At 44.3% G+C, this 57,103-nt stretch carries 58 protein-coding genes and 1 tRNA gene (2 of these 59 cut by a window edge); 25 read left to right on the plus strand and 34 right to left on the minus strand.

The window, feature by feature from the left end:
• The 3 genes from ACE1CD_RS13845 to ACE1CD_RS13855 all read right to left on the minus strand — a co-directional run.
• Positions 1-365: the start of a phytoene desaturase family protein gene (locus ACE1CD_RS13845; RefSeq protein WP_374824816.1), read on the minus strand. It extends 1,111 nt beyond the left edge of the window; the window shows 365 of its 1,476 coding nt (coding positions 1-365); it begins with the start codon at positions 363-365; its stop codon lies off the left edge, out of view.
• Positions 366-564: 199 nt separating this feature from the next.
• The gene (locus ACE1CD_RS13850) at positions 565-1,503 is read right to left on the minus strand and encodes a hypothetical protein (RefSeq protein WP_374824818.1); all 939 of its coding nucleotides are present in this window, start codon (positions 1,501-1,503) and stop codon (positions 565-567) included.
• 108 nt (positions 1,504-1,611) lie between these two features.
• Positions 1,612-4,167, minus strand: coding sequence for a CHAT domain-containing protein (locus tag ACE1CD_RS13855; RefSeq protein ID WP_374824820.1), 2,556 nt, complete (start codon positions 4,165-4,167; stop codon positions 1,612-1,614).
• Between the two features lie 127 nt (positions 4,168-4,294).
• Between ACE1CD_RS13855 and ACE1CD_RS13860 the strand changes: the two genes are divergently transcribed.
• From ACE1CD_RS13860 to ACE1CD_RS13885, 6 genes are all read left to right on the plus strand, one after another.
• The gene (locus ACE1CD_RS13860; RefSeq protein ID WP_374824823.1) at positions 4,295-8,359 is read left to right on the plus strand and encodes a cobaltochelatase subunit CobN; all 4,065 of its coding nucleotides are present in this window, start codon (positions 4,295-4,297) and stop codon (positions 8,357-8,359) included.
• 17 nt (positions 8,360-8,376) lie between these two features.
• On the plus strand, positions 8,377-8,607 hold the full coding sequence (locus ACE1CD_RS13865; RefSeq protein WP_374824826.1) for a hypothetical protein: 231 nt from the start codon (positions 8,377-8,379) through the stop codon (positions 8,605-8,607).
• Positions 8,608-8,655: 48 nt separating this feature from the next.
• Positions 8,656-9,213, plus strand: a complete 558-nt coding sequence (locus tag ACE1CD_RS13870; protein WP_374824829.1) for a hypothetical protein — start codon at positions 8,656-8,658, stop codon at positions 9,211-9,213.
• Between the two features lie 296 nt (positions 9,214-9,509).
• Positions 9,510-9,683, plus strand: coding sequence for a type II toxin-antitoxin system HicB family antitoxin (locus ACE1CD_RS13875; protein ID WP_374797431.1), 174 nt, complete (start codon positions 9,510-9,512; stop codon positions 9,681-9,683).
• 180 nt (positions 9,684-9,863) lie between these two features.
• Positions 9,864-10,190 carry a DUF433 domain-containing protein gene (locus tag ACE1CD_RS13880; protein ID WP_374797433.1) on the plus strand — a complete coding sequence of 109 codons (327 nt, stop codon included), beginning with the start codon at positions 9,864-9,866 and terminating at the stop codon, positions 10,188-10,190.
• A gap of 6 nt (positions 10,191-10,196) precedes the next feature.
• Entirely contained in the window at positions 10,197-10,547 is a 351-nt protein-coding gene (locus ACE1CD_RS13885; protein WP_374797435.1) for a DUF5615 family PIN-like protein, read from the plus strand.
• 89 nt (positions 10,548-10,636) lie between these two features.
• On the opposite strand, the gene ACE1CD_RS13890 is transcribed toward ACE1CD_RS13885, so the two are convergent.
• Both ACE1CD_RS13890 and ACE1CD_RS13895 read right to left on the minus strand, forming a co-directional pair.
• Complete coding sequence (locus ACE1CD_RS13890) at positions 10,637-11,467, minus strand: serine protease (RefSeq protein WP_374797437.1); 831 nt, start codon at positions 11,465-11,467, stop codon at positions 10,637-10,639.
• Positions 11,468-11,580: 113 nt separating this feature from the next.
• A complete protein-coding gene (locus ACE1CD_RS13895; protein WP_374824832.1) occupies positions 11,581-12,243 on the minus strand; it encodes a COP23 domain-containing protein in 663 nt (220 codons plus the stop codon).
• A gap of 152 nt (positions 12,244-12,395) precedes the next feature.
• On the opposite strand from ACE1CD_RS13895, the gene ACE1CD_RS13900 reads away from it, so the two are divergent.
• The gene (locus ACE1CD_RS13900) at positions 12,396-12,740 is read left to right on the plus strand and encodes a Dethiobiotin synthetase (RefSeq protein WP_374797441.1); all 345 of its coding nucleotides are present in this window, start codon (positions 12,396-12,398) and stop codon (positions 12,738-12,740) included.
• A gap of 229 nt (positions 12,741-12,969) precedes the next feature.
• On the opposite strand, the gene ACE1CD_RS13905 is transcribed toward ACE1CD_RS13900, so the two are convergent.
• The 3 genes from ACE1CD_RS13905 to ACE1CD_RS13915 all read right to left on the minus strand — a co-directional run bounded on the left by ACE1CD_RS13905 (position 12,970) and on the right by ACE1CD_RS13915 (position 15,349).
• Complete coding sequence (locus ACE1CD_RS13905; RefSeq protein ID WP_374797443.1) at positions 12,970-13,551, minus strand: hypothetical protein; 582 nt, start codon at positions 13,549-13,551, stop codon at positions 12,970-12,972.
• 16 nt (positions 13,552-13,567) lie between these two features.
• Complete coding sequence (locus ACE1CD_RS13910) at positions 13,568-14,671, minus strand: zinc-binding dehydrogenase (RefSeq protein ID WP_374797445.1); 1,104 nt, start codon at positions 14,669-14,671, stop codon at positions 13,568-13,570.
• A gap of 507 nt (positions 14,672-15,178) precedes the next feature.
• A complete protein-coding gene (locus ACE1CD_RS13915) occupies positions 15,179-15,349 on the minus strand; it encodes a hypothetical protein (RefSeq protein ID WP_374797447.1) in 171 nt (56 codons plus the stop codon).
• A 709-nt stretch (positions 15,350-16,058) separates the two neighbouring features.
• Here ACE1CD_RS13915 and ACE1CD_RS13920 point away from each other — a divergent pair.
• Both ACE1CD_RS13920 and ACE1CD_RS13925 read left to right on the plus strand, forming a co-directional pair.
• Entirely contained in the window at positions 16,059-18,794 is a 2,736-nt protein-coding gene (locus ACE1CD_RS13920) for an ATP-binding protein (RefSeq protein WP_374824835.1), read from the plus strand.
• Complete coding sequence (locus ACE1CD_RS13925) at positions 18,784-19,653, plus strand: ATP-binding protein (RefSeq protein WP_374824838.1); 870 nt, start codon at positions 18,784-18,786, stop codon at positions 19,651-19,653. The genes ACE1CD_RS13920 and ACE1CD_RS13925 overlap by 11 nt, the downstream gene beginning before the upstream one ends.
• 280 nt (positions 19,654-19,933) lie before the next feature.
• Here ACE1CD_RS13925 and ACE1CD_RS13930 read toward each other — a convergent pair whose 3' ends face one another.
• The 11 genes from ACE1CD_RS13930 to ACE1CD_RS13980 all read right to left on the minus strand — a co-directional run bounded on the left by ACE1CD_RS13930 (position 19,934) and on the right by ACE1CD_RS13980 (position 29,302).
• Positions 19,934-21,157 (minus strand): MFS transporter, encoded by a 1,224-nt coding sequence (locus tag ACE1CD_RS13930; protein WP_374797453.1) that lies wholly within the window; start codon positions 21,155-21,157, stop codon positions 19,934-19,936.
• Positions 21,158-21,532: 375 nt separating this feature from the next.
• Entirely contained in the window at positions 21,533-22,705 is a 1,173-nt protein-coding gene (gene moeB, locus ACE1CD_RS13935; protein ID WP_374797455.1) for a molybdopterin-synthase adenylyltransferase MoeB, read from the minus strand.
• 91 nt (positions 22,706-22,796) lie between these two features.
• A complete protein-coding gene (locus ACE1CD_RS13940) occupies positions 22,797-23,258 on the minus strand; it encodes a Mov34/MPN/PAD-1 family protein (RefSeq protein WP_374824841.1) in 462 nt (153 codons plus the stop codon).
• 29 nt (positions 23,259-23,287) lie between these two features.
• Positions 23,288-23,647 carry a four helix bundle protein gene (locus ACE1CD_RS13945; protein ID WP_374797459.1) on the minus strand — a complete coding sequence of 120 codons (360 nt, stop codon included), beginning with the start codon at positions 23,645-23,647 and terminating at the stop codon, positions 23,288-23,290.
• 264 nt (positions 23,648-23,911) lie between these two features.
• Positions 23,912-24,640 (minus strand): ABC transporter ATP-binding protein, encoded by a 729-nt coding sequence (locus tag ACE1CD_RS13950; RefSeq protein ID WP_374797461.1) that lies wholly within the window; start codon positions 24,638-24,640, stop codon positions 23,912-23,914.
• 93 nt (positions 24,641-24,733) lie between these two features.
• The gene (locus ACE1CD_RS13955) at positions 24,734-24,961 is read right to left on the minus strand and encodes an indolepyruvate ferredoxin oxidoreductase subunit alpha (protein ID WP_190474246.1); all 228 of its coding nucleotides are present in this window, start codon (positions 24,959-24,961) and stop codon (positions 24,734-24,736) included.
• A gap of 85 nt (positions 24,962-25,046) precedes the next feature.
• On the minus strand, positions 25,047-26,381 hold the full coding sequence (locus tag ACE1CD_RS13960) for an ATP phosphoribosyltransferase regulatory subunit (RefSeq protein WP_374797463.1): 1,335 nt from the start codon (positions 26,379-26,381) through the stop codon (positions 25,047-25,049).
• Positions 26,381-27,352 carry a DnaJ domain-containing protein gene (locus ACE1CD_RS13965; protein ID WP_374797465.1) on the minus strand — a complete coding sequence of 324 codons (972 nt, stop codon included), beginning with the start codon at positions 27,350-27,352 and terminating at the stop codon, positions 26,381-26,383. The genes ACE1CD_RS13960 and ACE1CD_RS13965 overlap by 1 nt, the downstream gene beginning before the upstream one ends.
• Positions 27,353-27,414: 62 nt before the next feature.
• Positions 27,415-28,254, minus strand: a complete 840-nt coding sequence (locus tag ACE1CD_RS13970; protein WP_374797467.1) for an inositol monophosphatase family protein — start codon at positions 28,252-28,254, stop codon at positions 27,415-27,417.
• A 153-nt stretch (positions 28,255-28,407) separates the two neighbouring features.
• Positions 28,408-28,944 (minus strand): thermonuclease family protein, encoded by a 537-nt coding sequence (locus tag ACE1CD_RS13975; protein WP_374797469.1) that lies wholly within the window; start codon positions 28,942-28,944, stop codon positions 28,408-28,410.
• Entirely contained in the window at positions 28,934-29,302 is a 369-nt protein-coding gene (locus ACE1CD_RS13980; protein ID WP_374797471.1) for a 2Fe-2S iron-sulfur cluster-binding protein, read from the minus strand. Before ACE1CD_RS13980 ends, ACE1CD_RS13975 begins: the two co-directional genes overlap by 11 nt.
• 79 nt (positions 29,303-29,381) lie before the next feature.
• Here ACE1CD_RS13980 and ACE1CD_RS13985 point away from each other — a divergent pair.
• From ACE1CD_RS13985 to ACE1CD_RS14000, 4 genes are all read left to right on the plus strand, one after another.
• Positions 29,382-29,468: transfer RNA gene (locus ACE1CD_RS13985), tRNA-Ser, on the plus strand.
• Positions 29,469-29,616: 148 nt separating this feature from the next.
• A complete protein-coding gene (locus ACE1CD_RS13990; protein WP_374797473.1) occupies positions 29,617-30,810 on the plus strand; it encodes a tyrosine-type recombinase/integrase in 1,194 nt (397 codons plus the stop codon).
• Positions 30,811-30,944: 134 nt separating this feature from the next.
• Positions 30,945-31,262 (plus strand): hypothetical protein, encoded by a 318-nt coding sequence (locus tag ACE1CD_RS13995; RefSeq protein ID WP_374797475.1) that lies wholly within the window; start codon positions 30,945-30,947, stop codon positions 31,260-31,262.
• The gene (locus ACE1CD_RS14000) at positions 31,259-31,624 is read left to right on the plus strand and encodes an aspartyl protease (RefSeq protein ID WP_374797476.1); all 366 of its coding nucleotides are present in this window, start codon (positions 31,259-31,261) and stop codon (positions 31,622-31,624) included. The genes ACE1CD_RS13995 and ACE1CD_RS14000 overlap by 4 nt, the downstream gene beginning before the upstream one ends.
• Before the next feature lie 221 nt (positions 31,625-31,845).
• Here ACE1CD_RS14000 and ACE1CD_RS14005 read toward each other — a convergent pair whose 3' ends face one another.
• Complete coding sequence (locus tag ACE1CD_RS14005) at positions 31,846-32,916, minus strand: ParA family protein (protein ID WP_374797477.1); 1,071 nt, start codon at positions 32,914-32,916, stop codon at positions 31,846-31,848.
• A 128-nt stretch (positions 32,917-33,044) separates the two neighbouring features.
• Between ACE1CD_RS14005 and ACE1CD_RS14010 the strand changes: the two genes are divergently transcribed.
• Positions 33,045-33,527, plus strand: a complete 483-nt coding sequence (locus tag ACE1CD_RS14010) for a helix-turn-helix transcriptional regulator (RefSeq protein ID WP_374797478.1) — start codon at positions 33,045-33,047, stop codon at positions 33,525-33,527.
• 235 nt (positions 33,528-33,762) lie between these two features.
• Here the strand turns inward: ACE1CD_RS14010 and ACE1CD_RS14015 are convergent, their stop codons facing one another.
• Positions 33,763-35,367, minus strand: a complete 1,605-nt coding sequence (locus ACE1CD_RS14015; RefSeq protein WP_374824844.1) for an EamA family transporter — start codon at positions 35,365-35,367, stop codon at positions 33,763-33,765.
• Positions 35,368-35,646: 279 nt separating this feature from the next.
• On the opposite strand from ACE1CD_RS14015, the gene ACE1CD_RS14020 reads away from it, so the two are divergent.
• A complete protein-coding gene (locus tag ACE1CD_RS14020; protein WP_374797482.1) occupies positions 35,647-35,955 on the plus strand; it encodes a hypothetical protein in 309 nt (102 codons plus the stop codon).
• On the opposite strand, the gene ACE1CD_RS14025 is transcribed toward ACE1CD_RS14020, so the two are convergent.
• The 5 genes from ACE1CD_RS14025 to ACE1CD_RS14045 form a co-directional block, all read right to left on the minus strand.
• Positions 35,924-37,198, minus strand: coding sequence for an inorganic phosphate transporter (locus ACE1CD_RS14025; RefSeq protein WP_374824934.1), 1,275 nt, complete (start codon positions 37,196-37,198; stop codon positions 35,924-35,926). The two genes, ACE1CD_RS14020 and ACE1CD_RS14025, sit on opposite strands and share 32 nt — an antisense overlap.
• Positions 37,199-37,496: 298 nt before the next feature.
• Positions 37,497-38,354, minus strand: coding sequence for a Uma2 family endonuclease (locus ACE1CD_RS14030; protein ID WP_374824847.1), 858 nt, complete (start codon positions 38,352-38,354; stop codon positions 37,497-37,499).
• Between the two features lie 95 nt (positions 38,355-38,449).
• Positions 38,450-39,640, minus strand: a complete 1,191-nt coding sequence (gene speY, locus ACE1CD_RS14035; protein WP_374824850.1) for a deoxyhypusine synthase — start codon at positions 39,638-39,640, stop codon at positions 38,450-38,452.
• A gap of 188 nt (positions 39,641-39,828) precedes the next feature.
• A complete protein-coding gene (locus ACE1CD_RS14040; RefSeq protein ID WP_374824853.1) occupies positions 39,829-40,356 on the minus strand; it encodes an O-acetyl-ADP-ribose deacetylase in 528 nt (175 codons plus the stop codon).
• 28 nt (positions 40,357-40,384) lie between these two features.
• Positions 40,385-41,215: a ferritin-like domain-containing protein gene (locus tag ACE1CD_RS14045; protein WP_374797492.1), complete on the minus strand. Its 831-nt coding sequence runs from the start codon at positions 41,213-41,215 to the stop codon at positions 40,385-40,387.
• 252 nt (positions 41,216-41,467) lie between these two features.
• On the opposite strand from ACE1CD_RS14045, the gene ACE1CD_RS14050 reads away from it, so the two are divergent.
• Positions 41,468-41,770 carry a hypothetical protein gene (locus ACE1CD_RS14050; protein WP_374797494.1) on the plus strand — a complete coding sequence of 101 codons (303 nt, stop codon included), beginning with the start codon at positions 41,468-41,470 and terminating at the stop codon, positions 41,768-41,770.
• Between the two features lie 71 nt (positions 41,771-41,841).
• On the plus strand, positions 41,842-42,510 hold the full coding sequence (cobO, locus tag ACE1CD_RS14055; RefSeq protein ID WP_374797496.1) for a cob(I)yrinic acid a,c-diamide adenosyltransferase: 669 nt from the start codon (positions 41,842-41,844) through the stop codon (positions 42,508-42,510).
• Between the two features lie 118 nt (positions 42,511-42,628).
• Here the strand turns inward: cobO and ACE1CD_RS14060 are convergent, their stop codons facing one another.
• The 5 genes from ACE1CD_RS14060 to ACE1CD_RS14080 form a co-directional block, all read right to left on the minus strand.
• On the minus strand, positions 42,629-43,237 hold the full coding sequence (locus ACE1CD_RS14060; RefSeq protein WP_374797498.1) for a hypothetical protein: 609 nt from the start codon (positions 43,235-43,237) through the stop codon (positions 42,629-42,631).
• A gap of 508 nt (positions 43,238-43,745) precedes the next feature.
• A complete protein-coding gene (locus tag ACE1CD_RS14065) occupies positions 43,746-44,729 on the minus strand; it encodes an RNA polymerase sigma factor, RpoD/SigA family (RefSeq protein WP_374797502.1) in 984 nt (327 codons plus the stop codon).
• Positions 44,730-45,848: 1,119 nt separating this feature from the next.
• Entirely contained in the window at positions 45,849-47,582 is a 1,734-nt protein-coding gene (locus ACE1CD_RS14070; protein ID WP_374824856.1) for a helicase HerA domain-containing protein, read from the minus strand.
• 87 nt (positions 47,583-47,669) lie between these two features.
• Positions 47,670-48,464 carry a glutathione S-transferase family protein gene (locus ACE1CD_RS14075; protein WP_374797504.1) on the minus strand — a complete coding sequence of 265 codons (795 nt, stop codon included), beginning with the start codon at positions 48,462-48,464 and terminating at the stop codon, positions 47,670-47,672.
• 220 nt (positions 48,465-48,684) lie between these two features.
• Positions 48,685-48,957: a GlsB/YeaQ/YmgE family stress response membrane protein gene (locus tag ACE1CD_RS14080; RefSeq protein ID WP_374797506.1), complete on the minus strand. Its 273-nt coding sequence runs from the start codon at positions 48,955-48,957 to the stop codon at positions 48,685-48,687.
• A gap of 537 nt (positions 48,958-49,494) precedes the next feature.
• Between ACE1CD_RS14080 and ACE1CD_RS14085 the strand changes: the two genes are divergently transcribed.
• Both ACE1CD_RS14085 and ACE1CD_RS14090 read left to right on the plus strand, forming a co-directional pair.
• Positions 49,495-49,731, plus strand: coding sequence for a hypothetical protein (locus tag ACE1CD_RS14085; protein ID WP_374824859.1), 237 nt, complete (start codon positions 49,495-49,497; stop codon positions 49,729-49,731).
• Positions 49,682-50,128, plus strand: a complete 447-nt coding sequence (locus ACE1CD_RS14090; protein WP_374824862.1) for a fasciclin domain-containing protein — start codon at positions 49,682-49,684, stop codon at positions 50,126-50,128. Before ACE1CD_RS14085 ends, ACE1CD_RS14090 begins: the two co-directional genes overlap by 50 nt.
• A 566-nt stretch (positions 50,129-50,694) precedes the next feature.
• Here the strand turns inward: ACE1CD_RS14090 and ACE1CD_RS14095 are convergent.
• Entirely contained in the window at positions 50,695-51,255 is a 561-nt protein-coding gene (locus tag ACE1CD_RS14095) for a GNAT family N-acetyltransferase (protein ID WP_374824865.1), read from the minus strand.
• Between the two features lie 186 nt (positions 51,256-51,441).
• On the opposite strand from ACE1CD_RS14095, the gene ACE1CD_RS14100 reads away from it, so the two are divergent.
• Both ACE1CD_RS14100 and ACE1CD_RS14105 read left to right on the plus strand, forming a co-directional pair.
• The gene (locus tag ACE1CD_RS14100) at positions 51,442-52,011 is read left to right on the plus strand and encodes a COP23 domain-containing protein (protein ID WP_374824867.1); all 570 of its coding nucleotides are present in this window, start codon (positions 51,442-51,444) and stop codon (positions 52,009-52,011) included.
• On the plus strand, positions 52,008-52,991 hold the full coding sequence (locus tag ACE1CD_RS14105) for a serine protease (RefSeq protein ID WP_374824870.1): 984 nt from the start codon (positions 52,008-52,010) through the stop codon (positions 52,989-52,991). Before ACE1CD_RS14100 ends, ACE1CD_RS14105 begins: the two co-directional genes overlap by 4 nt.
• 9 nt (positions 52,992-53,000) lie before the next feature.
• On the opposite strand, the gene ACE1CD_RS14110 is transcribed toward ACE1CD_RS14105, so the two are convergent.
• Positions 53,001-53,624, minus strand: a complete 624-nt coding sequence (locus ACE1CD_RS14110) for a PsbP-related protein (RefSeq protein ID WP_374824873.1) — start codon at positions 53,622-53,624, stop codon at positions 53,001-53,003.
• An 89-nt stretch (positions 53,625-53,713) separates the two neighbouring features.
• Here ACE1CD_RS14110 and ACE1CD_RS14115 point away from each other — a divergent pair, with 89 nt between their 5' ends.
• From ACE1CD_RS14115 to ACE1CD_RS14125, 3 genes are all read left to right on the plus strand, one after another.
• Positions 53,714-54,127, plus strand: coding sequence for a HEPN domain-containing protein (locus ACE1CD_RS14115; RefSeq protein ID WP_374824876.1), 414 nt, complete (start codon positions 53,714-53,716; stop codon positions 54,125-54,127).
• Entirely contained in the window at positions 54,106-54,498 is a 393-nt protein-coding gene (locus ACE1CD_RS14120; protein WP_374824879.1) for a hypothetical protein, read from the plus strand. Before ACE1CD_RS14115 ends, ACE1CD_RS14120 begins: the two co-directional genes overlap by 22 nt.
• A 132-nt stretch (positions 54,499-54,630) precedes the next feature.
• Positions 54,631-55,821: a glycosyltransferase gene (locus ACE1CD_RS14125; protein ID WP_374824937.1), complete on the plus strand. Its 1,191-nt coding sequence runs from the start codon at positions 54,631-54,633 to the stop codon at positions 55,819-55,821.
• A gap of 277 nt (positions 55,822-56,098) precedes the next feature.
• Here ACE1CD_RS14125 and ACE1CD_RS14130 read toward each other — a convergent pair whose 3' ends face one another.
• Entirely contained in the window at positions 56,099-56,842 is a 744-nt protein-coding gene (locus ACE1CD_RS14130; RefSeq protein WP_374797514.1) for a carbonic anhydrase, read from the minus strand.
• Positions 56,843-57,044: 202 nt separating this feature from the next.
• Between ACE1CD_RS14130 and ACE1CD_RS14135 the strand changes: the two genes are divergently transcribed.
• A protein-coding gene (locus tag ACE1CD_RS14135; RefSeq protein ID WP_374824882.1) for an MOSC domain-containing protein crosses the window boundary here: on the plus strand, positions 57,045-57,103 show its beginning. 739 nt of this gene lie beyond the right edge of the window; only the first 59 of its 798 coding nucleotides appear in the window; its start codon is at positions 57,045-57,047; its stop codon lies off the right edge, out of view.

Raw genomic sequence — 57,103 nt, forward strand, 5'->3', positions numbered from 1 at the left:
AGCGCACCTTGCGGAGTAATTTTTGCTACTTCTTTTCGGTAACGTTCCCCATTGCTATAAACGGGAAAAATACCTTCGGGAAAATGATAGTGTCCCATCGGATCGTAACTCACAGTTTCCAGAGATTCTCCCAAAACTTCCAGAACTTGACGCAACGGATTGAGACTTTTGGGATGATTTAAGCCACAATAAAATGAAGGGCCAGAATCAAAATGAAATCCCCGCCGCGAGAAGCTGTGCGCTGCGCCACCGGCAATAGCGTGACTTTCGCAGACTAACACTTTTTTGTCGTAACGTGCGAGTAGTCCAGCAGCTGTTAAACCGCCGATACCGCTACCGATAACAATAACATCGAGATTTTGCATAGTTGAAAAAAGCGATCGCGAGAACAATAGACCTCTCCAAAAATTATTGTGGGGTAGGCATCCTGCCTGCCCTTTGAGATTCTTTTGGAGGAGATGTCTAATTATTTTGTACCATGAGAGGTAGAACCTCCGGATTTCGTGACCTAGTTCAACCAGGTCACGAGAATAGAGATTCCACCTCTTGGCGCTAGATTTGAATTTAGCTACTAAATCTAGCCAGCAATTCCTCGCGAGATAATTGCAGCAACAGCACAGTAAACTCCTGCGGTCGTAACTCCAACAAACGCTCAATAATTGCCGAAAGTTGCTCATCTAAAGCACCAAATCGGACTTGCAACAAATTTTCGATCGTAGCGCGACGTTCCTCCATCATACCTTGCTGCAAACCTTGCTGCAAACCTTGCTCCACGCCTTGCAGGACGCCTTGCACTATAGCCTCTTCCCGCAATTTCAAAATTATTGGTGATAATTCCATAGCTAACTCCCGATCTTCATTATCTATATTTTGACTTGCTTGTAAGGTTGCCTGCAAATTAGACAACAACAAAAGAGTGTTTGAACGGAAGGGATGATCTGGTGGAAGTGCGCCTACTTCGTTAATAGCCTGTTTTTGCACTGTTCCTTTACCCAGAAGTCTCAGCCATAGCGTTTCTGGAGTGCGAGGTAACTGGTGAATTGCGACGATCGCAGTTTTTTGATACTCCCCCAAAAAGTATACACCACTTGGCCAATTATCTGGATCGGGGTCGGCTTTAAACCCATTTAAAATGTTTGCTGAAACAGTGGGAGAAATAATCCACAACCCTGGTAAATCTGCCTCGTCGATCTGAATTTTTTCCCTTTGACGCTGACGCAGTAAACTAGCGTGCTTGTCGAATAGTTTACCCATACAACTGCGAATTTGTATCGGCGATACGGCATTCCGGAAAGGCTCAATGATACATGGGGTATGGGCAAATCTTCCTAGTAAACCCAGCACTCCTACATCTCCCCTTTGTTCGGATGGGTAAGGTGTGAACACCACATCAATTTCTCGCACTTCGCTGGCGAGTTCTTGGCTAACTTTCACCTCACCCAGAGGGGTTAACAATTCTTGGAAATAGTCCTTGGCAAATCGATCGTAAATAAATCGATTCATTTTAATTAAAACATAGCTATATTAAATTATAGGATATTATCGATCGACACTATCCATCCTTAACAATATTTACACTAAAAATTACTTATAGCGGTTAGTTAAATTCCTTTATTTCGCTTCCCCAATCAAAGTAAATGCTGCCCAATCTCTCGGATTGGGATTTTGTTTCATTGTTGTCAGCATCGCTTGTCGCAATGCTTGCACTTTATCAATATTTTTTGACAAATTTTGATAAAATTCTGTCATTAGAAACGCGGTGGGGCTATCCGGTACTGACCACAGAGAAACGATTACGCTGGGTACGCCTGCGCCAATGAACGCACGGGAAAGTCCGATGACGCCATCGCCGCTAATTCTCCCCCTTCCCGTATCGCAGGCGCTTAAAATTGCGAGTTCGGCATTTAATTTCAAGTTGATAATTTCTCGTACAGTTAATAAACCATCGTCTTTTCCAGAAGGAGCTAAAGCCAGGGAACTTTGGAAACCGTACATATCATCGAGTAACCCGTGAGTTGCCAAATGAATAATCCTAGCGTTAGGCATTTGTTGCACAATATTGCTTTTGGTTGCTTGGTTTCCAGTAATAGCTTGAGTGGATAAAATAGTGGCGATCGCATTTGCTTCTTTTTCCGAGCCAGGTAAACTCGGTAACTGTTCCGGCGGTGCGTTAACTTTGGGACGAATGCTCGGCATTGTGGGATTTCCCACGACAAGCGATCGTTTATTTGTAGAATTTTGCAAGCGTTGTTTGGCTTGGCGAGTTAAATCCAAAACTTGAATCGAAGGAGCCGTAAGAATAGTATGCTTTTCTATTAGATATTTCCCCGCACTATCTTGCAAAGCTGCAAAAGGCACCATAAACAAAGCGTCTTGAGGAATGAACGTAACGCGCTCATTTGGATCGGTTGGTAATAAATCCGCAATTGGCGCGATTAGTATTTTATGCAATTGTTGCAATCCCGAATTGTTGGGTGTATTATCAGTCCTAGCAGCAACGGTAATACCGCGACCTCCTACCCCAAAAGATTGGCGCGTGTCCCGGATAATTTGTTCGAGAGATTTTTTATATTGTCCCCGCACAGCTTTCAAATCCACTCGCCGAAACGCCACTTCACCTGTTGGTTTGATCACCCAAATCAACAGTCCGGTTTCATAAGGCAACTCTTTGTTTAGTCGCAGTTGATAGATAAAATTATTGTCATTATACAAGACGGTATACTGCACCAAAGTTGAATTCCGATCTTTGGCAATTTGTTTGATTTGATTGAGGTTTGGTGGTGCAATTTTCGGTTGAGCTTTCGCATCAGCAGCTAATCGAATTGCCAACAAATCTACAAAAGCTCTGGCTCGACCTTGCTCTGCAACTTCCAGTGCTGCCTCTGTTTTATTTTGGGTTACTAAAACTTGTTGCCAATTGCGATATGTATCGATTATCCAATTATATAAATACAAGTTTTGATCGTCGCGAGTTTGGCTGGTTGGGATGTTAGTTATTTGGCTTTGCTCTCGGCTGATTTCAGATAATTTAATTGCTTCTCGCAACGCCGTTTCCGCTTCAGCTAGCTGTCCGGCGCGAAACTGCGTTTGCCCTAAATTAGCTAAGGCATACATTTGCTGTCCTTGAATTTTATTTGCTTGATAAATTGCCAAGCTTTGTTTTTGCAACTCTAATGCTTTGGGATAATTCCCCATTAGGAAGTAAATGCGCCCCAGATCGTCAAGAGCCATCGCTTCCCAAACAGCGTTATTTGTTTGTTTGGCGATCGCACTCATTTGTTCCAAAAGTGCGATCGCTTTCTGATCATTACCCATCGGTGCATAAACAGATGCTAACTGCTTCAGCGTCGTCATCTCATAAAAGGCGTTTCCGGTTGCTTTTGCCAGTTGCAAAGCTTGTTCGTAATATTCAATTGCTTTTCCATCGTCCTTCAATTGATGTTGATAACTGACTCCTATCATCCACAAGGCGTTGTATTCCTTGACTTTATCTCCCAATTCGCGCACAATAGCTAAATGCTGCTGCCATAGATCGACAGCTTTTTGCGGTTCCGAAATACCACTATAAAGAATGGCTAAATTCATTAGCGTATATGCTTCTTTGTCGCGCTTATTAAGCTGACGCACTATAGTTAAATGCTTCTCGTAAGTTTCAATTTGTTTTTGAATGTTGCCAGTGAAAGCGTAAGCAGTGGCTAAATTCTCCAAAATAACTTCTTGATTCTCGCGATCGCCCTTCTGCTGTGCAATTTGCAGCTGCTGTTCTAAAAACTTAATTCCGTTGTCATCTCCCAATTTGCTGTAAGCTGTAGCTAAATTTCTGACAATCTGTGACAGGGTAGGGTCTTTGATTTCCCGTGCGATCGCCCAAGCTTCTTGCAGCAGTGCGATCGCTTTCTGGTACTGTTCAAAGTAAATAAAAGCATAGCCAGCATTATTCAAAATACGTACTTCATCCTGTCGATTTCCCTCTTTTCTTGCATTAGCTAATTGTTCCCCATACGTATTAATAACTTGTTGATAAGCTGCACGCAGAACATTTGCATCTTGCGCCTGCACAGATGAGTTCCAGACAAGTTTTCTCGGACTTAAGGTGAGGCTAGGTATGGGCGTAAGCGTGAAGAGGATAGTCAGGAAAGCACAGATGTTAATTTTTGGCGATCGCATTTTCGTCATGTGGGTGGATGGTTTCCCCTTCTGGACGGGGGGGTTCGGTAATTAAGAAATCTTGTTCTCTGTTTTAACCTGAAAAGCCCTTTAAGATCGAGATGAAGAAATATTTCGAGCTTGGGCCATGAAACGCATCGTCTTGATTGCTGGGTTTGAATCCTTCAACGCCGACTTGTACCGCAAAGCCGCCGATTTTGCTGTCAAACGCTGTCCGGACTTGGATATCAGGGTGTTTAGCGACATTGCACTACGCACCGAACCCGACAACGTAGCAGCCGCACTCCAAAGCGCAGATGTCTTCTTCGGCAGTTTGCTATTCGACTACGACCAAGTTTTATGGCTGCGAGAAAGAGTGCAAAACATCCCTATTCGCCTCGTATTCGAGTCAGCCTTAGAGTTGATGAGTCTGACTCAAATCGGTGCATTCAAAATTGGCGACAAACCCAAAGGAATGCCCAAACCAGTTAAATTCATTCTCGATAAATTCAGCAACGGTAGAGAAGAAGACAAACTCGCCGGCTACATCAGCTTCTTGAAAGTAGGCCCCAAATTATTAAAATACGTGCCAGTGCAAAAAGTACAAGATTTGCGTAACTGGCTGATTATTTACGGTTATTGGAATGCTGGCGGGACAGATAACGTCGCCTCAATGTTCTGGACGCTAGCTGAAAAATATTTAGGTTTAAAAGTAGGAGAAATTCCGCCTCCAGTCGAAACCCCAAATATGGGATTATTGCATCCCGATTATCAAGGATATTTTGAATCACCACGTCAATATTTGAAATGGTATCAAAATATTAGCGGCGGGCAAGATGCCCACCCCACAAGAGATCCATTGTCAAAGGGCGGGCAAGATGCCCACCCTACAAGAAATAATCCCAAGACCACAAAACCAATTGTCGGCATTCTTCTTTATCGCAAGCACGTTATTACCAAACAACCTTACATTCCCCAATTAATTCGCCACTTTGAACAAGCAGGATTAATTCCATTACCCATCTTTATTAATGGCGTTGAAGGTCACGTTGCCGTCCGAGATTGGATGACAACCGCATACGAAACCGCCCAAAGAAAACAAGGTAAAATTGAAACTCCATCATTATCCAGCGAAGCAGTTGAAGTCGATGCGATCGTCTCTACAATCGGTTTTCCCCTAGTAGGTGGGCCAGCGGGTTCGATGGAAGCGGGGCGACAAGTTGAGGTTGCCAAACGCATCCTCAGTGCCAAAAATATACCTTATATTGTATCCGCACCTTTGTTAATTCAAGACATACATTCATGGACTCGCCAAGGCGTTGGGGGGTTGCAAAGTGTCGTATTGTATGCTTTGCCAGAATTAGATGGTGCGATCGATCCCGTTCCCCTTGGCGGTTTAGTAGGAGAAGATATCTATATAATTCCCGAACGAGTAAAACGCCTCACTGGGAGATTGAAAAAGTGGATATCCTTGCGACGAACGCCACCATCCGAACGCAAAATCGCCATTATTTTGTATGGATTTCCACCCGGATATGGTGCTACAGGTACAGCAGCATTATTGAACGTACCGAAAAGTTTAATCAAATTCCTCCAAGCATTAAAAGCAGAAGGTTATACAGTCGGAAATTTACCAGAAGATGGTGAAGAATTAATCCGCTGGGTGAAAGTAGCTGATGAGAACCCCACCCCAGCCCTCCCCGTCCACGGGGAGGGAGCAAGATTTTCTACCTCCGTTAACGGGGAGGGAGCAAGATTTTCTACCCCCGTTAACGAAGAGGAACCAAGATTTTCTACCCCCGTTAACGAGGAGGAACCAAAATTTTTTACCCCCGTTAACGGCGAAGAACCAAGATTTTCTACCCCCGTTAACGAGGAGGAACCAAGATTTTCTACCCCCGTTAACGAGGAGGAACCAAAATTTTCTACCCCCATTAACGGCGAAGAACCAAGATTTTCTACCCCCGTTAACGACGAAAGAATGAGATTGTCCCCCCCCGTGGACGGGGGGGTTAGGGGGGGTTCCACCGTCAATATCCGCACCCTAGAAAAATGGTTGGGATACCTATTAACAAATCGCATTAAAAAACAATGGAAATCTCTAACTGCTACAGGTATAAAAACCTATAATGATGAATTCCAAATAGGTGGCATCCAACTAGGAAATATTTGGATCGGCGTGCAACCACCCTTGGGAATATCCGGCGACCCCATGCGGTTAATGTTCGAGAAAGATTTAACTCCTCACCCTCAATATGCCGCCTTCTACAAATGGCTGCAAAACGAATTTCAAGCAGATGCTGTTGTTCACTTTGGAATGCACGGCACTGTTGAATGGTTACCGGGATCGCCGCTAGGAAATACAGGCTATTCCTGGTCAGATATACTTCTGGGAGATATGCCACATCTATATATATATGCAGCCAACAATCCCTCAGAATCAATGTTAGCAAAACGGCGCGGTTACGGCGTATTGATTTCCCACAACGTACCACCTTACGGACGTGCTGGCTTATACAAAGAATTGGTCTCCCTGCGCGATTTAATCTCCGAATATCGAGAAGACCCGCAGAAAAATTACGTCCTCAAAGAAGCCATCTGCAAAAAGATACTAGACACAGGTTTAGATGCAGATTGCCCGTTTGAAGATGCCAAACGCTTAGGTATTCCCTTCACTCCTGAAAACCTGCGGATGTTTAGCGCCGATGTCTTTAATCCGTATTTGGTCAAACTGTACGAATATTTGCAAGTTCTGGAAAATCGCCTCTTTTCATCAGGTTTGCACGTTTTGGGCGAACCACCAAACGAAGAGGAAATGGCATCTTATTTGAATGCCTATTTTGGCGAAAACCAAGAAACCCGGTTTCTTGGAGAAACCGGGTTTCTAGACACTCCGAACCAAGCTGCTGCCCAAATTCGCGATTTGTTGATGCAAACTACCGACGAATTAACCAATCTATTGCGCGGATTGAATGGCGAATACATTCCCCCTGCACCTGGGGGCGATTTATTGCGAGATGGTGCAGGCGTTTTACCTACAGGTCGCAACATTCATGCTTTAGATCCCTATCGGATGCCTTCACCAGCAGCTTACGAAAGAGGGCGAGAAATTGCCAAGAAAATTATCGACAAACACCTGAAAGAAAACGGCCAATATCCCGAAACAGTTGCCGTGATGTTGTGGGGTTTAGATGCGATCAAAACTAAAGGTGAATCTCTCGGTATTCTCCTAGAATTAGTAGGTGCGGAACCTGTAAAAGAAGGCACGGGGCGCATCGTGCGCTATGAATTAAAACCACTAACAGAAGTCGGACATCCGCGCATAGATGTGTTGGCAAATCTTTCGGGTATTTTCCGCGATAGCTTTGTCAATATTATCGAATTGTTAGATGATTTATTCCAACGCGCTGCTGATGCAGATGAAGCACCAGAACAGAATTTTATTCGCAAACACGCTTTAGCAATGAAAGCAAAAGGTGTGGATAATGCAACGGCGCGATTATTTTCTAACCCCGCTGGCGATTACGGTTCGTTGGTAAATGACCAAGTTGTTGCTTCTAATTGGGAAACAGGCGATGAGTTGGCGAATACTTGGCAAGGGCGAAATGCGTTCAGTTACGGCAGAAAAGATAAAGGTGAAGCGCGAAAAGAAATCCTCAATGAATTGTTGCAAACTACTGAAACAGTTGTGCAACAAATCGATTCGGTTGAGTATGGTTTAACCGACATTCAGGAATATTACGCCAATACAGGAGGTTTGAAAAAAGCAGCAGAGAAACAACGCGGTAAAAAAGTAAATGCCAGTTTTGTCGAAAGTTTCTCCAAAGATACCACGCCTCGCAATTTAGAAGATTTGCTGCGAATGGAGTATCGCACCAAATTGCTAAATCCCAAATGGGCTGATGCAATGGCAAATCAAGGTAGTGGCGGCGCTTATGAAATTTCCCAACGTATGACCGCGTTAATTGGTTGGGGTGGTACTGCCGATTTTACAGATAATTGGGTTTACGACCAAGCGGCTGATACCTATGCTTTAGATGAGGAAATGGCTAAGAAATTGCGCGATGCAAATCCCGAAGCTTTCCGCAATATTGTTGGTAGAATGTTAGAGGCGAATGGGCGCGGTTTTTGGCAACCGAGTGAGGAAAGGTTACAGAAGTTGCGTGAGTTGTACGATCTGACGGATGAAGAGATTGAGGGTGTAACTGTTTGATTCGGAGGTAATTTAAGATGATTAATCCATTGATTGAGAAGGAAATTTTCACTCAACTGAATAAGTTGAGTGATGAACAACAACAGCAAGTGCTAGACTTTGCGCGATTTTTAGCAATGAAAAACCCGGTTGGTGTACCGGGTAAGGAGTTGTTGCAATTTGCTGGTACTATTTCCCATGAGGATGCGAAAATTATGTTAGAGGCGATCGAGGAAGGGTGCGGACAGGTAGATTTAAATGAATGGTAGATTTTCGGAAAGCTAAATTTAGAAAGAGAATAACACTTAAGTTTTACCATGTCTACAGAAAAAGTAACAAAAGTTAAAAATGCTTTGGGGAAAGTAATACATCTAACTACAAAGGAAATGTTTCGTAGTTTGTTTTTTCCTGGGTATATTATTTACGAAGTTTTACTTGATTCCCAAAAGCCAGAAAATATAGACTCTCGTCTTGCACGTTTAGAACAAATTAAACAAGACTTGAAGGAGGCAATATCAGCAGTTGATAGTTTACAAAGTGAGGCGCAACAAAGAAAAGGAGAGGTGGAAAAATTACGTGCTGCAATTAAAAAATTAGAAGAAGATAAGAATAATGTCGAAAACATTTTACAAGTTTCCGAAGAATCATTTGCCCGTCTTCTTAGTCGCGCTAATTCAAAGGGGCGTATTCGGGGATGGATTGACGGTCTTATTGTAGGCTTTGTTTCTGGCGTGATTTCTAGTTTAGTAGCTGGGTATATTGGTAACGTTTTGAATCCACCTACAAAAACACCAAGCGCACCAATACTAGAGAACCAAACCTCACCATCAGCGCCACCTAAAACAAATTCAAAGACACCTGTCAACCAAAAATAATCTTATCCATCCAAAAATGCCTGAAGACTGAAAATATAATGCCTGCCCCAGATACATGGCAGGTCTTTTTTTCATTTTTTGTAATACATCGTAAAAATCATCCATATCCAACTCGCAACAAGTTAACGCTAAAACATCTTTTCTGTTACCTGAAATTCTCAACCAGTTTACAGCAAGGCTCACATCCAAGGACGATTTGTGCGATCGCCCCTTCATTAGCCATCTTTTAAAGTAGCGCGATCGTCCTCACCCACCAAATCACAAAACCAACTTATCCCCTTGCAAAATATCTAACAATGGAAAACACATTTACTGCGGTATTTGAAAAAGTAGACGATTGGTATATTGGTTACGTTGAAGAATTACCCGGTGCCAATGTACAGGAAAAAACCCTGGACGAAGCCAGAGAAAGTTTGCAGGAAGCAATAGAATTAATCTTAATATCTAATCGCAAATTGGCTGAACAATAAATTTATGGTAAATCTGTAATCCGAGAGCAGATTAAGGTCAGTATCTAATGAAGCGAAGAAAACTAATTCAATATTTATAAGGGAACGGATGCTTGTTTCTCCGCGAAGGTAATCCCTTTGTCAACAGTATACTGTAAAATATAAAACCATACCTACAACAAAACAATGGAGGTAAAGCCTATGACGATTTTATTTCCAGCCGAACCCGTACCCTTGGAAGTCCACCCTGATGGGGTGGTGCGAATGGTGGGAACGCGGGTTACACTAGATACAATTGTTGCTGCTTTCAATCAAGGGGCGACTGCTGAGGAGATTGCGTTTCAGTACCCATCTTTGCAACTAGCTGATGTGTATGCTACGCTCTCGTTCTTTTTACGTCATCGTCCTTATGTGGAATTATATTTGCAGGAACGGCAACAAGAGGCTACGGAAATTCGTAAATTAAATGAGGCTAAATCTGAGCCTCAAGGGGTGCGCGATCGCTTATTAGCACGCCAGACACAATAACTAATTATGTTACGATTTTTGGCAGATGAAAACTTCAATAACAATATCATAAGGGGCTTACAACGTCGGCAGCCAGAATTAGATATTGTTCGTTATCAAGATGTTGGTCTTTTTGGTACAGATGACTCTATTGTGTTAGAGTTTGCTGCGAAAGATGGGAGAGTTTTGCTCACCCATGACGTAGCTAAAATTACACAATATGTTTATCAACGACTTGAGGCAGGATTATCTGTACCGGGAGTGTTTCAAGTAGGCTTTGATGTTCCCATCATTCGCGCTATTGAAGATATTTTGTTATTGGCAGAGTTCAGTCTTGATGGGGAATGGGAAGGGCAAGTCCGTTATTTACCTTTGTGAAATATTCCCATAGGTAGGGGTAAATTTATTGGTGATGAGCAAGTGATTAAATTTTTACTCGATCGCCCATCACCAATTACCTCTTAATCTTATCTAAACCTTTGCTGAAAAGTGGCGATCGGAATAGCCCAGCTTAATGCTTCCATTTGCTTGAACAGTGCTTGGGATGGTGCTGTTCCATCCGCAAATCTGTAAGCTTGAATGCCTTGTGGGGGAAATTTCAACCGCCCGTTAATTCCCACCAACTCACCTTTATTATTCAATACAGGCCCGCCACTCATACCATCTTCTATTTCGTTAGTGTAGCCTAGTTGGTAGCCTCTGGGGAGCGATCGCTCTGCAACCATCTCCACATATCCCTTCGTCAAACGAAACGCTCTCAAACCCCAATCGCGGGTATTTTCGATCGCATCTCGGTTCAGAAAGCGCCAATTGGGAAATCCGGAAGCGTATACTTCATCGCCAATTGCTAGGGAATTGGAATTTCCCATTGCTGCAACTTGATAAGATCGATCGCTAGTAAATTGTACTATGGCTAGATCGTTATCTCCAAATCGGGCAGAGCGCTGCACCCGACCAGAATAGCTGCGCCCATCTGAGGTTAGAATTGTATAGCGATCGCCTCTCTCCACCACATGAGCGCAAGTCAAAACTGTGTAGGTTTGCGCCTTTCGATCGATGATTACACCAGAACCACCACCGTCATTCTCTAAAATCCGCACCGTGACTTCCCTAGCTATTTCTGCTACAGAAATGTTATTTCGCGAGCGGCTTTGAGCTACTTCTAACGGTAATTTATTGGCGTTATCCAAACTGTTATTAATATTAGGTATAACTGCAACCCCTGATAGCATCACTAGACCATTTAATGATGCGATCGCTGTCAAACGAGTCCCCAAACCAATTAACGACAGATCCACAATCAATTCTTCCCCTGAAAATAGTTTTCCAGATACCTATTAATTAGCAAACCTGGAGAGGTTAAACACTCCCCAGGTTTGCTAGTGGAAATCGACAATCCACTCAATTTCACTTAGATACCGTTGTTATTCCTACCCCCAGAATTAGTTCCAGAATTATTTCCTGTTCCGGGGCGAGTAGTAGAGCCACCGCTGTTTCGAGAGCTAAATGCTTCGTTAACCACTCTTTCCAAACTGAAAGTTCGTCGCCGTGCCGTCGAACTATTGTTAGGTCTAAGCGAGTAAACTGGACGACCAGAACCAGTTGTACCAAACTCCAGCAAATTGGCTAGAACTTCATCTGGATTTTGGGCGCTCCGACGATCGAGGGTGAACAGCAAATTGTCGGAATTACAACTAGAAGATCCACCGTTAATGTAACAAACAACCGGTAGATTATTTAGGGTTCCAGTAGTCAAGTATAAATTGCTGAGACGACCGCCATTGTCGGCAACTGCTCTGGTCAATCGATCGGAAACAATGCGGCAGCGTTGTTGAGGAGTATAGTCAGGGCCAAATTCGGTGGTTCGCCAAACTACGATCGGTGATGTAGTGCGATCGCCTCTTGCGGCGATAGTAGCAAAATTTCGATTTTCGCGAACGCAACGAAATATTGTTGTTAATTCTTCGGCTTCTTGAGTTTGCGCTTGGGCTGTACTCGCTACGACACCAGAAACAGCGCCAGAAACAGCGATTGTCGATACTAAAAATTGAGCCAGGAATTTCTGGGATTTCATAGGAAACTCTTCCGATTATGCTTACTTTTAAGGTACGATCTTGCTAATGCTTCGTACCTCATCCAGATGAGTGATCTGACAGGGTTATTCTGGATATTGTTCCTAAATGTATTTTTTGACTATATCGGTTCTTTAGTTGCAAATATCGCTGTATGGATGACAAAACAGCTCGTAATTTTTTAATCGCTCAGGGAACAGCTTTGCTAACTCAGCGCAATCCCGATGACTTGCTTGTGCGTCTGCGATCGGGCAAATCGCCAGTCCCCGGTCAGCTGACATCTATATTATTAGCGCTGAAAATTGCGTTCGACGCTCTCAAGGAGGAAACTCACCTCGATCGCGAGCTCGTCTATGCGATACACCAGTTGTGCTTTGAGAGTCGCCAGCTATACGACGCCGGACTTAGATCTGGGGTCGAGTGGCCACCGATGTTGAATGAAGATTTGCATCGGATCGCGATCGCAGTTAGGAGTATCTTCGCCGGCACTTGGCAGTAGTCAGTCGGGGAGTCAAAAGTCAAAAGTCAAAAGTCAAAAGTCAAAAACAACAGGAAAAAGGAGAACGGGAGAAAATGTCCGAAAGTTAAAACTAAAAAAGAAGAGTGAGAAGGAGGAGGAAACATTAAAATGGAGTAAGGCAGAGCAATGATGGAAAATTGGTCATTTTAAAGCCATAAATTCCTAGTTTTGACTTTTGACTTTTGACTTTTGACTTTCCCTCACTCCTTCAACGATTGCGAAGTTCGGATTCCAACTTGTCTAAATCGCTTTTGAGCAAAATGGCGATTTTGCCGGTGATGGGAAAACCCTGTCGCGGTTTGGCAATTTCTATCCAGTAAGCATATCTGTCGCCTAAACGCAGTTCTCCTTGCAATGCTTCCTCTAAAGGGGCGGCTGTATTGCGTGCTTCTCTCACCGTCGCTTCGTTAGGGTAAGCATAAACTACCCGCGCTCTTTGATAATCTTGATAAATACCCAATCCGTAAATTGTTCGCAAAGATTCGACGAGACGATCGAACGTGACGCCATTGATGAGATCGAACAAATCGATTTGCTCGGTGCGAATCACACCTGGGTCTCCCCCAGCAGTTGCGATACCCGGTGCGAGGACAGAAGCTTGAAATATAAATCTGACTGCGGCAGTATCGCTTTTGCGTACTAGCAATGTTTCGCCGCTACTCGGTCGCAGGGTGGGGTGCGCCTTAATCCAGGCGGCAACTTGGTCGGTTGTTTGACCGGGTAAGGCGTTGACTTTTGAAGTAAAAAGGCAAAAGGTAAAAGGCAAAAGAAAGATTAATTTCAATTTCATCTTTGCGCCCGATCCTTCATGATTTTGTCGGTTCGATCGCTACTTTAATCGCTTTGCGATCGCGCATATCGCGAAACACTTGTTCTAAATCTTGCAGGGGTCGATGTTCGCTAATCAGTAATTCAAACGGTATGATGCGACTTCCCAGCAGCGAAAGTGATTCTCTCACGTAGGTGGGCGTGTTGTGAAATACACCTTTAAGAGTCAGTTCGCTGTAGTGCAGTTGTTCTGTATTTACTGTAATGGTTGTATCTCGCGGACAACCTCCAAATAAGTTAACCGTTGCACCGGGACGGGCAGTTGCGATCGCACTTTCCCACACTGCTGGCACACCCGTTGCTTCGATTACCACATCCGCACCCCATCCGTCTGTCAGTTCTTTCACCACTGCTGGGATGTCGCTAATTTGGTGATAATTGAAAGTTTGGGATGCACCCAATTTTTTACCAATCTCTAACCTTTGGTCGTTGCCACCAAATAAGAATACCTCAACTGGATTTTGGATTGCGGATTGGTGAGCAGAATTTTCTCTGCCCCATGCCCCATGCGCCAAAACAGCTACGAACATCAACCCGATCGCACCATCTCCCAATACCACGACGCGATCGCCTGCTTTCACGTTGGAACGGGCTACCCCATGTAGCACGCACGCCAGCGGTTCTGTCATCGATGCCAGGGCGTCGGGCAAGTCATCCGGGATGGACAGGAGGTTGTGCTGTACGATCGCCGCCGGAATTTTCAAGTATTCCGCAAATGTGCCGTTATTCCAAGTTAAGTTCGGACAGAGGGAATATTCTTGACGTTGACAAAAGAAGCAATTCATGCAGGGGGCAGAATTATTTGCCACCACGCGAGTCCCTATCGGGAAAGCTTCGCTAACGCCCACCTGCCAACCCGAAACATTCTCCCCAACAGCCACAATCCGCCCAGATGCCTCATGACCGAACAAAGTCGGGGGTCGCAGCATTCTGGCGTGACCGCCGCGACGCCACACTTTCAGGTCTGTACCGCAAGTGGTTGCCGCCGCAACTTCTATCACAACTTCACCTGCACCGGGAATCGGATCGGGCACAGATTCCAGGCGTAAATTCTCTTGACCGTAAAGTACAGCTGCTAACAAAACCGATCAACTTACCGCCGATAGCGGACGCGACTGCTGTTTTAGAGTATCACAATGCAGCGACCTGATGGAAAGTAACGATGGCACTTCCTGGTGACAGGAGGTACAAAACCAATAGATCCCTTGAGAGCGAATGTGGCGGAGTAGGGTGCTTCCACAACAAGGACAAGTATTGCTGCGCGTATTCATCTTAACCTTGCCTCTTCATTAAAATCCGTTAATTAAATGGTTGGGGTTTTGACAAAAAAAACCAACGATAATCCAAAAGTGCTGAAAATAAAGTGTATAATCTCAAATTCAGATGCCTGTTCGTCAACCCAGCTGAGTGGCAGCATTTCATAATGTTGTACTCTTTTATCTGAAAACCCTTGCGGGAGTAGCTAAACCGACTCTAGTTGATCCAGGTTTTGGCGATCGCCAGACGCAAATAAAATCGCCAAGCTTAAAATTGAGCTATTTGTCTTGCTTTTTGGGGTTTTGAACGGTAAAATTAAAATCGTTCAAAGGTTAAGGTTCAAACTCAATACAGGGTTGCCAATATATTGTTTGCCCTGGATTTGACCAGAACTCCCTTCTCCCCGTTGTACCGAAAGCGGAAGCGTTGGAGCGAGTCCAGCCTTGTTTTGAATTAACCGTAAGTTTCCAGCAATTGGCAAGTTCGGTTAATTGTTTCAACATATCCTCCTCCTGAGTTGAGCTGTCCGATCGCTTCCTGACAAGCTCGACACACTTAACTATAAAAGCCCCCCTTCCGTAGCCTCATCTATCCAGAGGCTAATACCCAAATTGGTGATCTTCTATGCAAAATAAGTTTATGAACTTTTGTTTTAGCTTGATCCCCATGCGTATCTCAGTATAATTGCGTAGAGATGCGAAGTGGACTCGACATGGGTCTCATGGTAAACACGTAGGAATTTCTCATAGTTTTACAGGATATAGGTAAAAGCGCGGGATCGCAAATGTATTTTAGCAGAGGGATATGCCTCCACACGCAGAGCGATCTCGCTTCAGCTATTAGTTGTCAATTAATGATGCCATTGGTAGATGTAGTGGGGGACACTACAAACACCAGGCAATCCGCTATTACTTGCTAACTACTTTGAAATCTAGAAAAGGGTAGCGTTGTTGGCGATCCCTACTGCTTTGAGAAAGAGTTTTTTTGGGCATTGGCATTGGTCATAAGGAATGGAAATGCTTAGGCAGCAAGGATTGGGATAACCAATTAGCTTTACTTATTACACTATGTACGGAGGCAGATACTAATCTTGTTATACAACTTCTATAAGAAATTCTCAAAACAGAAACTCTTTGATTCAATCCCTGACAAAACTGGCACGTCAATTTCAATTTGAGCAGATTACCGATTTAGTTGAATTCTTAATAACCCATGATTAGCAATCGATCCCACCAATCCAAAAAATCTCGAAAAATTTCCCTGAGATTATTTTTAATAGTACCCTTTGTCCTCCAGATCGTCGGCGCAGTGGGGCTAGTAGGCTATCTTTCCTACCGAAGCGGGCAGCAGGCTGTGGCAAAATTGGCAGATGAATTGATGACGGAAACGAGTAATCGCATTGAGCAACATCTCAATAGTTATATGGGGAAAGCCCAGGAAATCAATGGCACAAATGTGGATGCCTTTAAGTCGGGAATCTTAAACTTGAATGATTCTCAAACTCTGGGAAAATACTTCTATCTTCAGATGAGAGCGTTAAATTTTGCTTATGTTAACTATGGCAGTATTAAGGGAGAATTTATCGGTGCTGGTTATGGGCAGAATAATCAGTTGGAAATTGGAGAAATTCCCATATCTGACCTCAATAAAATCAGTTTCTACTCAGTAGATAACGAGGGTAATCGGCTCAAGGTAAAATATACATTTAAAAATCCACAAACGAATAATGCGGCTTGGTACTTAGATGCGATCGAAGCTGGTAAGCCGATTTGGAGTTCTATTTACAGTTGGGGAGATTTGCAGAACTACATCAGCACTTCAGCCAGCACTCCCGTGTATGACGCGCAGAAAAAGTTACTAGGTGTACTTGGTATTGATGTTGAACTCAATCAAATCAGCCGATTTCTGAAAAAACTGGATAGTCGAAGATCGGGTCATATTTTCATCATTGAACGTTCGGGGTTGATTGTTGCTAGTTCTGCAAATGAATCCCCAGCGCCTATTATTAAGGGCAAAGCTACCAGATTGAAAGCTGTGAATAGCAGCGAAAGAGCGATCCGTGACGTGACACAGTATTTAATCCGGCGTTTTGGCAGTTTACAGGCGATCGCGAAACCGCAACTACTCCGCCCACCTCTCAATGGAAACCCTTTTGTCAGGGTAATCCCCTACCGCGATAAATACGGTTTGGATTGGTTGGTGGTAATGGTGATCCCAGAATCTGAATTTATGGCAGAAATTCAGGCGAATAGGAATACAACAATTTTACTTTGTTTCTTAACTTTAGCGATCGCCACAGGATTGGGAATTATTACCTCAAATTTGATTGCTACACCAATTCAGCGATTGAGTCAAGCCAGTAGAGCGATCGCTAGTGGCGAACTGAGTCAGGTGGTAGAGATCGAGGGAGTTTCGGAACTAGAAACCCTAGCAGATTCCTTTAATGATATGGCAAGTCAGTTACAAACTTCTTTTGAAACCTTAGAAAATCGGGTACAGGAACGCACGGCAGAATTAGCAATTGCTAAAGAAAAAGCGGAAGTAGCCAACCAAGCCAAAAGTACCTTTATTGCCAATATGAGCCATGAATTGCGCTCGCCTCTGAATGCTGTTATAGGTTTTTCCCAGTTAATGTTGCGAGCCAATAATATGCCAGCCGAACATTATGAAAATGCCGGAATTATTTATCGTAGTGGCGATTACTTGCTGACAATTATTAATAATATTCTCGATTTATCCAAAATCGAAGCAGGCAAAATCACTCTCAATCCTAAAGATTTTGACTTACATAACCTACTCGATGATTTAGAAGATATGCTGCATCTGCGGGCAACTAATGCTGGCTTAAATTTACTCTTTCAGAGGACAGAAAATGTCCCGCGCTATATCTGTACCGATGAAGTAAAACTGCGTCAGGTTTTAATTAATTTAATCAGCAATGCGATCAAATTTACCTCGGTAGGTCAAGTTGCTCTCTATGTCTTTCAAGGAGATCGAGAAACAACCGATGTTTTTAATCTCCATTTTCGGGTGCGCGACACTGGCATAGGTATTGCACCTGCCGAAATACCAAAGCTCTTTGATGCCTTTACCCAAGCGCAAGCTGGCAAAGAAATGCAGGAGGGAACGGGATTAGGTTTAGCGATCAGTCGCAAATTTGTGCAACTAATGGGAGGGGATATTTCCGTAGAAAGCGAATTGGGAAAAGGCTCAAGTTTCCAATTCTATATTCAGGCAAAATTGGGTCAAACAACAGTCAGCAAGAGTATAGAAGAACGTCCGAGAGTGCTGGGACTTGTGCCAGGTCAACCCACCTACAAAATCCTCGCAGTAGATGATAAAGCGATTAATCGCCAATTACTAATTAAGTTGCTCAGTCCTTTAGGATTTGAGGTGAAAGAAGCAAGTAATGGCAAAGAAGCGATCGCAATTTGGGATGAATGGGAACCTCACCTCATCTGGATGGATATGAGAATGCCCGTAATGGACGGTTATGAAGCGACAAAATATATTAAATCTACCATCAAAGGTAATGCGACAGCGATAATTGCCCTTACAGCTAGCGTTTTAGAAGAAGAAAAAGCGATCGTACTTTCGGCAGGATGTGATGATTTCCTCCGCAAACCTTTCGTTGAATACACCATTTTCGATACGCTATCCAAGCATTTAGGAGTGCAATATATCTATGCCGAAACACCACACCTTAAATTAGAAGAGTTATCGGAGAATGCCTTAACATCCCAACAGCTAATGTGTATGCCTAAAGAATGGATTAATAAATTATACGAAGTGGCGCTTGAAGCTAATTTTAACCGCGCTTTACAACTGATAGAAGAAATTCCCCAGACAGAAACTCGTTTGAGCAAATCCCTCACACAACTCGTGCGTCAATTTCAATTTGAGCAATTGGTTGATTTAGTTGAACCCCTAATAAGCAATGAATCTTAATTTGGAAAGTGAAAATAAAGGTAACATTCTGATTGTAGACGACCTGCTCGAAAACTTACAATTGCTAAGCGAGGCACTCCTCCAACTTGGCTACACTGTTCGCAGCGTCACCAGTGGGCGGATGGCGTTGAAAACTGTAAAAGTGAAGGCACCGGATGCAATACTTTTAGATATCAAAATGCCAGAGATGGATGGTTATGAAGTTTGTAAAACTCTCAAAGCCGATGATAAGTTACGCCATATACCAATTAATTTAGATTTCTTGCAAGAAGACGTACTCAAACTGCTGAATTCGATGCGGATAGGGACCGATCGCATTCAGGAAATAGTTATGTCTTTGCGGAATTTCTCCCGTCACGATGAGGCGGAATTCAAACGAGTGGATATTCATCAAGGTATCGACAATACGCTGATGCTTCTTCAAAATCGTTTAAAAGCTACACTAGAACATCCAGAAATTGTTTTGATTAAAGATTATGGTCAACTGCCGCTAATTGAGTGTTATTCCGGACAACTCAATCAAGTATTTATGAATCTTCTCAATAATGCTATTGATTCCGTGTCTAGCCAATTTATTGGCAATACGCCACAAATTAAAATTAATACTCAAGTTCTGAACAGTCATCGAATATTAATCAAAATATCAGATAATGGTTGGGGAATTCCTGAAGAATTACAATCAAAATTATTTGACCCTTTTTTTACTACCAAACAGGTAGGACAAGGTACGGGACTGGGGCTGTTTATCTGTCACCAGATTGTGGTCAATAAACACGGTGGGAATTTATATTGCCACTCCGCATTAGGAAAAGGAGCAGAATTTACCGTTGAAATTCCGATTAATAAAACGCGATCTTAACGGGCTAGAAAAAGAGACCAGAAAAGCTGAAACTGGATTTGACGCAATTTGAAGTCTCCGCTGTGGATATCGCAAGAGCGTCTGGATCTCACCAAAATCTTTTGTGATGTAGACGAATTCTGCCAATCGCAAAGAGCTACACTGGCAGAAGCAACCGCACAACTTAAAATTCCTGGGGGAAAGAAGTAACAAAACTGTTTCTTCTCTCCCCTACTATTAATATTCCCACTTTGTCTGTAAAAACTAACATTTATCAAAACTTAATATTCACTTTTGAAAGTCAGGCTTCTACTGCTTCGGGTACCGATCGCAACTTACCGCTAGCGGCTATGCAAATGGCTGCGGCGAGGAATGCGATCGCACCCCAAATCCCACTCGCAACGGCTGTCATACTTGCCAGTTGCGGGAATAATATCCCAAACAAACTCGATCCCAGTCCGATCCCGCCAAAATAGAATCCCACACCCAATCCCGATCGCTCTGTTGGTACAAGCGACAAAGCAAAAGGTACAACTCCATTGACAATTAAAGCAAAAAATGCTAATGCTCCCACTATTGTTACTGCCACAATAAACCCGTTGGGAATCAAAACCATCAGCAGCAACAACGGTATCGTAGCGCCAATGCCAACTAACATAGCGCGTTGGTTGCCCAGTTTCACCGCCAACGCGCCAGCGGGAAGTGCAGCAAAAGCGAGAAGAAGAGAGATAGCAAACATCAGCCAAGGAATATCAGCATTTGGCCATTGGTTTTTCAGCATTTTGGGAATTGCGTCCATCAAGAAACGCGAACCCCACGCCACACCCGCACCAGTTCCCAAAATTAATACCAGTGGGGATAAGAGGGAGAGAGTAGGAGAGGGAGGAACGGTGGGAGTGTTGTCCTGTTTTGGTATTTCTGGTGGATCGAAACGACGCAATATAACAGCTGCACCCAGCAGAACAAAAGTGCCGATCGCAAAGCAAAAAATTGGCCCCATACCCAGAACAAATTGATTGGCAATTGGTTTGAATGCGCCAATGATTCCCGCCGCTAAAGTTAACAAACTAGCCGCCAAAGGTAACTCAGCCGGTCTAGCGTATTTTCCCAACAACGATATCGCCGGAGAACGAAACACCGCCATCGCCAAAGCCCAGACTACCATCAGCAGCAGCAATACCCAGCGTATCCCATCGAATAAATTGCGGAAAACAACAACTGCCGGTATAGCGATAAACAACGCCGATGATAGGATAACTCCAAACGATATCAAGGGAAAGCGACTGCCTAACGAGTGTTTGATGCGATCGGATATTCCTCCCATCAGGGGTTCCATTGCGATCGCCAACCCATTTTCAATAATTAGCAACCCAGCCGCTAACTCTTTAGCAAAGCCAAATTGCACCAATAATTGGGGCAAATACAGATTATAAATTAGCCAGGTAAAGGTAATTGCTCCCTGTACCCCTGCCAAACCCCAGACCTGCAACCACAACACATTTGGCTGATTTCTAGAGGCATCCATCTTGTTATCCCATTTTTGGATTACTTATCATTCAAGTATGCAAATTTATACAAAAATATCAATGAATCGCCTATTTTTCTTAAGCTTTATCGTCAGTTTAGCAGTTACGAACCCCAATCTCATATCCAGTAGCATCAATCGCACAAAAAAATCACTTTCTTATCTGCGTTAATCTGCGTTAATCTGCCTACATCTGCGGTAAAAATTTAACCCTTGATTCCCACAGATAATCTTGAGTATCACTCATGTACCACCGATGCAACCGGACACGATATAACTCACCATCACACTCACAACTTACGCAAAGAAACCCGGTTTCTAGAACCCGCGAAGAAACCGGTTTTCTGGCCTAATCCTGCCTAAATCCCGCTACTCTTAGTATTCCGGAACAGAAGAATCGACTTCCCGACTCCAAGCAGTGATACCGCCTTTGACATTCGTACCGACAATACCAGCTTCCTTGAGAATACCCAACGCTTTGGCAGAACGACCCCCCATTTTACAATGTGCGATCAAGCGATGACCGTTGAGCAATTCTTTCACTTTTTCAACACCATTACCGCTTTCAATTTCCGGTAATGGCACTAAAACAGAACCGGGAATTCTGGCAATTTCGTACTCATTGGGATTGCGAACATCCAGCAGCACAAAATCATTTGCACCGCTATCGATGAGCTGCTTCAATTCTTTTACGGTCATTTCTTGAATTTCCATCTGCCGTTTTGCCTCTTCTGCCTTTGCTTGGGGAATACCGCAGAATTGTTCGTAGTCTATCAACTTTTCAATGACTGGGCGCACCGGATTCGGTCGCAATTTCAACTCGCGAAACTTCATTTCCAGCGCGTTGAACAGCAACAACCTACCGCTGAGAGTTGTACCTTTTCCGATGATAATTTTGACGGTTTCCGTTGCTTGGATAACACCGATAATTCCCGGCAAAATACCCAAAACGCCACCTTCAGCGCAAGAGGGAACCATCCCTGGCGGTGGGGGTTCCGGGTATAAGTCGCGATAATTAGGGCCACCTTCGTAGTTAAAGACGGTAGCTTGTCCTTCAAATCGGAAAATGGAACCGTAAACGTTCGGTTTATCCAGTAACACGCAAGCATCGTTAACTAGATATCGCGTGGGGAAGTTATCTGTGCCATCCACCACGATATCGTATGGTTTCATGATGTCGATCGCATTTTCCGAACTTATCCGCGTTTCGTATAAGTCAACTTGGCAAGCGGGATTGATTTCCAAAATCCGATTTTTGGCAGATTGAATTTTGGGTTTACCCACCCAAGATGTACCGTGGATAACTTGGCGTTGCAAGTTGGAATTATCGACGACATCGAAATCGACTATACCCAGGCGTCCGATTCCAGCTGCTGCGAGGTAAAGCAGCAGCGGGGAACCCAGTCCACCCGTACCGATACAGAGGACGCTGGCGGCTTTGAGGCGTTTTTGCCCTTCCAGTCCTACTTCTGGCAAAATTAGGTGGCGGGAATATCTTTCGTATTCGTCTTTAGAAAGCTGGATTTCATCCAGGTTGGGATTGAGCATGGCAATCTGATAGGGAAGAGCGGATCTTATATGGTATCCTTAAACAGTATCCTTTGTGTCTTTCCCGTCTTCGCAGTTTTTTACAATTTGTTTAACTATCCTGGGCGATAATTTCCTCTGGCTGAAACTGGCGGTTATCGTCGAGACACCAACTTTGCAGTTCTCCAGCTTTGCCTTGCGGTACTGAGACAATGAGATAAGAATACACCGGCCATGCGATCGCCCGATCCATTTCCGAGGGAATCGCCGGATGATCTGGGTGCGAGTGATATATGCCAATAATATTAAGGAAGCGATCGCGTGCTTCTCGTTGTGCTTTGAGCATATCACCAGGAGCGATCGCATAGTTTCGCTTCTTACTCCCATCTCCTACACGCATCGGAAATTCCGCCGCTTCTTCATTCCAGGCATTTTCGGTAGGTCTGACTTCTAGTACAGTTTTGCGATCGTCGCTCAAATGTCCCAAGATTATACCGCAACACTCTTCTGGATAGGTGCTTTCGGCGTGAGTGCGAATAGCTTGCAGATGGTGAGGTTCGAGTTTGATAGTCACAATTGACAGCAATTGGGTGCGTGAGGCTATTAGGAGTTGGTTTTCATCCTTTCGATTAAAGATTCCAGCTTTTCTTTTACTTCTACTACGCTGCTGACGAGACGATCGTAATCTGCGATATTTAGGAAATCTAATTCATAGCTTAGGAGCAGATAGTATTCTAACTCTATAGCTCCATCTATCGCTAGTTCAAACAACTTTATTTGTTCTTCTCTTTCATGTTTAACACATCCCTGCGCGATTTTGATAGGCACAGCAGCGCTTGCCAACCGAATCTGTTGCGTTATTCCCTGCAATTCCCGTTCCGGAAATTTATCAGTAATCTCGTAAACTGCCACAGTCAGAATATGCGCTTTTTCCCATTCCGGTAGTTCTTTAAAATCCGTCATATTGTCAACAAAATCACACTTCCTTACATTATAATTCCCCCACAACCGAATCCTCACTTACGATCTTTTCTACTTTACTTTGCGCTCTAAAAAATTCCAAAATAAGGCTTGACTTTTTAGCTACTGAGCCATATTATTAAACTAATATTATATTCTTTATAATCAGAATATTTGCAAAAAAAATAAAACGGCAAACATCTCCATTATAAAAGAATACCACAAAATCAAATTCCAGTATACAAGTACAGTAAATTGTAACCAAACTTAATGAGTAGAGGTGGCTCCCAAATAGAGTTCGCCCACCTTGGGGTCATTCAGTAATTCTACACCCGGGCCGGTGAAGCGATCGCGCCCTGCCTCCAAAACATAACCGCGATGGGACATTTCCAGAGCTTTGCGAGCATTCTGCTCCACCAACACAATAGCAGTACCGTCCTGATTAATCTGCTTAATTTGTTCAAAAACGTTATTAACGAGAATAGGAGACAAAGCAGCAGAAGGTTCATCCAACAATAACAGACTGGGCTCTAACATCAAAGCCTTTCCCATCGCCAGCATCTGCCGTTCTCCCCCAGAGAGAGTACCAGCGCGTTGGCGACGGCGTTTTGCTAAAACGGGAAAAGTCGCAAAAATCCTCTCCTTGAGAGGTTGCAAACGCACGTTGCGGATAAACGCGCCCATTTCCAGATTCTCTTCCACCGTCAGAGAAGGAAAAACATTGGCAATTTGGGGCACATAGCACATCCCTCTCTGCACGATGCGATCGGATTTTAAGCCACCAATACTTTCGCCCTTAAAAGTAATTTTGCCTCGGTGAGGATTCAGCAGACCAAAAATAGTTTTAGCCAGCGTTGATTTGCCAGCACCGTTGGGCCCAATTACCGCCACCAATTCAGCGGGATAAATTTTGAAATTGACGCCTTGCAGGATATCCAAATCTTTAACATATCCTGCGAAAACATCTTCAACTAATAATATGGGGTCATCAGTCATTGGGAAGAAGGGGCTAGGGGCTAGGGCGTCGGGGCTAGGGACTAGGGACTGAGGATCTGTAGATTTTGACTTTTGACTTTTGACTTTTGACTTTTAAGAAGGCGTTTTTTGCAAATCCGGACGCTCCTCAGCGACTATAGCATCTTCTACAGGACATACCTGTAGACAAATACCACAGTCAATGCAGGTGGCAAAATCAATCCAGTACCAATCAGTACCTTTGACATTTTTGCCTGGGCCTTCGTGAATGCAAGCAACGGGACAAGCGGAAACGCAGTCGGCGACGCCTTCGCAAATATCAGTAACGATCGTGTGAGGCACAGTGTTCTCTCTCTCAAAGTTCGGCAGACGAGCCCGAACAGAACTCGCCTTCTAACCTACATTAAGGATTGTAGTGCTTTTTGAATCACAGCGTTTCAATAGTAGGCGAGCCTTCCGCTTGTACCCAAGCAATTTGACGGATACGGCGAAGACTGGCGTATTCCCGAATTGCATCGGGATCGCGTCCTCCCAAATCTATTTCCACGCGCACTAAATTGACCGAATCTCTGAGAGTTTGGGCGTAAGCAAACGCAGCTGGGTAAGCTTGGGGAGTTTCGGGAACGACTAACCAGTCGCTGGCGGGCGTTTGGTGGGGCAACTGAGCGGTAGGTAGCAATGCTTGGTGCAGATCTTCGATATTAAGACAGAATCCAATACCGGGAACATTTTCTCCTTGAGGGTGATAGAGACTGAGCAATCGATCGTAGCGACCTCCCTGTCCCAGAACGCGCTTGCCAGTTTCCGTTTCGCCGACTGCTTCAAATACTATACCGGTATAGTAATCGAAGGTTTGAATTAAGCTGAGGTCGAGAATTAATTTTGAGGCGATCGACGAGCCATCGGCTAGCTTTGGAAAGCCTTGTTCGAGTAATTCTATCAGAGATTTAAGATTGTTGAGAGCTTCTTGTTGAGGCGGCGCTAGTTCTAGATGGGCAACTTTTTGCAGCACATCATTTGGGCGTCCGCGCAAATCCAACAACATCAGAGCGCGTTGGCGCAGTTCTTCCGAAAGCGGTAGCGTTTCTAGAGTAACGCGATCGAGATGAGCGATCGCAAATCGCACCTTATCTTGCAGAGCATCTGGAAAAGCCGAGAGCAAACTTCGCGTCAGTTCCGCTTCTCCCAAAATCAGATACCAGTTATGCAAACCCAGAGTCTGCAAACATTCTGTCAGCAAGAGCAAGATTTCTGCATCGGCAAGCAACCCGCCGCCACCGATCAATTCTACCCCAGCTTGATAAAATTCCTGCTGATTGTTGTGGCTGCTATCGTGCGAGCGACGAAACACATTGGCATTGTAGTAGAGGCGTTGGGGATAGGAGACGCCAGCCATACGGGTAACAGCAGTGCGTGCGATACTAGCAGTTAGTTCTGGACGCAACCCCAGCCCTTCTTCTTCAATGTTTTGCAGTTGCAACACCGTCGAGCGATCGATCGCTCCCCCAGCCATCAGTGTATTCAACCGCTCGATCGTGGAGGTAATAATCCGGTGATAACCCGATCGATGATATACCTGCTGCAAACGTTCTTCAATCCAACGTTTTTGCGCCACATCCAGGGGCAATAAATCTCTCGCCCCCGGTGCATAAAAATTCAGTCCTTTATCATCTGAGCGAACAAAAGTTCCGCCTTTGCTATCCCCCCTTTTTGGGGGGAAGGAGGGAGAAGAGGGAAGGGAGGAGGGTGATTGATGCACCATTACTTTTTCTTTTCGTTCTTGTCAGTTTTCTTGCCAAATAAACCAAATAAACCGCCACTTGATTTTTCTGCTTCCTTCTTCTTAGCAGAGGCAGAAGCGGCAGCCGCTCTTTCTGCTTGTTTTTCCATCAGTTTTTTTACTTCCAAAGCAGTTGGTTCTTGAGGATTGAACTTCAAAGCTTGATTCATATGAACCTTAGCCATAGTCATCTGGTCTTGCTTCCAATAAGCCATTGCTAGTATGGCATGACAGCGACTGTTATTTGGCTCCATTTTGAGCGCATCCTTCATTTCCAAAACCGCCTTAGCCGGGTAATTCTTATCGATATAGTCCAGTGCGCGACGGCAGTATGTCTCCGTAGGGGAAGTTTCCGGCTTCTTCTCAGCTGCGGGTGCTGTTCCCTGTGCGGGTGGTTTTGTCGTTCCTCCTCCTACTGCTGTTGGGGTTGGCGATTTCGCCGTCGCCTGTGCCGGTTTGTTGACAGGTTGACCTTGACTGGCTTTTCGCAACAAATAAATCAAATTTATTTCGCTAATTTCAGCAGTTTTTTCTAGTACTTTATCGAGCGTTTCATATTGCTTTTCGCCCAAGCTTTGCAGTGCAGTTTTGTACTCTTGCTCAAAGTTACCTGATTTGCTTAACTTCTTAGCTATTTCGCTACGCAATTCGATTTGATTTTGTTCTTGAACAAGGCGTTTTCCCATGCGACTTAAAAGTGCATTATGTTCGGCTCGACTTTGCTCGCCAAACAATTGTTCGTAGGCAGGATTCACCATTTTGGCAAAGAACTGACTTGCCTGATGTTTTACTGCTTCGCTTTCCGCAATGCAGCTATCGGGATGTAAGCGACGGGAAATTTTGAGATACCGTTTGCGAACGTCGTTGGCCGTTGCATCCAAAGGTACCCCTAAAACTGCGTGGTGATCTGTGAAATCAAACTTGAATAGTCCCCGTTCAATATTAAGAGCCATAGTGTAGTTTCCGACTTTTGAAGCGATTAAATCTAGTGTACTTCGCCACCTCTATTAATGCGCTAGCGTGAATGTACGGCATTATTCCAGGCAGATAAAGGACGTACCTGCATAAGTTCGGTGCTAAGGCTGTTATGAATGTAACCGTTAGTCGCCAAAATACGGCCTGAATCAATTTGCAACGGACTGCCATCGTAGGCGGTAACATTGCCACCGGCTTCCTGGACGATTATCACTCCTGCGGCCATATCCCAAGGAGAAAGTCCTCTTTCCCAGTATCCATCAAGGCGTCCGCAAGCGACATGAGCTAGATCCAGAGATGCCGAACCGCTGCGCCGAACGCCTTGGGTAAGATGGGTAAGGTGGCAAAACTCGGCGTAGTTGTTGTCAGCTGTCTCGCGACGATCGTAAGCAAATCCCGTTACTAACAGACTCTTGCTCAACTCCGATGTTTGCGAAACTCGGATGGGCCTCCGGTTGCGCGTTGCACCCAAACCAATAGCTGCGCGAAACAGTTCGTTGTGAAAGGGATCGTATATAGCACCCACCTGGGGAACTCCGTCAATCAACAATGCAATTGAGGTGGCGAAAAATGGGTACTGGTGAGCGAAGTTGGTAGTACCGTCTAGCGGATCGATCGCCCAGAGGTATTCACTTTTATTTTCTCCCAGTCGCCCGGATTCTTCGGCCAAAATTGAGTGGTCGGGAAAGTGGCGAGCTAAAATTTCTAGGATTGTAGCTTCGGCGGCTTTATCTGCTGCCGTTAACAAATCCCCCGGACGCCCTTTTTCTTCCACCGTTTCTAGTGTGCCCAAATAAGATTGTAAAACTGCACCGGCAGTCAGAGCTGCTTCGGTGGCAATCTCCAGGAATGTTTGCAATTGTTCGGGGGTATGATTCATCTTTAATTTATGGGAATGGAGAATTGAAAATGGGGAATGGCGAATGGAGAATTGGGCATGGCTAAAATGTTAAAGCTTAAAGGAGATCGAGTATAGGAAATTTTTCCCATTTTTCTATTTTCCGATGTCCCATGCCTCATACCCCATTCCTCATCATCTATATTGATTGCGAAACTCAGCCGGGGTCAGGCGCATCGGTTTTTCTGGGTTCCAAATACCCAAACCCATGACTCTGGCGAATTCTTGGGCGCTTTCTAGACGTTCGTCATACTTGTTGTTGAGCGATCGCGATACAAAAAGTCCATATCCCTCTGCCAGTAACCGTTCGTTTAACAGCACTCCATCTTGCCACACATAGGCCAGGGAGCGATCGAATTGGTCTTTAGTTTCCGTGTCAGATTCCAACAAAACCGGTTTAGAGCCGATCAATTCTTCCAGGCGTTCTTTCGCCGCCGTACCCCAAGGACGTTGCCGCAAGTCCGGCGCTTCAATCCCAATCAGGCGGATTTGCTCAATCAAAGGCGGTTGTTTTTCCGAATCGATCGTTTCGAGGGTTTGTCCGCTCACCACCCGCACAACCTTAGCCACCTCTCCTTGGGGTGTTGTTACCGGCTGGCAACTTGTCAGGAGAAATAATAAGCAAAAGAAAAAAGCGAAAATATTGCTGTTTTGGCTTTTATCAGTCTTCATCGAGGGGCAATCCCGCCTTTACTTTCCCTTTTCCAAAATAGCGACCGAATTGCAGTTCGTAAACTTCATCTTCATCCTGAGTCTCCACCTCTAAGTCCGATCGCGGATAGCTGACACACAACAGCGCATACCCCCGCTGGCGGAGTTCCTGGGACAGTCCCATCGCCTCTGGCTGATAAATCTCTCCGGAAAGCACCCGCACCGCGCAGGTGGTACAAGCACCGTTGCGGCAAGAGAAAGGCAAATCGACGCCTTGATTCTCGCCACTGTGTAATATGTACCGATTTTCCGGCACTTCTATGGTATAATGCGTTCCTTTTTGGCGATAGTGGATGCGAATTTTGTGCGATCGAGACATTTGCAATTTTCGAGCAACATACTCTATAATAAGATTCCGTGCAAGAAATCCTGCAAAGGACATTTCAAAGCACATCCCTGGAGAGGTGGCCGAGTGGTTGAAGGTGCCGCACTGGAAATGCGGTTTGGGGGCAACCTCAACGAGGGTTCGAATCCCTCCCTCTCCGTTCCTGTAACTGCTTAACATACATAGCTTTAAGCGATCGAAACTCTCAGGACTTCAAGTTTAACTGGAAGTTCTGTATGCACTATTCTACGAACTGGTGTAAAAGTGGTGTAATTTAAGGCACAGCAGTTATTACACCACTTTTAATAATGACACAAGCAAAAGCGAGTCACAGCAAAGGTTCGGTAGCGGTTATCGTCAGCAATAATCGGTTACAGATTCGCTTCAGTTATATGGAAAAGCGTCATTATTTTTCCCTGGAAGTTGCCGATACCCAACAAGGTCGCAAGTTAGCGGAAGAAAAGGCAAGCGAAATTGAGCTAGACATCCTAAATGGGTGTTTTGATTCTACTCTAGCCAAGTATAAACCAAAATCTCATCTAGTTTTGTTAAAAACAGAGGAAATGCAAGACAGGGAGAATGCGATCGGGCTTGTACAATTGTGGGATAAGTACACGGAATACCGAAAGCCTCAGATAGCTGAAACCACACTAAAACTGAATTACCAGAGAATAGCCAGTCACATCAAAAAAATTCCCTTTCAACAAGTAAGCGATGCTACGGCAATTCGCGATTACCTACTCGAACACAATTCTGCTTATACGACCAAGCAAATAATAACCCAGTTAAATGCCTGCTGTAAATGGGCTTGCGAGTCTTCACTCATTAGGGAAAATCCCTTCAAGGGAATGCCTGAAAAAATTAAGTTAGGAGAAGATAAAGAAAAAGACATAGACCCTTTTACGCCAGCGGAACGCGACGCAATTATTCAAGCTTTTGAACAACATCCTACATACAATCACTACGCACCATTTGTAAGGTTTCTGTTTGCAACAGGTTGTCGTACTTCTGAAGCTGTAGCTTTGCAATGGAAACATATCAACGATCGCTGTTCGCAAATCACCTTTTCTGAGGCGGTGGTATGCGTTTCATCTCAAAAAATTCGTAAGGATACCAAAACTCACAAGTCTCGGAAATTCCCCTGTAATGCTCAATTGCAAAAGTTATTGCAGGCAATTAAACTGCAAAATTGCGAGCCAGAAGCATTGGTATTTCCATCTTTAACAGGGAAAGAAATTAATGCTCACACTTTTAATGCTATGTGTTGGAAAGGCACGAAAGTACACGGCAAATATCAAGAGGGTATAGTTACTTGTTTAGTGAAAGAAGGCAAAGTAGAGCGTTATCGTCCTCAATACAATACTCGCCATACATTTATTACCCAATGTATAGAAGCTGGGGTAAGTCCCGTCCAAATTGCTAAATGGGTAGGAAATTCACCTGAGATAATTATGACGCATTATGCGGGTACACTTAGGCAAGTACAAGTTCCTGAATTTTAATTTTGGGCTTGTAGATATTCAAGCCATCGGGCGATCGCTTCTAATTTAGCTAGAGGAGAAATGAGCGCTCGCCTTCAATTCAAATTAACGTATAATAGAAATCAAACATTGATTGTTTAGCAGGATAAACAAAAATGACACAGTTATCTTCAAATCGCACAGCACGGCGAGGAAGAGTATTCCCAGAACGACAACTATCTCCAGAAGAAAAAGCGCGTCGTCAAGCTGAAGACGAAGCATTTGCCAAACGCTGTCGGTCAATCTTTGAGCGAGTTAAACCAGAACTAATTAACGAGCATTACGACTGGTTTATTGTGATTGAGCCTGAGAGTGGAGACTATTTTATAGACGCAGATGAAATGGCTGCAATACAAAAGACTCGTGAGAAATACCCACATACCAAAAGCCTGATCATGCGTCTCAATGAAACTGGAGCCTGCGGCAGAATATGATTTCAGGCGAGTTTAACAATAAGGGTGAGTTAATTTTTGAAATTGATTTGATTGCTGCTGATGGTGATATTATTACAGTTAAAGCACTTCTAGACACAGGTTTCACAGGCTGGCTAGCAATTGATAACCAAGATGCAGAGAGTTTGGGGTGGCTTCTTCAGAGCCAACAACGAAATATGGAGACTGCTCGCGGCGAAGCACGGTTTAATCTTTATGAAGGAAATGTGCTTTTTGATGGAGAGGAGTTTGCAATTTCAGTTTTAGGTGGAGATGAATTGCCAGATATTCTCTTAGGTGTGTATTGGTTACAAATAAAAAGACTGGTGTCAGATTTTCCGGCGGGGGTGCTGACATTGGGGTAGGTGCGATCGCGCTGACTTCAGAAACCCGGTTTCTTAGAGAAACCGGGTTTCTTAGTGGTGAATTAAGAGTGCGATCGGACTTTGATTTGGATAGAGAGAGAATGGGCGATATCGTGCAAGGTTATTCCTCGCTCTATGGTTAGTTACCATCACTGAAAGTAGGCGTAAATCTCCTACTCAAAATGGTAAAAAATTATTGCATTTAAGTTTAATTATTACAACTACATTTTTTCGATTATGTATTTCGCTAAACGATCGTATTGTTTATCCATTTCCTGCATCAACTTAGTCTGATTAGGAGTCCACGCCCCCGAACTTATTGCATCTCTTGTCGGTTTTCTTGTCGATAAGTATTTAATTGGCACATTTTGCCCTATGCTGTCAGGAGCCATAACATTTAGGTCTTCAATACTTGATATTGGTTCAACATTTACAAATTCAGGAATACATTCATAATCCTCAACTTTCTTTAACGCAGGTATTAATTTATTTTTGATTATGTTTAAAATTTTCTCATATTGGTATTTATCTGCTCCTAGTTTTTTTCCTTTCCTTGTATCAAAGCCATTAAAAATCCAGCCTCCAAACTTAGGTTTTCCCTTGGATGGTATGAGTTGATCGTATGGGTTTGATTCCGTGAAACGAGTTTGGCCTTGTTTCCAATCAATAACAAATTTAGGTAATACTTCTCCAATCAGACCGATACAGTATGCAGAAAATAGGTCAGGGGTACAGGGAACTAGAAAATAATCTGAACAATATAAAGCTGAACGCACAAGAGTATTAAATGATGGGGGTAAATCGATTAATACATAATCATAACTTTTTTCATATTTTTCCTCAAGTTTATTAACCAGTAGCAAAGGTACGAGAAATCTATATAATCCTGCTCCGCTTACTACGTCTGTTCCAACCGTTAGTATGTCAGCAAAACTATTGAGCCAGAAGTCACCTGGTACAATATCTAACAGTTGGTTTGCTTCGTCACCTGTATTTTCGTTGAATTGATATTTTGGTCGAGTTAAGTATATTTCCTTAATTTCCATCTGGTAAATGTAAGGTTGTGCATAAGATCTTATGGTTTTACCAAAAGGGTTGGCCTCTGAAGTTTCAAGATATTTAGCAAACTCTTCGTAGCCAATAGTTGCAATAGAAAGATTGCATTGTGGATCGAAATCAATTAAAAGAGTTTTTTTTCCTGCTGCTGCCAGTGCAACCCCTAGATTCCAGATGATAGTTGTTTTTCCTACTCCACCTTTGTTATTAAACATGGAAATTATTTTTTTAGTCATGCTTGTGTTTCTCTTGTCATATTTGAATGTCTGGATATTAGTATAAACAAACTATTCGTATCTGTGACTTAATATAGATTAGCCATTATGTTAAGATTAGGTTAGATAATTTTTTAGCGCTTCCGAAAATGACATCTACTGAGCTGTTCGCCCTTGCTGCAAATGAGTGGGACTTGGAAACCTTATACGCAGACCTCGCATCTGCCAAGGGTAAGCGTTTGACACCAGTGGAGAAGCAGCACCTGCGGGGGTTGCTTTGTGGCTACAGTCCCGCTGAAATAGCTGAAAAGCTGAATAAGAGTCCCAAAGGAGTTGGAGTTGACCTGTGTAATACTTTGTATCAGTATGTTAAGAACCTTGTAGGTAAAAGTGATGAAAAGATAGAAAATTGGAGAAATGTTAATGAATGGCTTGAAGAAGCTGGATATAAAACTCAGTCTTCTGCTGAATTTGAATCAAGTGATTGTTTACCATTAGAATTTTTAATAAAAAGAGCGAATATAACTATTGATAAACATAAAGTAATCGTTGACATTAACTTGCGGATAGTAGCCTCCAAACCTTCAGAAATTCCCAAGATGGAAGAAATAGATACTAACGGTAAGGTTTGATATCAGCGAAGAAGAGATTAATATAAGCCAGCCGATTTTAGAGACACATTCCAGCATCTGTTTTTCTTACAGAATCAAGTTGTTGGCTGGAGGTAACGAAACCCAAAAAGGTTTCTGGTGTTGGGTTAAGCGACAGCGAAACCCAACCTACAATTTACTTTAATATGAGAAAGGACTGAGTTAAATTACACTCAGTCCTCATCATTGATAGTTCAGTTTTAAGTTTAGCTGAAAGTTATCTTCTCGCGGGTTGAGCGGGTGGTTTTGGCTTTGTATTTTCTACGCTAATGCCAAGTACCCACACAGTTACAAGGACAACACCGAGTACTTGCAGGAGAGTTAACTTTTCATTGATGATCAACAAAGCTAAGACCACTGTTAAAGCAGGGCCACTCGCACCCACAACGGAGGCAAGGGCAGGCCCAATCATCGGTACGCCTATGTTATTGAGTAGGTAGCCAACTAAGGAAGTAACTGTTAAAACTAAGGCTCCTATCCAGAGAGTGGGCCACATTTTGGGATCGACCTTGTATGCTAACGATGGCACAAAACTGCCAAATGGCAGCACAAAGGCGGACAAGAACAATATGGTTGTGAAGTTGACGACACTAAAGGGGATGGGGTGCATTTTACTGACTTTGATCAGAATCACGTAAATTGCAAAAGCTATCCCCGATACGATCGCTGTGATTGCTCCTAGTGTATAGTTACCTTTAGCCCCTGCTGTCAGGTTGGGAATGGTCAAAAAGCCGCCGATGTAAATTGAGACCGTTGCCAAGATGAGAAGGAAAGTCGGTTTATCCTTAAAGATTAACCAAGCTAAGAGAATGGTAACCGTGGGATAGATAAAGAAAATTGTGGTAGCAACACCAGCTGGAATATTGCCTAAAGCAATGTAAATGAAAAATTGAGATACGAACAGAAAGAAGCCACTGCCTATGACGCTCAAAAGCCTGCCGCGCTGTTCCCGATTGCCAAGTTGTTTGATATCGCGCCACGTATTGCTATAACGCCACGGTGCTACGATAAAAGCCATGATCGGCGCGACAAACAGCATTCGCATCGCCAAAATTAACAGGGAATTTCCCGGACTGGCAGAAATAAATCCTCCCAGTTCAGTTAGACCAAATATCGTTTGCTTTCTCAAAATTACTCTGACAATAACGTTTTGCAACGAAAACATCAGAGAAGAAATCAAAATAAGGGTCACCCCTGTCACAAAGTTGCTGGGCTGAGTTGGTGCAGCTGTAGGTGCGGTGGCAGGCTGCACGGCTGGCCTTGGGCTCGGTTGTTCCATTGGCCCGATCGTCTTGGGCTGGGTGTTTTGCTGTAGCTGGAACTTAATGCGACTTACCAGTGCCTCTAAAATTGCTTCTCCTTGCTGTTCGAGGCTGTGCATCCGACCGAGCTGCTGGGATAGAGCGCTTTGATAGCTGCTGATATCCTGTTGCAGGGTTTTTAAGGTGGTGCTGAGGGTGGAATCGAGGGATGAAAGCAGGCGGTAGGCATTATCGTTGTAGCTGCTGGGAAGCTGGGCAGAACCGGTGCCCGACGAGATAATTTGCTGCCGCAATTGCTCTTGCAGATGGCTGGCGAGTACTTCCGCAAGTTGCTGTACCTGCTGCTGAGATTGCAAGTCCCGATACTGCGATCGCAGCTGTTCGATATCGGCGGAAAGGCTGCTTTTCTGCGACTGTAACTGCGTGACTTCCTGATTCAGCTCCAAGATCAAACTTTCTTTGAGATTTTGCAGCTGCTCGGTCAGGGCCTTCAGCGCGTCCTGTGCTGCCTGCGGGTTGTTTCCACCCTGAGCTTCTGCTTGGTTGTCCAGTTGCCCCATTAGAGTCTATCCTCTTGTCAATTGGCTATCAAATAACGTGGATTGCTACTTGCTTTTTTATGGGTATTCCTAAGTATTTTGTCAAATGCCGCCTCAAATTGTAATTAAATAACCTTAAGTATTTAAATAATTTTTTACGAATTTCTGAAGAATATGTTTACATGACGCTTTTGAGATATATTATGTTTCTCCTTCCTAGCACAACCGCGTGGAAGTTTTTCTGGTACTTATAGATTTAGAATTTTGCGATCGCTTATTTGCAGTTAGAGGTTTAAATAATTGCTTTCACCTCAAGAACACTTTACGAAATTAGATGCCATTTTCCAGCGTTATGCTGTCGCTTTAGCAGATGAAGTCCGCGATTTACAAAAATCGGACGAAACCGCTCAGTGGCCTACCGCTTGGAAGCAAGTATATAACTGGTACTTTGCCCAATGCTTTGTGCGAGAGCGGATATTCTGCAACTGGGCAGCTGATGCTGCTGCCTGGAAGCTTTTGCCAGAGAGGGGATATCCGAATCGCGGCAACCGCAAGACCGATTTACCCCTGCCGCTTACTATAACTGAGGTAGAAGCAAACGAGCAATAGCAAAGATGATAGCGCCCAGACTGGCAGTAATGGGAATGGTGATTACCCATGCCCCCGCAATGCTTCGTAATGTGCTAATACGGATCGATCGCCAGTTTTGTACCAAACCGATGCCAATGACGCCGCCGACGAGGGCGTGAGAGGTGGAGACGGGCAAACCGAGTCGGGAAGCGAGCAAAACAGTGGTGGCGGTTGCCAGTTCGGCGCAAAAACCGCCACTCGGTTGGAGGGGAATAATATTTTCTCCGACTGTGGTAATGACGTTTTTACCCAAAACGGCTAATCCGGCGACGATTCCCAAACCGCCGAGAACTAAAATCCAGAGAGGAATGCTGAAGTCGCCCAAGGGAACGGAACCGGTGCGGCGAATGTAGGCGATCGCAGCTAAGGGGGCGATCGCATTCCCGACATCGTTGGAACCGTGAGCAAAGGCGACAAAGCAAGCGCTGAGGACTTGAAATCGTCCCAATTGTCGCTCTACCGGATTTGAGATTTTCGATTCTCCCCCGCTCCCCCGCTCCCCCGCTCCCCCGCTCTCCAACTGTCGCCAACTAACCAAGGAGAGGCTAACGGCTGCGATCGCACCTGTTGCCAGCGTGATATCGTGGGCGGGGAGAGTCAGTCCCCAGCGGTTCGTTAGAAATGCGTGTACTGGTTGAGTTAGGGTTGGTAGCACAATGACGCCAAACACGCTCAACAATGCTGCACTCAACCAAGGTATCCACTCGCGCAGTTGTTGCAGGGGATGGGGGCGATCGAGTATCCAGCGCTTGACAATACTGTAAAAAAGTGCTGCTACGCTGCCGCTGATAACTGGGGTTAAGACCCAACCAATGGTGATCGTGCCAATTGATGACCAGTCTACCGAATGGATACCAGCAGCAATCCAACTGAAACCGGCGATCGCACCCACCACACCATGAGATGACGAAACTGGCAACCCCAAACTGGTAGCAATTTGCAACCACAAACCGCAGGATATCAGTACAGATACCATCCCGATTAACAAAGTCTGTGGCGTTGAAGCGAATGTAGATGGGTTGACAATTTCCGTTGCGAGAGTTTCGGATACCTCACCGCCAAATAGTACCGCACCCGTAAATTCCAAGATCCCAGCTATGATCAGCGCTTGCCGCAGGGTGACAGCTTTGGAGCCTACAGAAGTTCCCATCGAGTTGGCAACGTCGTTTGCTCCCAAGTTCCAGGCGAGGTAGAAGGCGAGTAAGGCGACGAGAATTATCATGTCGTCAGTATGGATAGACACATGGTTAGTTTATCTGCTGCGGGATGTGGGGGTGTTCTAGCTATGGAGGGAATAATATTTTGAACCTCAGATGAACCCAGATGTAAAGTAGGAGCGAGACGATATATTTACAAATCGAATTCTTGCCTCAATTTGTTTTAAAGACATTGTAGATTTTTCTTGGGATAATTCTCCCAAATCTGAAATTGCTCAAGCCGTTCAAGGTGTGGCAAATGCTGTTAAGGCTCAATCTCAAAGTATTCAAAGTATTACGAATATTGCAGAAAAAATCTTTCAGCTATTCCAAATCCTCAAGGCTGATTCCCAAAGCTGCTAACTGTTCGGAAGAAAGCGACTTTAACTTAGCAGCTAATTCCAGTCGCTTTTGTCGTTCTCGTTCCGCCTCTGCAAATGCTAGTTCTGCGTCTGTCTGTAACCAATTTCCCTCCCCGTCATACCAGCGTAACCAGCGACGGCTAATTCCTTCAAATTCTCCTTGCCAGATTGCCAATCCCAATTTTAGTTCGGGAATCCAAAACTGAGGATTTTCAGTATCTATAGTTTGCTCTCGGTAGCGCCCACCATCTAGTTTAAATCCCCGCAGGCGATCGCTATAGCGACTGAATACGGCATAATAAGGTACTCGCAAAATCCGCTCGTAAACATCCCACTTTCTCGGCGGTATTTCTCTACTATGTTGTCCGTTACTTTCCTGAGTGCTATGTACTTCGGAAGTATTCTCTTCATCTAGTAGCGCCAATTCTCCCAAATCTTCTTTTTCTGTTCCCGGCGATAGCAGTTCCACGACTAAAAATGGATTTGCACCTTCTTGCCAAATGACGTAACTAGAACGCAAATCCGTACCTTCATAAAGACGCGGTACATCCAAGACGAGAAACCAGTCGGGACGTTTGTACCACAGGGGATTTTTCACATCATAGTACAAGTTTAGATCGGAGCCGGCAAAGATGCGCGAGGGCGGGTAATTTGTCAACCGTAGGGTGCGAGAAAGCAACTGCGGTTGCAAACTATGAAACTCGTCAGGCAAACCAGGTTCCTCCGCATTTTCACTTGGCAAATCGTACATCGTCGGCAGTGTCTCCTTAGCAGGGAGAGGCGGTTCTGTCTGGGGAATTTGCTGAGGAAAGCCAGTCACAGTGAACCTCCGAGACATATTAATTAGTAGTATAAGCGATAAAGCCCGCGCAGGCGGGCTTTGTTTGTATAGGGGCGACTTTAGTTGTCAGCAACCTACAAATTGGGAATCAATCTACCAGTTGGAGAAGTTGCAACAGGTTGATCTCCAGCAATATCTGCTACGGCGGCGGGAATTTCTTCAGGTGATTTAGTTTTCGCTTTGTTGAAATCGGTGATGAGTTTTTCCATCATTTCTCCCCGTCGATCGTACAATCGTTTTAGTTGCCGAGGTTCGCACTGATTCATTGCGTAGGCGGTGATGATGGGTACGGCGATCGTACTATCGGTGTAACAAACAATTGTACTGGGCAATTCTTCGGGATCGACTTTACCCCAGCTAACTGCTTCGCTAGGCGTTGCACCGGATAAACCGCCTGTATCGGGACGCGCATCGGTGATTTGCACAAAGTAATCGTGACCCCGTTCTTCCAATCCCAATACTTCGTGCAGTTGCGGTTGTGTTTGCAACAGGAAGTTTTTCGGACTACCGCCGCCGATAATTACCGCTGCACTTTTGCCTTCTACTCCATTTGTACCGGATTCGCGGGCGCAATATGCGATCGCAGCTGTCTCGTTGACATCCAAGGCTGGATCTAATACTAACTGAGAACCTTCTAATGCGATCGCGGCTACGTTCATGCCGATCGAGCTATCTCCAGGAGAGGAAGTATAGATGGGCACTCCGCACTCGTAAGCTGTCGCCAACAGGGAGGAATGTTTAACTCCCAGTTGTTTTTCTACTTCCCGCACATACTTACCCAACAGGTAATGAAATTCTGCGGTTCCCATTCGCTTCTGGAACTCTTCCGCTTGCAGAACTTTGCGGATGAAAGCATCGGTTTCCAGCAGCACATCGTAGCCAAAGGTAATATCGTAAATGCGAATTGTACCTTCTTCCCGCAGCTTGATATCATCAAGGAACGGACTGCTGGCGAACAGTTCAAAACCTAAACCGAAGTGGATATCGTGGTAAAGATTAGCACCAGTGCTGATTATCCAGTCAATAAAGCCGTTGCGAATTAGCGGCGCTAAAGCAGCGACTCCCATCCCGGCGGGTGTCATCGCACCGGAAAGACTGACTCCCACCGTCACACCTTCTTGGAAAACTTCGCGACTGAGTAGGTGGCAGATTTCTCGCAATCGAGCGGAGTTGTAGGCGGTAAAATAATTATCGATTAAATCGACCACGCCAATTTCTTTGGGTATGGGGGCGGGTGCGATTTTGCGACCGGACTTTTTTGACATTTTGGCACTCCTAAAAGAAGGGGCTAGGGACTAGGGACTAGGGACTAGGGGAAAAGAGAGAGTAGAGACTGGGGAATAATTTTTAGGAATGAGTAAAAAAATACTCGTCCATCAGTTTATTTAACTCGCGCTTGAGTATAAAAGACTTGTCGATGAGTTGTAAAGACTCGTTGATGAGTTTTCTTACCCTAGCTCATAGCCCCTATTTCTTTCATCACCTTCAAGTAGCATTCGTATGCTGCTTTGCTAAAACAAACAAAGGTTACTTGTTCGATCGAGCTATTTCGCTGCAAAAAATAGCTTACTTCCTTAATAGCTATTTTTGTCGCTCGTTCTAGGGGAAATCCATACACACCAGTGCTTATAGCTGGGAAAGCAATCGTGTGAACGTTGTTTTCCTCCGCCAGTTCCAGACATCGGCGATAACAACTGGCTAATAACTCATCCTCTTGATAATTACCACCTTGCCAAACTGGGCCTACTGTATGGATTACCCATTTGGCGGGTAGTTTGTAACCCTTGGTGATTTTAGCATCGCCTGTTTCGCAACCATTCAATTTTTTACATTCTTCATACAATTCCGATCCGGCGGCGCGGTGAATTGCCCCATCTACGCCACCACCACCCAGTAAGGAGTTATTAGCGGCGTTGACGATCGCATCGACCTGTTGTATGGTAATATCCCCTTCGATAACTGCCATTTTATTTTCTAGCATTTTGGATTCTCAGAGTATCTGACTTGGCCTATTTTGTGGTTTTTGGGTGCATTATCCGAATAGCATTATCAAATTCAATCCAAACCTCCTGAGAAAAGCGGCTGAAGGTATAACCGCCAGCACGAAAAACTTTGTAATGATCTAACCAAACCACTAATAGGGTAGCATTGAAAAACAGATGATGTAGCATATCTGTACAATATAATTGCCAAGTTGAGCGGCGATATCGTATTTTTCCTAACTGCTCGGACTGGAAATAAATGTGTTCGTTTTCATCTCGTAAAATTTGTTTGCAAAGCTGTTTTAAAGCTGGCGATCGCGTAGTATCTGCCAATGCTTTATAATAAACTAAAGCCATCAATTCGGCTGTTAACAGAACTGCGATCGCCAATTCTAAGTTGACCAATTTTCGCAATCTGCGAAATATTGTATCTGTCCAGTGACGCTGTGCTAGAGGAATTTCCTGTTGTTTCATAAATCGAGCCAAATCTGCGGCGTGTCGTTGCTCCTCCGCAATAAAAAGTTTTAAGCTTTCCACATAAACACTATCTCCAGATACAGCAGCGTAGGCACGGGCGGCTTTTAATAAATTAGTACCTTCGGAACTTTCACCTAATTGAAAGCTGCGGATAGAGTTAGAAATATTTGTTTTTTCTATATCGCTGAGTCGATAGGAAGGTTCCCAAGGAATGGGTAGCAGATTTTCACGATTGAAACGAAAGTATTCTAACCATTCTGTTGAGGTTTTGCTAAAATTATGCCTGCTTGTTGCAGGAATTGCTTCTATAAGGCTGTTGTCAAATAATTTATCGCTAATTGAGTCCTGTGCTTTCTGCCCAAATTTTGTAGGGGTCGTCATTGCGTTTTTGTCTCCAGTTTTGGCAGTTTCGTATTACTACTACGTAAAAATCCGCCTTTCCCGATTGGTTGGAACAGAAATAAAATCTCCGCAACAGAAAGCGGGCGACCCACTACTGAAAAGGAGTCATAGATGGCCAAAAAACGGCATAAAGCTGAAAAAAATAGAAAAATAGTGTAAAATAAGTTTTTCTCAGTCTAGAAGAGATTGGACTTGGCCAAGATTCCTGCTTAATTTAAGCAATTCTCAACTATGCTCAAGAAACCCCGCTCGCTCAAAATAGGTGAAGGTCAACCATCTCAGCAATATCCCGAAGAAAATTGGCACTCTTTTGGGGAAATTTTGCGGCGGTTGCACGCAGAAGGTATTTATATTCATTCGGAACAACTAGCTGAATTTTTTCTAGCGCACGGACTACCTGTAGATTTGTCCTATGTCCCGCAGCGTTTGAAGGAAAAAGCTATTGACATCAATAATAATTACCGAGGCGATATGGCGCGTGTGAGTGAAGAAGTGGACGATGGAACTGTTTGGGATTTTACATGGCTCAGATGAGATAATATATCTTATCTATAGAGAACTTACTAGGTAAAGTTCTCCAAGGCAATTTTGTTGTTTTAAGCTTAATGAAAAATACTACCAATCTCGATCGGAACGAAATCCCAGAAGCCAGTAACTCGGAGGAAGACATATCGCTGACATCCGAACAGTACAAGCGTAAGATGCAGCGACGCAAGGAAGTGCAAGAACAGCGGCTAGCTGACAGAACAATAGAAAAGGGTTTAATAATTGTTCACACTGGCAATGGCAAGGGGAAAACTACGGCTGCTTTGGGGATGGTGCTGCGATCGCTCGGTCACGGTTACCGGGTGGCGATCGTACAATTTATTAAAGGAGCCTGGGAACCTGCCGAAAAAGCTGCCTTCAGTCGCTGGGCCGACCTGCTAGAATTTTACGCGATGGGAGAAGGCTTCACTTGGGAAACTCAAAATAGAGAGCGAGATATTGAGAAAGCTCACCAAGCGTGGGAAAAGGCGTTAACCTTTATCCGCAATCCTGAATATAAACTGGTGCTTCTCGATGAACTCAATGTCGCCTTGAAGCTGGGATACTTGACAGTCGAGGATGTTCTCGCCGGACTGGAACAAAAACCAGAGCAAACCCATGTTATCCTAACTGGCAGAGGCGCACCGCGAGCTTTAATCGATCGAGCCGACTTAGTGACAGAAATGACACTTATCAAGCATCCGTTTCGCGAACAAAGCGTCAAAGCTCAACCGGGCATCGAATATTAATTTTAGATTTTGGATTTTAGATTTTCGATTCAATCTAAAATCCAAAATCTAAAATCCAAAATTTATCTTAATGTTGCAATTCATCTCCCGTTATAGCGTTAGCTCGGGCGGGAGAGTGTCAATGATAGTTGGCTTTACACATACTCAAAATGCGTTGGTCGTTTTCGCTAACGCTGGTAATCTGGTGATAGTCTTGCAGTTTTACCGTTAAGGGAAAGGTGACAGCATCGAACCTGTTGTCAGAAGAAGTGCTTCCTACAGCTACAGGTTGAAACTCTTGTGGCTCATCCGGACTTTCCTGAGCTATTTCTGCATCGGGAGAAGCTAAACTCACTTTCAGCTGCTGTGCTTGCAGGGTGCCTCGAAAACAACTAAACTCGGAGCTAGGCATATAGAAAGCGCCGATCGCTTGCCCATCCCGTACCTCAAACACCATATATTCCTGACCGATCTGTTCGGGCTGCGAAGACTTACCATACAAGTAAACTCCATCAGCCAACTGTTTGAACGATCCAGTTCCCCTAGTGGTAGCAGTAGCTTCCTCAGATGGAGATACTGACTTAGCCTCCACAAATTGCTGTTCTTCTGGTGTGACAGTCATTTCGGAAGCGTTGGCCAGTACGGCGCTGGCGTTACCGTTGACAAGACTGGCCATCAGCATTAACCCAGCGAGTGGGACTCGCAAATACTTTTGCTGGTGACGGGATTGTAAAAAAGAATGTTTCATAAAATTTAACACCGCAGCTACCCCTGATGAATTGCAATTAAAACGGAAATATGTTTTAATTCAGACTTGTCGAAAGCTTTAAAAAGTGCAGTTAACTCAACTGAGACTTTTTCTTTATTCCCAAAGAAAGCTTTGGGAAACTCGGATGCAAAAACTTTCTCTTGCTTCCCTAAATTGGCTATGTTGCCAAATATAAATTTTGCCCGCTTTAGCTTTGCAGGCGCAGTTATTATAGACAAACTCCTAAACTCCTCACAATAACAGTCTAACTCTTGACTGTTAGGTAGATTCACTGTCAGCAGTAATATTTTCCAATTCTTGTAACAAATCTTTACAAAAGCGATAGAGGGGCTAGAGAAAGTCAAAAGTCAAAAGTCAAAAAGAAGCGGGAGAGCGGGAAGAGGAGGATTTTTGACTTTTGACCCTCCCTATTTCCTAGCCCCTCCAAAAAAATTAGGACGGGTAGCAACCTTGCTACCCGTCCCACCAGAGATTTACTACCAGAGGCTTAGCTGGCCAAGTATTCCCGAACATTGGCGCGGTGACGGCGCAGTTGATCCAAAGCTTGACGTTCTAGTTGGCGGACGCGCTCGCGACTGAGGTTGAGCTGCTCGCCCACTTTGGCTAGGGAAAGTGCATTACCATCTTGCAGACCGAAACGCAGGGTAAGAACTTGTCGTTGCTGAGGTGTCAGTTGCTCCAAGAGATCGTCGAGGTCTTGGCGCAGGGACTCCTGGGTGATGTAATGCTCTGGCGATGGGCCTTCATCTTCCAGCAGATCGGAGAGTTCTGTATCCTGGTTATCGCCAACTCGGACATCCAGAGAAACCGGTTGACGGGCGATCGTCAGGTACTCGCGAATCTGGGACGGTTCTAGTTCCAGAGACTCGGCAATTTCAGCTGGGGTGGCGCTGCGACCGAGTTGCTGAGCTAGTTCCCGCTGCACTTTTTTGATTTTGTTAAGTTTTTCGGTGATGTGGATGGGTAACCGAATCGCACGACCTTGCTGGGCGATCGCACGGGTAATCGCTTGGCGAATCCACCAGTAGGCGTAGGTCGAGAACTTGTAACCGCGCATCGGGTCAAATTTTTCCACTCCGCGTTCCAGACCCAGGGTGCCTTCTTGGATCAAGTCTAAGAATTCCAGATTGCGCTTTTGGTACTTCTTAGCGATCGCCACCACTAGACGCAGGTTCGCTTCGATCATCTTTTGCTTAGCTCGCTGTCCCCGATGTACCGCTTCTCTGAGAGCTTCTTCGCTCATTTTGACAAATTCTGCCCACTCTTTCTGAGTAGGTTCGCGGTTTAGACTGGTTGCTAAGGCGTCCTTCGCTTCCATCAGGGTCATCATTTGCTGCACCTGCTTCCCAAAGACGATTTCTTGCTCGCGGGTCAGCAGGGGCACTCTTCCAATCTCGCGCAGATAGGTACGGACCATATCCGCTGTGAATTTTGCGTTGGTATTATTGGTTTGGGTGGTAACAGTCGGCATGGGTGCGTGGTAACTATATGGACAAACAACGAATTGGTGGCTGGAGCGAAACGGCGGCGGAAGCAAGAAACTTTTTATTCTAACAAAAGCTTAGCTGCACGCCCTGGCAGAATTCCTCTTGCCATAGATGTAGAGGCTGCTTTCTCCTATCTTTAGGAGGATATTAGAGTCAGGTACTCTCGTAAAAGCGAATTTTAGTGAAATTTCTAATTGCCCACACATCCTTTTCTCCTCCAGAAAATACACAGGCTGGGATTGTCTTTAGAGGGCGTCTGCTGTTTTGTTTGACTTCTCAGTGAGGGAGGCGTGTTTAGCCAGTATATCTGTAAACCTTACTTCTTCTTTCAACCTGCCTCTACTGTACGCAATTTGTTACAAATGCTAACAAGTCGAAGTGAGTATGACTTTACCTTATTTTCATTGTACTACAGAAACGGCTTGGAAATACTGATTTCTTTGAGAAGATGGAGATGAAAGCGATACCTTTGTGATTAGCAGTTCAATTTAGATATAATTACTCTGGATGCTAATGAAAAAAGCGATCGGCAATACCGGAGCTTAAAGGTAGCACCCTTAAAGTGGCAAACCCATGCAGGCATGAGTGCGAGTGCGTTTGAACTGCAAGCATATATAGGATTAGCCTGGTTTAAAGGCAACCTAAGCTTTCAAAACAGAGTCGCTTTGCTATTTCCTCTTTCAGGGAGTAGATAGCCACTGGGTTAATCTTTCATTTGCTGACATTTATCGACAACCTCAAGTAAGTGGACTGCTGGAACTAAGAACCCCATCTGCTTTATTCCTTTGGTGATGATAACCGTTTAGACAGGGATAAAAGGTGAAAGGTTCATCGTTATCTTTAATATTCCCCAGGTTTGCTCCAAAATTAGCTACCAGAACTAAGTTTTGTGGGAGGCTTTTTTTGGCCCGATCGGGGAGGATATAGTCCTATATACAAGGATGCCTCAGTTATCCCGTTAATTAATAGACCCAATAGTATGAAATTACCGAACTTTTTGGCCCTAGTTTTCCGCACAGATAGCTAGAATTGCCGATCGCATTGAGCGTTCGGGAGGGGCCGTCGGGGAAATTCAGCCAATCTAATATGTTTACCTGAGTTGACTAGAAGCCGAGATCGGCTTTTGCTGATTCAGCGGCGGCGAAAACTTCCTCATCTGACCGTTCTTCCCAGCGTGTGTCGCCAATTTCGCGATAGAAGTTTTCGTCGTAAGGACGGGTACGCACTACTACCGGCATGGGAACAGCATGACCCAGAACCAAAGCTTGCTGCTTGGAATCCAGTTTAGCTAGAACAGAGCGCAAGCTGCCAGCACCGGAGACACCTGTGAAGATGGCGTCGATGTCTTTTTCGTCGTTAAGTAAGGCGGTGATGCGAGTGCCGATCTGCGACATGACTTCGTTATCGATTCCGGAGGGACGCTGATCCACTATCAAAAGCGTGACGAAGTACTTCCGCATTTCACGAGCTATTATACCAAAAATTGTACCTTGCACAATAGCTGGATCGAGAAATCGATGGGCTTCTTCGATCGTGATGACCAGCTGTTGGGGGCGATCGATCGGATTTTTGGTTTGCAGAAACAATTCTGCCTTGCGGACGTACTCTTTGTGGATGCGTCTGGTGATGACGTTGGTCACCAACATATAGGAGAGCATATCCGACTGGGAACCAAACTCAACTACCACGTGCTTACCCGCTTCCAGGGATTGTAAAATTTGATTGACGTAGTTGCGGGGGCAGGTCGATCGCATATATTTAAGATTTTCCAGTCGCAGGAGTTTGCGCTGCAAGGCCATAATCGAACCGATGTGACCTTTCTTTTCCTCGCAGAACATCTTGATATCTTCATTTGTCATGTTCAGCAGATGGGTAATCCAGGAATTGCCAAATTCGTTGCGGAGGATGTTGGCATTATCCAGCGACGCTTCCGAAATACCTAACTCTTGTCCTACTAACTTGATATCTTCTACTTCAATTTGGTCGTAACCTAAGTAAAGTTCTTGGGCGTCGCGCACTCCTCGTCGCCTGGTGGATTGGGGATCTAGGGTATAAATTTGCACAATTCCCGGAAATAGCTGGCGCAAACCTTTAACGGTGTTGAAGTTTTTGCCTTCCGAAACAGCTTCCCAACCATATTCCGAGTGCATATCGAAAATCAGGTTAACGGCTGCCTGCCTGCGAATGATCCCGGATAGCAGCAGCCTGGTGAGAAAGGATTTGCCTGTGCCGGATTTACCGAATACGCCGTTGCTGCGTTCTACAAATCTGTCCAAATCGATACAAACTGGCACATCCATATCTAAAGGTTGACCGATCGCAAAGTTGCGTCGATGGGGGTCATCTTCCCAACCAAACACAGTGCGAAAGTCGCGTTCTTGGGCATCGTATACTTGGCTGAAGTGAGTGGGAATTGTTTTGACCGGACGCAATTCTATCTGTTCGCTGCTTTGTGCTTGAAACGATGCCAGCATTCCCTGTGTTTCTAATGGCAGCTTGGGAGTTTTGCCGTTGGGAACGTAGAAACCGGGCGGTTCTGGTGTGGGGGTGAACATCAACATCGGCGCGAGTTCGATCGTACCGTAGGTGCCGCTGCCGGCTAAAACTTCTCGCAGGAAATCATCTGACTCTGCGGGCGGATTGGCGATAATGCGTAAACTGGATGTTCCTAAAGCTACATCTGTTAACAAACAGAAAAAGCGCGATCGCACCCCCTGCACCACCAAAAATTTGCCCACGCGCATATCTTCCACGGAAACATCCGGGTGCAGTCGCACTTGCAACCCATCGCTGAGGGAACCTTCAATTACCGAACCTAATGGCTTGCCTAAATTCATGTTCAAGCTGCACTTATTTTTAATTGCTAATGGCTAATAGCTAATCGCATTCAAATATTAGCAATTAGCCATTAGCTATTTGCGAGATTAATCTATTTCAATCGAAGTGGGAGAAGAGGGAGTGGTAGTAGTGGTAGGTGTGGGTTGTTTGCGATATTGGGCATAAAGACGATCGCGCCAGTTGAAGAACGTTTCGTATGCCGCGCTATCAGCCAGTCCTGGGACTCCCTTTCCTTTGAGCGTTTCCGGAATCTCTAGATAAGGCCCTTCGGGAATTTTGATGTACATACTCAAACCAGCTACGGCAAAATCTGCCAAAGTGGGATAGTCTGTAACCAAATAAGGCTTATTTAAGAGTAGCAGACTGACAGCTTCTAGGTCTTGTTTGAGGTCTTCTTGGGATGATTTTACAACATCAGGGCCAAAGCCAATCCCCGAACCCAACAGATTGAAAAAGTCTCCCGGCACTGCGCCCACTAGGAGTTTAACAAAATCGGGGGTTGTGGGGGGCAAAACGGAGGTACGGAAGCTTTGATTTTGGCTGAGTGCGCCAAATAACGCTTTGCGAGCTTTGAGTCCGATCGACTCATCAGCCCATTCTTCAATCAGCAAACACTGTCCGCGTTGTTCTGGATTGACGGGAATGATGGGCTTTTCTGGGTATTTGCGATCGAGGTACTTGGCGATCGCTGTCGAATCTACCACAATCTCGTTCCCGTCTTTGAGTACCGGCACTTGTCGCTGACCGGACATTCTGAACAATTCTAATTGTCCGATTCCCGGTGTGACTTCTATTTTCCGGTACGTCAACCCTTTATAGTCCAGGATCAGCCGCACTTTCTCAGAGTAGTGGGACATTTCAAACTGGTATAACTCCAGCATTTTCTTTCTCCTTATTTCTGGCCGATCGTTAAAAAGTTTATTCTACTTTAGTCATCAGTCAGTTGTCAGTTGCCAAATTACCGTTGTGATTTTTCTGGTGTTTTTCAGTGACCTCTGACCGTTGACAGTTGACTGATGACTAATAACCAAATTAAATAAAAACCCACTGCTTTGCAGTGGGGTTGCTGACGCCATTTTGAAGGGAACGGATATTTGTTTATTATGCACTTTGACGGGTTAACAAACCCCACAAGAAAATTAGAACCATAGCGCCAATCACAGCAAAAGCAACACTGGGTATTGTCAGGGCTCCGTATGCTGCTCCTCCGCTTGTTCCCAAGAGCAGATTGCCCAGCCAACCACCGGCGATCGCGCCCAAAATTCCCAAGCCGATCGTGGCAAAAATGCCGCCGCCTTGATGACCTGGATATATCGCTTTAGCAATCGCTCCAGCAATCAGACCTAAAACAATCCAAGCTAAAATTCCAGCCATTTGATTTTCTCCTTTTTATGTTCAATTTTTACCTTCTTAAATATACGTTATCAACCCGAATTTAAAGACGGCCTCTATCATAAGGAATATCCACAAGGCATAGGTTTTCAAGCGATTACTTCTAGTTCAATTAGATAAAAATAGCATTTCCATTATTTGAGATGTTTTAAATATGTTTAAATTGCTAAAATATGGAGTATCTCTAGAAATATTTTTTGCCAGTCCAACTATTCCTAGAGCATCAGTCAAGTATTCGCATATGGAAGCTAAAAAATCGGGTTGATGGGATGGGAAAACTCGAAATTTTGTTGTTACTACCGCAAGAAACCCGGTTTCTCTAATTAGTTGACCGGCGCTATAGTACACGCGGCAGAAGTAATTCACCAGTTTGATTCTCCTCTTCTACCTTTCTGTCGAAAGGAAGGGGTTTTTTATAGAACTAAGTTGAAACTTTGGCATCAGCCTATGGAAAGATGCAATAGAGCGAAATATTAGTTTACATTTCGTAATAAATTTTCGGCAAGTCAGGAGCTACGGATGAAAACACAAGATATGCAAAAGTGGAACAAGAAGCTGGCTGGCTTTATGGCGGTGATAGGGGCTAGTGCACTGATTTATCTGCCAACAATGGCACAAGCAGGGTCGAGAAATAACGAGACTAGCCAAAATCAATCGGCCTACTTCCAGTCAGCCCAGCCAAGAAGGTACGTCTGCATCTGGGGAAATGACCTCCGAGAGCGATACCATAGTAGCGATCGCTTCTGCCAACGATAACTTCAAGACATTGACCAAAGCTTTGCAAGCAGCAGAACTGACGGAAACTCTGTCTGGAAACGGCCCATTCACTGTCTTTGCACCCACCGATGCCGCATTTGCAGCTTTGCCTCAAGAAACGTTGCAAAAGTTGTTGCTGCCAGAAAACAAAGCTCTGCTGACCAAAATTTTGACTTACCATGTTGTTCCCGGTAAAGTTCTCTCCAGCGACCTGAAAACGGGAGAAGTGAAAACCGTGGAAGGCAGTCCTGTCAGGGTGCGCGTGGATGCTCGTAAAAAGCAAGTAATGGTGAATAACGCCAGAGTTACTCAGGCTGATATCCAAGCCAGCAACGGTGTTATCCACGTAATTGACAAAATCATTGTGCCTCCGGAATTGCAATCTAGACTTCGTTAATTTTTTCTAAGTATCGGAAATCGGGTTTCTGGCAATTGTCCTTCTCCAAAAACGGAGACTGTTAGTCTAGAAACCCTATTTCTTTGCATAACTGGTAGGTTGGGTTGAGGAACGAAACCCAACTTATATCATGTCTGGTGGCATCGGTAATATATGAGTGATGCTCTCATATTATCTGTGTCGGGTGTTAAATTTTTACCGCAGATGTAGGCAGATAAACGCAGATAAACGCAGATAAGAAGGCAATTTGGGTCTTTCGGGTTTATGGTGAAAAATGTTTGTGTACGTTACAGATGTGTGATGGTGGGTTACGGCACGGGAACTTAAATTATCGATCGAAAGTTCTGAATTTATCGCCCGTGCCTAACCCACCCTACGATTAGATAAGTTTTTATTATCACTACAAAAACTGGTAGGTTGGGTTGAGGAACGAAACCCAACTTATTAGTATAATTTGTTGGGTTTCGCTATGGCTCAACCCAACCTACAAATAGATTAGCTCGCGCCAGTATCAGAAACAGGGTTTCTTTGCATAAGTTTTTTATCTAACAATTTACAATTAACAATTAATCCCATTCTTTCCACAAAATTGCGTATATTTTAAGGTCGTGATAGCTGCCTTTGGCAAATAGGTGTTCCCGCAGAATGCCTTCAAATTTCATACCAACTTTTTCCATAACTCGTGCGGAAGCAATATTTTCAATCTTGCATCTAGCTTCAATTCGATTTAGCTGCATTGTGCGAAAACCTAAGTCAATGATAGCACGAACCGCTTCTGTCATATATCCTTTTCCCCAATACTTTCTGGAAAGTGCGTAGCCAATTTCGGCACGATCGTCATGATAAATCCAATCAACAAATCCGCAGGTTCCAATTATCTTGCCGTCTGCTTTATCTAGGATTCCCCAAGGCGCAACTTCATGATTTGCGTATTCATTGATGACGGCATTTAGAAAAGTTTTAGTATCTGCGATCGACTCATGCGCCGACCAGGTAGTCCACTGGGAAACTTCCGGGTCAGAGGCGTACTCGAAAATATCGTCTGTATCCTCCCAGTTGAGTTTCCGCAGTAGGAGGCGCTCGGTTTCTAGAACGGGTAAATCGGTAAAGATGTTTTGAATTTGCACTGCTGTTAAGGCTGCGATCGAAGTTTACCAGTGTTCGGATGGGCGAGCGCACTCCCCAAACCTACTAACTATCAAGCATAACTTGACATCTATCGCTAGGAAGAGGTTAAAATTATAACCGCAATAGGAAATTATTATCCTGCAAAAGTTAACTAATCTGGCTTTGATAGTTTTAGGGAGCTTGGCATGAAAAGGGGGTTCTTTGCCCAAGTACTGACGGGGTGTGCCATAGTCCTCGTCTCAACTGCTACCATCGGTCAATCGAGCAATGCAGCAGGAAGGACGTTTGTCTGCGGGACAAGCCAACACAATGGCAGGACTGTACCCGCAACCTTTGTTCGCTCTCCAGGACGGAGAGACCAAGTGATGATACTTTGGGTGCGTAATGATTTTGCCGGTACGCGCTACACTCCGCCAGAGCGTTGTCAAATAGTTACCGAACGACTGCAAGCACATCAAAATAACCAAATACTGAAATACATCCGAACTGCAACTGTTAATAATTCTCCTGTTTTATGCAGTGTCCTTAATAAAGGCGGCAGCTGTCCTGGCAACCAGGTGATAGTCACGCTCCGTTCTGGAACTAACGCCAAAGAAGTTCTCGAACAGCTAACAGATTTAGTTCGTCGCCAGCGTGGGAATCCAGTTTACTTTAGCAGCTGTCAACTAATTACTTATGTTGACACTGAAGCTTATCTCAATATTGATATATTACTAGGCGAAACTTCCGTTAACCAATGCTCCAGAAGGTTATGAATTTTTGCGCTCGACTTTCGATGGTGTTTCTCAGTGCAGGAATTGCGGTATTGCAGGCTCAGTTGGTGATGGGACTAACAACTGCACAGATTCGGGAAAAAGCTGCGGCGATTACAGTGCGTATTGATGGGCCTAATAATGGATCGGGGGTGATTGTGGAGAAGGAAGGCAGCAATCCCATTTGTTATACGGTTCTCACCAATTGGCACGTGGTTGAAAGGCAGGGAAATTATATAGTTGAAATTCGTGGCGATCGTTATATCGTTAACTCCAGCCAAATCAGACGAATACAGGGCGTAGATTTGGCAGTGCTAGGTTTCCAAACAGAATACAATGGCTATCCCAAAGCTGCTTTAGGTGATTCAGTCCCAGTTGGGCAGAGCGATAGGGTTTATGTGGCTGGGTGGGCTGATAAAGACGGCATTTCCTTACAGCGTCGCTTTATGTTTGTTGATGGTAGCATTCGCGATGTTTTGCCAGGACCTAGAGAGGGAGGCTATACCTTGCGCTATACCAATCTTACTCAACCAGGGATGAGTGGCGGTCCAGTGCTCAACGATCAAGGAATAGTGATTGGAATTAACGGATCGGGTAAATACGGAGAGATAGGATTTTTAGGCATTCCCATCAACATTTTTTCGGTTTGGGATCGACAATATGGTAGATCTCCATGTGGAATTTCTAGTTCCGCACCTCCCCCACGTCCAGAACTTACAGGTTTCCCCAAACAAACTTGTGGAGGTTCCAATCCACCTGGACTTCAAACATGGTATCCCGTATTTGTGAATTACAGCGAGCAAAGACTCCGACAAATTCAATCTAGATTTTGCCGTGACGCATTTCCAAATGATAAAAGAGATCCCAATCGCACATATATCCAGGTGGTTTCCTTTCAGAATCGAGCTATAGCCGAAGCTTTTGCCCAACTGATGAAAAAAGAGTTTGGCAGTGGAGAAGTTGGCGAAGCATATAGTCGTTGAAGTTTCAATTTATCTTAATTCAAACGTCTTAATCATTTCTTTTGCCGTTTTTTCAAACTTCGGGTAGTCGCTTATTTCTGCTTGATAGGTAATTCGGTATGCTTTAATTTTATCTAATGTCCATATCTCTAATTTTTGCCAATTACATCCATCCAATTGACCACTGTAAATAACTTGGTTAGCATTACGCTGAGCTAAGTTTTCTGCGGTTGGAAAGGGAAGTTGAATATTTGGAAAATCTGTTTTTATTTCAGGAATTATTACTGAATTTGTATATTGATCTAGAGACATTATTCTTTGTGGTTCGGAATAACCGACAATTATACTGGCTTGACAAGAAGTTGAACTTTTATCTTTTGGTGGTGTGAATTCAGCCACAACACCTGTGAGTGTGGGGTCTTTTTTTATTGGTTGCCAATCTTTAGGATATTTAAGCTGGAAACCATAATCTTTATCACTGTATTCTTTCATAGATGGAAATAAAATTTCTTTACACTCTGGAATGCTTAATAAAGCAGCTATAGAACCAGGAATACCTAAAATTACACCTACTAAAGTAATTGATTTACGTAACGAAAGTTTCTTCTTTTTTCGGGAGGATTTAGGAGATTGCGATGGTGGTATAGAAGTCATAGGGTTGGGAAAGTTTATGCCAGCTTGTCATAAGGTTATCAAATAAATTTTAGCATTCCTACGGGAAATTATCAAAAGAAGTTAATTCTGTGAATAAAAAGCATCTTCAAGACATAGCCCGCCTTAGACTTAAAGAAGCCAAAGTGCTGCTAGATAACGGATATTATGACGGAGCGTACTATCTTTGCGGCTATGTAGTTGAATGCGGGTTAAAAGCTTGCATTGCCAAAAAAACGAATAAGCATGACTTTCCAGACAAAAAGATTGTGATTGACAGTTACACTCACGATCTCAAAAAGCTCGTGCAAGTGTCTGGACTTCAGTCAAATTTAGCTCACGAAAGTATCACCGATCTGGTTTTTGCGACTAATTGGGCAATTGTTGTACAATGGTCGGAAGATAGCCGTTACCAGAGATGGACTGAGGTGGAAGCTCAGAATATGTACGCTGCTGTGGCTAATAGAAATCATGGTGTTTTGCGATGGATAAGACAATTTTGGTAGAAAAAGATATAGAAGAAGGGCGAAAAGTAATAGTGGCTCTCCAAAAAAATGGCTTCCCAGTAAATTCGGCGTTCTGGCTTTACAAACCAGAGCCTGATGAATGGCGGTTGACATTTGCATCACCATTATATGATGAGCAGGGGCCATTTAAAGCTTACAGTTTCGTGCAAAAAGTATTGGCAAAGTTTTCACCTTCTGTAGGAATATCGGTTGCGGAAACTACGGTGCTTAGCGATAAAGATGAATTGGTAGAAGGATTGCGTTATTTAGATAAGCAAAATCCCGGCATATTATCGAATATGAGATTGAGGGGAAACTCAATCAAAAATAGATACGTTGATGATATCTATATCTACTATGTAACACCATAAAATAACCTGCGATGGTTCGTTTACATTAGATATCTCCAGAAAACAATCTCAAAGGCAGGCAGGATGCCTACCCCACAAGAATATTTGGAGAGGTCTATTGCACTTATCCGATAACTTATTTCCCAAATGTAAATTATGCTTAGCTTGTGTACGATCGTCAAAAATGAAGAAACTTCCCTACCCAACTGTCTCAGCAGCGTTAAGGATGCGGTAGACGAGATGGTAGTGCTGGATACCGGGTCTACGGACAGGACGCCGGAAATTGCCAAGCAGTTTGGCGCGAGTGTTTATCACTTTGAATGGTGCGATGATTTCGCAGCTGCTAGAAATGAGGCGCTGAAATACGTGCAGGGGGACTGGGTTTTAGTTTTGGATGCGGATGAGGTGCTGACGCCGGAAATTGTACCGCAGTTAAAACAAGCAATTCTTCAACCTGGCAATTTGGTTGTTAATTTGGTGCGACAAGAAGTAGGCGCAATCGGATCGCCTTATTCTTTGGTTTCCCGGTTATTTCGCAATCATCCGGCAATTCGTTTTTCGCGACCTTATCATGCGATGGTGGATGATAGTGTTGTGCAATTGTTGCAGCGAGAACCGCAATGGCAGGTGGGTTATTTGCCGGATGTAGCTATTGTACATTACGGCTATCAACCGGAGGCGATCGCATCGAAAAATAAATTCCAAAAAGCACAGGCGGCGATGGAAAGTTATCTGGCAAAACATCCAGATGATGCCTATGTGTGTAGCAAATTAGGAGCATTATACGTGCAAGTTGGCGATATCGATCGCGGCGTCGAACTCCTGAAGCGCGGTTTAAATTCAAAATCAATCGATGATTTGGTGCTGTATGAACTACACTACCATTTGGGTATTGCTTACGAGCATTTACAACAATTAAATTTAGCTAAATACCATTATCAAGCTGCTACTCAAGTACCGATATTCCCGAAGCTGAAATTAGCTGCTTACAATAATTTGGGTAATGTGCTGAAGGATAATTCTAAGCTTCAGCAGGCTAAAACTGCATACGAAACTGCGTTACAAATCGATCCTAATTTTGCTCCCGGTTACTATAATTTGGGGATGACGTTAAAAGTGTTGGGGCGTTGGGAGGATGCGATCGCAGCTTACCAAAAAGCAATTAATTTGAATCCCAATTATGCGGAAGCTTACCAAAATTTAGGTGTTGTTCTCCTGAAAGTAGGCTATGTGCAGGAAAGTTTGTCAGCGTTTGCCAGAGCGATCGCCCTTCACGAACAGCATAACCCATCGGAAGCGCAACGACTTCGCCAAGGTTTGCGGGAAATGGGTTTTAATTTTTGACATCCGATCGCAAGTAGAAAAATTCGATCGCAAAGCCCACAACTAAGAACAGCACTGAAATTAAGTAGGGCTTGCTGAATAAAGGTGGAAGATAAGACGGACAAGAGTTTTGAGCCTTTTTGAGCTTCCAAGTCCAAGATTATAACATCTATAGGCTCAAACCACTTGCATATTTGCGGGAAATCGCTGTGTAAATTGAGGAACTCACACAACGAACCCTACTATTTTTCAAGCAGTCTGGTCTCTAGATTGGCTCTGTAGACTTATTCAGCAAACCCTAAGTAACGATCGTTACTTCCCCAGTATCGAGATCGTAACGACCTCCCACAACTTTTAGTTTCCCTTCCCTAACATTTTGAGCTAGCATCACTGAGCTTTCTAGCAAGGATTTAACTTGATGTTGAACATTTGCTACAACTGTATTTTCAACTAAATTACCTGGTTTGTTTCTGACGCTTTCGACTGCTGGCTTGATGTCCTCAACAAAAGTGCCAATTCTACCGGGGAGCGGTTCGCCTTTGACTGCGGCTGATACTGCACCGCATCTTTCATGACCCAGAATCATGATTAATTGAACGCCCAATTCTACCACAGAGAATTCAAGACTGCCTATAACGTAAGGACTTATGACATTACCAGCTATACGAACTACAAATAAATCCCCAAGCCCTTGATCTGTAATAATTTCCGCAGGTACTCGCGAATCGGCGCAACTGAGAATAGTCGCAAAGGGATGCTGAGCGGTGGCGACTGACTTTAAACGTCCCCGCGATTGGTCGGGATATTCTCGCTTTTCCTCCACAAACCTTTTATTCCCATCCAGCAACTTTTTCAAAGCTTCATCGCCACTAACTGGTTTAAAATCTGTGGGCTCTGCTTGTGCGACAGCCAATGGTGGCGTGACAGCTTCCTTTGCGCCCCATAGTACTCCGCTACCAGCAGTAGCAGCAACGCCAACCCCTCCAATCCCTGCCAGTTTCAAGAGATGGCGACGGCCAAGATATCCATTTATTCGAGTCATAAGTCTGTTTGAGTGCAATTTTCTTCCTCCTTTAGGAGGATGTTCATTATATAAAATTACCATCTATATCTAACGATTGAATTTTAAAGATCGCAAAACTTAAGATATAGTACAAAAATAAGGCCAGACGCGACTGTGCGGGTATGGCCTACTCGCCTTGCTTGCCGAAGGATATCGCTGTACTATCATCAGAACTATGCAAATGCCATATCTCGCAGGCATTTTCATTTACCCGATTAAATCTCTCGACGCAGTATCGGT

This window comes from Aerosakkonema sp. BLCC-F183, assembly GCF_041929145.1.
Taxonomy (GTDB): domain Bacteria; phylum Cyanobacteriota; class Cyanobacteriia; order Cyanobacteriales; family Aerosakkonemataceae; genus Aerosakkonema.

What these genes read in the sequence shown, in the direction of transcription:
- ACE1CD_RS13970 (WP_374797467.1), bottom strand. Translation starts at nt 28,254, where the DNA reads ATGAATCATACCCCCGAACAATTGCAAACATTCCTGGAGATTGCCACC.
- ACE1CD_RS14075 (WP_374797504.1), bottom strand. Translation starts at nt 48,464, where the DNA reads ATGCTGGAGTTATACCAGTTTGAAATGTCCCACTACTCTGAGAAAGTG.
- ACE1CD_RS13990 (WP_374797473.1), top strand. Translation starts at nt 29,617, where the DNA reads ATGACACAAGCAAAAGCGAGTCACAGCAAAGGTTCGGTAGCGGTTATC.
- ACE1CD_RS14070 (WP_374824856.1), bottom strand. Translation starts at nt 47,582, where the DNA reads ATGAATTTAGGCAAGCCATTAGGTTCGGTAATTGAAGGTTCCCTCAGC.
- ACE1CD_RS13850 (WP_374824818.1), bottom strand. Translation starts at nt 1,503, where the DNA reads ATGAATCGATTTATTTACGATCGATTTGCCAAGGACTATTTCCAAGAA.
- ACE1CD_RS13875 (WP_374797431.1), top strand. Translation starts at nt 9,510, where the DNA reads ATGGAAAACACATTTACTGCGGTATTTGAAAAAGTAGACGATTGGTAT.
- ACE1CD_RS14060 (WP_374797498.1), bottom strand. Translation starts at nt 43,237, where the DNA reads ATGAAACATTCTTTTTTACAATCCCGTCACCAGCAAAAGTATTTGCGA.
- ACE1CD_RS13895 (WP_374824832.1), bottom strand. Translation starts at nt 12,243, where the DNA reads ATGAAATCCCAGAAATTCCTGGCTCAATTTTTAGTATCGACAATCGCT.
- ACE1CD_RS13865 (WP_374824826.1), top strand. Translation starts at nt 8,377, where the DNA reads ATGATTAATCCATTGATTGAGAAGGAAATTTTCACTCAACTGAATAAG.
- ACE1CD_RS13885 (WP_374797435.1), top strand. Translation starts at nt 10,197, where the DNA reads ATGTTACGATTTTTGGCAGATGAAAACTTCAATAACAATATCATAAGG.
- ACE1CD_RS14120 (WP_374824879.1), top strand. Translation starts at nt 54,106, where the DNA reads ATGGATAAGACAATTTTGGTAGAAAAAGATATAGAAGAAGGGCGAAAA.
- ACE1CD_RS14065 (WP_374797502.1), bottom strand. Translation starts at nt 44,729, where the DNA reads ATGCCGACTGTTACCACCCAAACCAATAATACCAACGCAAAATTCACA.
- ACE1CD_RS13915 (WP_374797447.1), bottom strand. Translation starts at nt 15,349, where the DNA reads ATGTTGAAACAATTAACCGAACTTGCCAATTGCTGGAAACTTACGGTT.
- ACE1CD_RS14040 (WP_374824853.1), bottom strand. Translation starts at nt 40,356, where the DNA reads ATGCTAGAAAATAAAATGGCAGTTATCGAAGGGGATATTACCATACAA.
- ACE1CD_RS14050 (WP_374797494.1), top strand. Translation starts at nt 41,468, where the DNA reads ATGCTCAAGAAACCCCGCTCGCTCAAAATAGGTGAAGGTCAACCATCT.
- ACE1CD_RS14090 (WP_374824862.1), top strand. Translation starts at nt 49,682, where the DNA reads ATGACCTCCGAGAGCGATACCATAGTAGCGATCGCTTCTGCCAACGAT.
- ACE1CD_RS13925 (WP_374824838.1), top strand. Translation starts at nt 18,784, where the DNA reads ATGAATCTTAATTTGGAAAGTGAAAATAAAGGTAACATTCTGATTGTA.
- ACE1CD_RS13855 (WP_374824820.1), bottom strand. Translation starts at nt 4,167, where the DNA reads ATGCGATCGCCAAAAATTAACATCTGTGCTTTCCTGACTATCCTCTTC.
- ACE1CD_RS14085 (WP_374824859.1), top strand. Translation starts at nt 49,495, where the DNA reads ATGAAAACACAAGATATGCAAAAGTGGAACAAGAAGCTGGCTGGCTTT.
- moeB (WP_374797455.1), bottom strand. Translation starts at nt 22,705, where the DNA reads ATGCTCAATCCCAACCTGGATGAAATCCAGCTTTCTAAAGACGAATAC.
- ACE1CD_RS14045 (WP_374797492.1), bottom strand. Translation starts at nt 41,215, where the DNA reads ATGACGACCCCTACAAAATTTGGGCAGAAAGCACAGGACTCAATTAGC.
- ACE1CD_RS14015 (WP_374824844.1), bottom strand. Translation starts at nt 35,367, where the DNA reads ATGGGGCAACTGGACAACCAAGCAGAAGCTCAGGGTGGAAACAACCCG.
- ACE1CD_RS14005 (WP_374797477.1), bottom strand. Translation starts at nt 32,916, where the DNA reads ATGACTAAAAAAATAATTTCCATGTTTAATAACAAAGGTGGAGTAGGA.
- ACE1CD_RS13860 (WP_374824823.1), top strand. Translation starts at nt 4,295, where the DNA reads ATGAAACGCATCGTCTTGATTGCTGGGTTTGAATCCTTCAACGCCGAC.
- ACE1CD_RS13930 (WP_374797453.1), bottom strand. Translation starts at nt 21,157, where the DNA reads ATGGATGCCTCTAGAAATCAGCCAAATGTGTTGTGGTTGCAGGTCTGG.
- ACE1CD_RS14110 (WP_374824873.1), bottom strand. Translation starts at nt 53,624, where the DNA reads ATGACTTCTATACCACCATCGCAATCTCCTAAATCCTCCCGAAAAAAG.
- ACE1CD_RS14100 (WP_374824867.1), top strand. Translation starts at nt 51,442, where the DNA reads ATGAAAAGGGGGTTCTTTGCCCAAGTACTGACGGGGTGTGCCATAGTC.
- ACE1CD_RS13880 (WP_374797433.1), top strand. Translation starts at nt 9,864, where the DNA reads ATGACGATTTTATTTCCAGCCGAACCCGTACCCTTGGAAGTCCACCCT.
- ACE1CD_RS13945 (WP_374797459.1), bottom strand. Translation starts at nt 23,647, where the DNA reads ATGACGGATTTTAAAGAACTACCGGAATGGGAAAAAGCGCATATTCTG.
- ACE1CD_RS13995 (WP_374797475.1), top strand. Translation starts at nt 30,945, where the DNA reads ATGACACAGTTATCTTCAAATCGCACAGCACGGCGAGGAAGAGTATTC.
- ACE1CD_RS13870 (WP_374824829.1), top strand. Translation starts at nt 8,656, where the DNA reads ATGTCTACAGAAAAAGTAACAAAAGTTAAAAATGCTTTGGGGAAAGTA.
- ACE1CD_RS13965 (WP_374797465.1), bottom strand. Translation starts at nt 27,352, where the DNA reads ATGGCTCTTAATATTGAACGGGGACTATTCAAGTTTGATTTCACAGAT.
- ACE1CD_RS13960 (WP_374797463.1), bottom strand. Translation starts at nt 26,381, where the DNA reads ATGGTGCATCAATCACCCTCCTCCCTTCCCTCTTCTCCCTCCTTCCCC.
- ACE1CD_RS13905 (WP_374797443.1), bottom strand. Translation starts at nt 13,551, where the DNA reads ATGAAATTGAAATTAATCTTTCTTTTGCCTTTTACCTTTTGCCTTTTT.
- ACE1CD_RS14130 (WP_374797514.1), bottom strand. Translation starts at nt 56,842, where the DNA reads ATGACTCGAATAAATGGATATCTTGGCCGTCGCCATCTCTTGAAACTG.
- ACE1CD_RS13920 (WP_374824835.1), top strand. Translation starts at nt 16,059, where the DNA reads ATGATTAGCAATCGATCCCACCAATCCAAAAAATCTCGAAAAATTTCC.
- ACE1CD_RS13980 (WP_374797471.1), bottom strand. Translation starts at nt 29,302, where the DNA reads ATGTCTCGATCGCACAAAATTCGCATCCACTATCGCCAAAAAGGAACG.
- ACE1CD_RS14080 (WP_374797506.1), bottom strand. Translation starts at nt 48,957, where the DNA reads ATGGCTGGAATTTTAGCTTGGATTGTTTTAGGTCTGATTGCTGGAGCG.
- ACE1CD_RS13900 (WP_374797441.1), top strand. Translation starts at nt 12,396, where the DNA reads ATGGATGACAAAACAGCTCGTAATTTTTTAATCGCTCAGGGAACAGCT.
- ACE1CD_RS14010 (WP_374797478.1), top strand. Translation starts at nt 33,045, where the DNA reads ATGACATCTACTGAGCTGTTCGCCCTTGCTGCAAATGAGTGGGACTTG.
- ACE1CD_RS14025 (WP_374824934.1), bottom strand. Translation starts at nt 37,198, where the DNA reads ATGATAATTCTCGTCGCCTTACTCGCCTTCTACCTCGCCTGGAACTTG.
- cobO (WP_374797496.1), top strand. Translation starts at nt 41,842, where the DNA reads ATGAAAAATACTACCAATCTCGATCGGAACGAAATCCCAGAAGCCAGT.
- ACE1CD_RS14000 (WP_374797476.1), top strand. Translation starts at nt 31,259, where the DNA reads ATGATTTCAGGCGAGTTTAACAATAAGGGTGAGTTAATTTTTGAAATT.
- speY (WP_374824850.1), bottom strand. Translation starts at nt 39,640, where the DNA reads ATGTCAAAAAAGTCCGGTCGCAAAATCGCACCCGCCCCCATACCCAAA.
- ACE1CD_RS13950 (WP_374797461.1), bottom strand. Translation starts at nt 24,640, where the DNA reads ATGACTGATGACCCCATATTATTAGTTGAAGATGTTTTCGCAGGATAT.
- ACE1CD_RS14105 (WP_374824870.1), top strand. Translation starts at nt 52,008, where the DNA reads ATGAATTTTTGCGCTCGACTTTCGATGGTGTTTCTCAGTGCAGGAATT.
- ACE1CD_RS13975 (WP_374797469.1), bottom strand. Translation starts at nt 28,944, where the DNA reads ATGAAGACTGATAAAAGCCAAAACAGCAATATTTTCGCTTTTTTCTTT.